The following is a 57671-nucleotide window of genomic DNA, read 5'->3' on the forward strand; positions in this document are numbered from 1 at the left end:
GGGGCATTCAAAAAAGGTATCCATGATTTCTCATCTTCCATGATAAACCAAACTTTCAAAAATACGTCTAGAATCTTAAGTAGTCTTGTAGAATCATAAACAAAATATGCTATGATAGTTTTATATATAAAAACGTTAGTTATACTATAAGGAGGGATTAAAATGTGGTCAGCTTCTATTAAAATTGATTTAAAATCTACTGCAGTATATCTGTTGATTATCGTGCTTGGCGTAGTTTCCTATTTCATTAATGTTGGTAAAGGGGAAACTTTACAAAATATAATACATAATTTTACAATACCTACTTTATTCTTATTTATTGGATTGTCTATTGAAGATATTCCTAAATGGGTAAACTATCTATCATTATTAATAGGAATCGCATTCTTAGTATATTTTTCGCTATACTATTTTATTGGTTTTCATAATCATCATTGGGGGAATTAACTAATAGGGAGTGCGCATAGCTACTAGTATATGTTCTTTCCTATTATTTTGGTAATTGCTTGATTGCACAAAATTAAAACTAAGAGAAATATTCTTGGAGAATTTCAGACTTCTCTATGAAAGAACATAGACTGGAATTATCGGAAAAGATGCCTTAATAAACAACTCAAATGTCCTTTTTTATATTAATCATTCTCAACAATAAAGGTTCTATTTTAAATAGGCTTATCGTGAGATACTCGCGCCGAATTATTAAATTGCCTGAGAAATTGTTTTGAAATATAGTCACTAGTAAAAGAGTGTGCTAAAATGTGAGAGTAACTACTGAAAATAGCCAGAATCAATCACTTATTGGTGAAACAGGAGGAAAATCTTTTGAAGATTATTTTATTATACGGTGGACGTAGTGAAGAGCATGATGTCTCAATTTTATCTGCGTATTCTGTACTAAAAGCTGTCTATTACAACTATTATAAAGTTCAATTAGTGTTTATCAGTAAAGAGGGCCAATGGGTAGAAGGGCCACTATTAACAGAGGCGCCAAAGAGTGCAGACGCGCTTCGTTTAACTTGGGATACAAGTGGAGAACGGACAGAAGGCTTCACTGGTAAGCTGATTCACCCGGGTGCAATCCAAGAATCAGAAGAAGAAATCATCGTCTTTCCAGTCTTACATGGACCAAATGGTGAAGATGGGACTATCCAAGGCTTCTTAGAAACAATCAATGTACCATACGTGGGTGCTGGCGTCTTAACAAGTGCGTGCGCGATGGATAAAATTATGACTAAATATATTTTACAAGCAGCTGGCGTGCCACAGGTTCCTTATGTGCCGGTCCTTGAGAGTCAATGGAAAGAAAATCCACGGAAAGTTTTCGAACAGTGTGAAGGATCATTATTGTATCCGATGTTCATTAAGCCTGCTAACATGGGCTCGAGTGTTGGGATTACCCGTGCCGAGAATCGTGAAGAATTGCAAAATGGTTTGGCTGAAGCGTATCGTTTTGATTCAAGAGCGATTGTCGAACAAGGGATTGAAGCGCGCGAGATTGAAGTTGCAGTGTTGGGGAACGAAGATGTTCGCACAACAACTCCTGGTGAAATTGTTAAAGATGTTGCGTTTTATGATTATAATTCAAAATATATTGATAACAAGATTACTATGCAAATTCCGGCTGAGATTCCGGCAGACGTGCAAGAGAAGGCTCAAAAATATGCAAAAATTGCTTATAAAATGTTGGGTGGCAGTGGCTTAAGTCGATGTGACTTCTTCTTAACCAATAAAAATGAGTTATTCTTGAATGAATTAAATACGATGCCTGGCTTTACTCAATTTAGCATGTATCCAGTATTATGGGAAAATACCGGTCTTAAATATAGTGATTTAATCGAAGAATTGATCCAATTAGGATTGAATCGTTACAAACAACGTCAAAGTTTTTTTGCGAATAAATAAAGATTTGGGGATGGAGCTTTTGTCAATTTTGACTAAATGTTTCATCCCTTCATTTTGAAGAAAAAGGTGAAAAAGATGCAACTTACAATAGAAGAAGTCGTGCAAGCAGTGGAAGGAATCTATACGGGTGCACCGGAAGTTGTGATTTCAGGTGTAGAATTCGATAGTCGAAAAATTGTCGCAGGAAATTTATTTGTGCCGTTAGCTGGTGCGCGGGATGGTCATGAATTTATTCAACAAGCGATTGAGAATGGGGCAGTGGCAACGTTTTGGTCACGACCTGTCGATGAAACGCTAGAGATTTCTGTCATCCAAGTGGCTGATCCATTAGTGGCGATGCAACAGTTGGCACGCTATTATTTAGAAAAAGTCGGGGCTGAAGTGGTGGCGATTACAGGCAGCAACGGCAAAACGACCACGAAGGATATGACGGAAGCGGTGCTTGCTCAAAAATTTGCGACCTACAAGACGCAAGGCAATTATAATAACAACATTGGCTTGCCATATACGATTTTGCATATGCCAGAGACGACTGAAAAACTTATTCTAGAGATGGGTATGGATCATGCGGGGGAGATTGAAGAGCTTTCCTTATTGGCGAGACCAGCTGTTGCAGCAATTACGATGATTGGCGAAGCGCATATCGAAAATTTAGGGTCACGTGAAGGCATTGCCAAGGCGAAAATGGAGATTGTTACGGGCTTGTCAGAGAATGGTTTGTTAGTGATTCCTTCTACTGAACCGTTACTCACGCCACTCGTGGCAGATTTACCGCAGACGATTAAAACCTTTGGATTACATGAGGCTGATGTGACGGCGACGATTGTTTCTGAAGAGAAGACGCAGACAATCTTCAAGATTGGTGAGCAGGTCATGACGATTCCTGTGCCGGGAAGCTACAACGTGACGAATGCTTTAATCGCTTATCAAATTGGTTGCTGGTTTAACCTTTCAATCGAGCAGATTCAGACAGGCTTGGCGAATTTTCAATTGACGCAAAATCGGACACAGTGGGTGAAGGCGGGCAATGGTGCAGACATTTTAAGTGATGTCTACAATGCGAACCCGACGGCGATGGGCTTAGTCTTGGATACGGTCAGAAATCTAGAAACGACGGGGAACAGAATTGCTGTCTTGGCGGATATGCTCGAGTTAGGTCCTGATTCAAAAATGATGCATGCCAGTATGGCAGAGCATGTAGATGCTTCTTTTGCTAAATTATTTTTATACGGTGAAGAGATGACCGCTTTAAAAGCACGATTGTCCGAAGAACAGCCTGAGATGTGGGTGGAATTATTTGCTAAGGATCAAAAAGAGCAATTAATTCAGTCACTGATTCAAACAATTCAGCCTACCGATATGGTGGTAATAAAGGGCAGCAACGGGATGGGGCTTGCTGAAGTTGTGAAAGAATTAGAAAATATGAAATGAAAAAGTATAAAACTTGCTGAAAACAAGATAATATGATAGAATAACCTATTGCCGAAAGATGAAGAAATTTAATTGGAACTATCTATATGAGAATAGATTTTTATATTGATAACGAAGCTGAACGAATCCCGTTTGGCTTTTCTAATGCCTGACTTCGTGAAGAGAATTTTTCGGTGGTGTCACGATAGCTGAGAATGCGCGGAACCATTAATGGCAATTGTAGACAAAAGACTTATTTTTCTCTTCAACTAAACGAATCGACGGGAGCCAGCAAGCGATTGAATAAATTGCAATAAGCTAAATCCTCAGTCAACAACTATCTTAGGAGGATACCACTTGAAATTTAAAGAACTAAATTTATCACCAGAATTATTAGCAGCAGTAGAACGAGCAGGATTTGAGGAAGCAACACCGATCCAGGAAGCAACAATCTCTCTTGCCTTAGACGGCAGAGACGTGATTGGACAAGCCCAAACGGGGACTGGTAAAACAGCCGCTTTCGGATTACCTATGTTGGAAAAGATTGATACGAATAATCGTGACCTACAAGGATTAGTAATTGCGCCAACGCGTGAATTAGCTATCCAAACGCAAGAAGAATTGTTCCGTTTAGGTAAAGATAAAAAAATTCGTGTGCAAGCTGTCTACGGTGGTGCTGATATCGGCCGCCAAATTCGTGGCTTAAAAGATCGTCCACATATCGTTGTCGGAACACCTGGCCGGATGCTTGACCATATCAACCGTCACACCCTAAAACTAGGCACAGTTCAAACGCTTGTTTTAGATGAAGCGGATGAAATGTTAAACATGGGCTTCTTAGAAGATATCGAAAAGATTATCTCGCAAGTCCCAAGTGAACGCCAAACATTATTATTCTCAGCAACAATGCCACCAGCAATTAAGAGCATTGGTGTGAAATTCATGCAATCACCTGAGCATGTTCAAATTAAAACAAAAGAAATGACAGCAGACTTAATCGATCAGTATTATGTACGCTCAAAAGATTTTGAAAAATTTGATATCATGACTCGTTTACTAGATGTTCAAACACCGGAATTAACGATTGTTTTCGGTCGTACAAAACGTCGTGTTGATGAATTAGCTCGTGGACTTGAAGCGCGTGGTTATCGTGCAGAAGGAATCCATGGCGATTTATCTCAACAAAAACGGATGAGCGTTTTACGTTCGTTCAAGAGTGGTCACTTAGACATTCTAGTGGCAACAGATGTAGCCGCTCGTGGTCTAGATATTTCTGGCGTAACTCACGTTTACAACTATGATATTCCTCAAGATCCAGAAAGCTATGTTCACCGTATTGGTCGGACTGGTCGTGCTGGTAAAGGCGGAATGTCAGTAACGTTTGTGACACCGAATGAGATGAGCTACTTACACGTTATCGAAAACTTAACCAAAAAACGCATGACTCCTCTACGTCCACCTTCTGAAAAAGAAGCTTTCAAAGGTCAATTAGGTGCGGCGATTGAAGAAGTTGAAACAAAACTTGAAGAAAACGGTCTAGATAAATATCTATCAGCATCAGATGATTTATTAGAAAAATATGAAGCGCAAGATTTAGTTGCGTTATTATTAAAAACTATTTCTAAAGACCCTTCAGATTCAGTGCCAGTTAAAATTACGCCAGAACGTCCATTGCCAGCCAATAAAAAAGGCTTTAACAAAAATGGCAAACGTGGCGGAGGCGGGGGCGGCAATAATGGCCCACGTGCTCGTAAAGAGGGTGGCGGCGGCTACCGTGGCAAAGAAGGCGGCGGCAGTAGTTACCGTGGCAACAAAAACAGCAAAAGCGGCGGCAACAGCAGCTACAACAACAAGAACGGCAATCGTCCATCAAATGGTGGCGGCAAACGTTCAAATGATAAAAAACGTGGCTTTGTAATCCGTAGCAACAACGACTAATTACAAAGAATTACTGAATAAATTAGCCTAAGAAAATCTCTCGCTCAAACCGAGAGATTTTCTTTTTTTGTGATATACAGGGTTATGAGTGGTTTTTCTTTTTTTTTTTGGTAGAATAGGAATATCTTAACTTTGGAGAACGAAAAAAATATGATAAAAGGGATTGGCATAGACGCGGTTGAATTAAAGAGAATTGAGAAAATAATTAAAGAAAAAAGAAGTTTTGCCCAAAGAGTGTTGACAACTAACGAACTGATGTTGTTTAATGACTTGACACTACATCGGCAGGTAGAATTTTTAGCTGGCCGATATGCCTGTAAAGAAGCTTTTTCAAAAGCATGGGGCACAGGGATTGGAAAAGTTAATTTCCAACAGATTGAAATTCTTAAGAATGAATTTGGTGCTCCTATCGTGACGAACTCGCCACACCAAGGCAACGTATTTGTGACAATTACTCATACAGATACGACGGCTATAGCCCAAATTTTGTTGGAAGACTGAGAAAGAAGGAATGAAACATGGTTGTCGCTACTTATCGACCAACAAGAGCGATTGTACATACACAAGCGATTCAAGAGAATGTCGAGAATGAACGCAGACGGTTAGCTGAGGGCACAGAATTATTTGCTGTGGTTAAGGCTAATGGTTATGGTCACGGAGCGTTAGAGACGGCCCAGGCAGCATTGGCTGGTGGCGCGACTGGTTTCTGTGTGGCAACACTTGATGAAGCAATAGAATTACGTGAGGCAGGGTTTACTGAGCCTATCTTGGTGATGAGTTTTATTGAGCCTTGTTACAGTGCACTTGCTGCGGCGCATGATATAGCGATTGCGATTGGGACAAAGGAAGGTTTAAGAGAGACGGTCGCTTTGTTGGCTGCTGGAAACGTAGCGAATCAATTGAAGATTCATCTAGCGATAGATACTGGGATGGGTCGAATCGGTTTTTGTTCTTTAGCAGAAGTGCTTGAAGCGATTCAACTAATTGATCACTCAGAAAACTTGTTATGGGAAGGTTTGTTTACTCATTTTGCCACAGCGGATCAAGCAGATGACCGTTATTGGCAACAACAGTTAGAAAGATTTAAGGAAATTTTGGCTGGCTTGCCACGAGAACCGCGCTATGTGCATACAAGTAATAGTGCAACGGCCCTTTGGCATGAAGCAGGTATCGGGAATATGGTTCGCTATGGCGTTTCGATGTACGGACTGAACCCATCTGGTCATGCATTACCTGCACCGTATCCGTTGAAGCCAGCTTTAGAACTTGTTTCCGCATTGATGCAGGTAAAACATTTGCCTGAGGGTGCCGGGATTGGCTATGGGAAAACTTATGTCACGTCCACTACCGAGTGGATTGGAACGGTGCCGATTGGTTATGCCGATGGTTGGCTTCGAAACATGCAAGGATTTCACTTGCTTGTTGAAGGCGAACGTTGTGAGATTGTCGGTCGAGTGTGCATGGATCAATTAATGATTCGTTTGCCACGTGCCTTTCCGGTCGGAACAAAGGTGACATTGATTGGTGAAAACCAACAGGAAATAATTAGTATGCAGGATGTGGCAGATCAATTAGTCACCATTCATTATGAGGTTGCCTGTACGCTTTCTGCTCGCGTCCCAAGAATATATCAGAAATGAAGGAGAAGTTAATGGTAAAACGCGGTGATATTTATTTTGCAGACCTTTCTCCAGTCGTTGGATCAGAGCAAGGTGGAATCAGACCTGTAGTCATTATTCAGAATAATTTAGGGAATCATTTTAGTCCAACTGTAATTATTGCAGCTATTACGGCGAAAATGGCGAAGCCTAAATTACCGACACATGTTGGTATTAAAGCAAGTGAGGATGGGATAGATAAAGATTCTGTTATCTTACTAGAACAAATTCGGACCATTGACAAGAGTCGATTAAAAGAAAAAGTGTGTCACTTAGATCAAAGAACGATGAGCAGTGTCGATCGCGCACTACGCGTTAGCATAGGAATTGAGCCAACGAATCATGGTCATCATTCGCATAAGGATGATAAAGGTCATGGACATGGAACTAAATCTAGTCATACATAAGAATCGCGTGATAGATAAGTAGATGAAAGGGAAGGTGAGGCTGCGGTCTCGCTTTTTCTTATATAAAGGAGTGAATGGGAAGCAGATGGCCTATTTTGTGATTAGTTGTGTAACGATACTGTTTATTTTCTTTGTGATTAAAGGCGTCCGTGGCTGGCGGAATCAATTAAAGCATCCAGTCACTGAAATTTATGGCTTAGTGGTTAAAAAATACGCTGAGGAGACGGCGGGCATCAAGCATTATTTTATTATTTTTCAAGTGCGCGAGGTGGAGACTGTCTATCAAATCCCGCATGAAGTTTATATTAAGATTGAACCACCTGTGAGAGGTTTGTTGCGCCATAGAGGCAGTCAATTTGTGTCCTTTGAATAAGTGCGTGTGTGTTTCTGAGTGGATTTAATTCGGACGTCCTTTTTTTGGCGAAAAATAAGTAGTTGTCGTACACTTGAAGAAAAGGAGTGGAGACGATGAAACGACTTGCAATCAAAGAGTATGGGCCAGCAAAGGCGGTCTTTGAAGCGATTGAGGCACAACCGAGAGCAGTTGGACCCGCGCATATTCGTGTGTCGCTAGAAGCTTTTGCATTGAATCCGTATGATGTCAGTGTCAGAAGTGGTCGAATGAAAGAAGTTCAGTCAGTCAAGTTTCCTTATGTCTTAGGTCATGATGGTACGGGGATTGTGACAGAAGTCGGCGCTGAGGTGACGGAATTAAAAGTGGGGGATGCGGTGATTGTCTACCCCATCTCAGGTACTTACGGTGAGGAAGTCGTCTTGCCTGCCAAAAAAGCTGTGAAGCGACCTAGTAATATGTCGATTGCTGAAGCCGCGGCGTTACCCACGATGGGGATTACTGCTTATAATATTCTTCATCAGCTGTTAAAAATTAAGAAAGGGTTAGTGGTGATGGTTCAAGGTGCTTCAGGCGGAGTGGGTTCACTCCTGATTCAATTGTTAAAAGCGAACGGAAATCACGTCTTGGCCAGTGCATCAGCGAAAAATGAGGACTTTGTTAAAGGCTTAGGCGCGGATGAATTTGTTGCCTATGATCAAGCAGATGCTGGGGCTGTCTTTGCCAATCGAGCAACTATCGTAATTGACGCAACGAAGGGCAGTTTGTCTGCAGCTAGTGGCATGCAAATTTTAAAGGAAAATGGCACCTATATTGCCTTGAATAATTTGCCAAAAGAGGCTGAGCGAACGAAGTCTGGTACTTATATCGCTTTTCAACCAAAGCGAGAATATCCGGATAAGGAAGCATTGGAAGCCTTGGTTTCTCTTTATGAGAGAGATCAATTGTCGATTCATGTAGCAGAGGTTTGGCCATTTACCTTGGCGAATGTTATTAAGGGACATGAACTGTTGGAAGGTCATCCCCCGGCAGGTAAAATAGTTATTCAAATAAAAGAGTAGGTAAGGAAGAGTAGATGGACAAGGAAACGTGGGCGTTACTAAAGGAAAATTTTACAGAGTTTGAGTTTATCGAATCGAGGTATTATCGGTTACGTGAGATTGAAAATAATCGGTATGAAATGGCCTGTATTCTATTGGGTCCCTGTGGCGATAAAACCTATCATCCACAGATAACAGTGACTGTCGAAGAGGAAGTTACACCACTTACCTTGATTGATACAGAAGTTGTTCCAAATGTGTATCTGACTCGAGAGACACAACCGCAACAATTACAACAAGCGCTAGATAAGTTGGTAGCCGATTTTTTACAGGCCAAAAACTTAGCGCTATAGAATAAATAATAATCAACCAATCTAAAAGAACGTGTGGCTCATAATATGCAAATGTTTGGGGCCACTTGCCGCATAAGGTGATTGTCAGGCCAGTCAATAATGGCTATGACAATCGCTTTTTTTGTGTAATCATTTGTTTGTTCTACTAGAAGAAAATAAAAATTCGTTCCAATACTCTTTCTATGAGAAGCGTGGTAAAGTAAAGCAAGGAACAATGTGGACGAATGCTTGGTTTCTCGATGGAAAGGCTCTCAATTTTGACAGTTGTTTCTATTTGTCAAAAAAAGCCTCTCGTTCAGTGGGTCTTGATTGCATTCGCTGAAAAAAATATGGTAAAGTAGTTCAGCTAATCAAAATGCACGAAGGATGTGTCTGAAGTGAATCATATCAAAAATACGTTTAAGTTATTCGTTTTGGATTGGAGACGAATTTTTAGAAATCCAATCGCGACGCTTTTAATTATTGCCCTAATGATCATCCCCTCGCTGTATGCTTGGTTTAATATCAAGGCATTATGGGATCCATATGGGAATACCGGGGAATTACCGATTGCCGTATATAGTGCCGATAAATCGACGACTTTTCAGGACAAAGAAGTGGCCATCGGCGATGAGGTCATGAAGAGTTTGCACAAAAATAAACAGTTAGGTTGGCGTTTCGTCGATTCCAAGAAGGAATTAGACGATGGAGTGAAATCAGGCGAATACTATGCAGGAATTTATTTGCCAGAAGACTTCTCGACTGACTTATTAAGCTTCACGACAGGGGATATCAAAAAGCCCACGATTGAGTATTCAATCAATGAGAAAATTAATGCGATTGCGCCGAAAATTGCCGACAAAGGGGCCAGCTCGATTCAAGCGCAAATCACTGATGAATTTACCAAGACTGCCAGCTCAACCTTGATCAAGGTCTTTAATGAGATTGGCTATGATTTGGATAGTAACCTTGTCAGCATTACCAAGGTTAAAGATATGATTCTTTCCACCGATAAGGATTTAGATAAAATTGAAGGTTATACCAAAGAAGTCATCGAACTAAATAATAAAATGCCTGAGTTGAAGGATAAATTGGCGAAGGCCAATGAATTTGTCGAGTATGTACCGAAAGTTAATGAAATGGGCGAAAAATTAATTGCCTTAAACGATAAAATGCCGCAACTTAAGCAACAAGCAGCAATTATTTTGACGTTGCAGTCTAAGATTCCAGAAATTCAGAATGCCGGCGCGCAATTAGCACAGGTCGACAATGATTTTGATTCAATCGAACAAACCATGAATGAAGGAATTGATGAAGCGAAGACTGGCTTACAAATTATTCAACAAGTCCAAACGGCGATGCCAGACATTAAAGAGTTGGGTAATCAAGCCAGTGATCTTTCTAAGACTACTAGCGATGCGCTAGGACAATTTCAAACAGCTTTGCCAGGAATCACAACCAGTATCAAGGTGACGTTAGAAACGCTGGGAGATGTTTCTTCTGACGTAGTCTCAATCACAGGTGAGCTTCAAGACGTGATTAATGACAATCAGCTGACCGATGAAGAAAAAGCAGCAGCGATCTCAGCTTTGTCGCATTTTTCAGAAAAACTAGCGAATCAACTGACTGCGATTGACGATTTAATGGCGTTGTTTGAAAAAATCCAAGCCTTACCAGACGGACCAGATTTGAGTGGTCAAATTGAGAAATTAAATAACTTAAAAACATTGATTCAAGGAATGAAAACGCGAATTGATGGCGTGGTTGCTGCGGGGCCAGATGCGATAAATGTCGATGGCTTACAAGCTTTACTAGGCGACATTAATGCGTTTGCTGGTTCAGTTAATACGATTGTTTCAGGAATTGATCCGGAAGCAATTAGTACGCAAATATCAACAATTCTCAGCAAGAGTCTAGCGGCTTTAAAGAATGCTGATGATTTGTTAGCAAAAGTCAAAACAATTGATTTCGACTCATTGTTGTCTTCCACTAAAACGACTGTCAGTCGGGCGATTGATACGTTAGAAAAATATCAAAAACAAATGCCGGCAATTCGCCAAGAAATTCATGATGCGAATACTTTATTGAATGGTCATATGGACGAGATTGTTAATGGCATCAATAAGGGCGCAGATTTGTATAATAATGAGTTGCCTGTGTTAGAAAGTAAGTTAGGTTTGGCTGCCAACTTTATTCAAAATGATTGGCCTGATTTGGAGAAAGAAATCACGACCACTTTGAAGACGGTCAATGACAAAATGCCGATGGTGGAAAGTGCGTTGAGTAAAGCCACGGACTTAATTAATAACGATTGGCCAAGTATAAAATCAGGGATTAGTAAAGCTGCGGATGCGATTCGAAAAGGTGAAAGCGAAGTTGACTTGGGGCAAGTGATTAAACTCTTGAAGCTGGATGCCAACAAGGAAAGTGATTTCTTCACGCAGCCAGTCAATTTGAAAACCAATCAGCTCTATCCAATTGCTAATAATGGTTCGGCTAGTACGCCATTCTATACAGCTCTTTGTCTATGGGTCGGCGCGGTGCTCTTTTCTAGTATTGCAACAACCGATTATTTCTTAAAAGAAAAAGACAAACGGAAATACAGCAAACGCGAACAATTTTCTGCTCGGATGTTGACCTTCTTAACGATGGGACTTGCCCAAGGCTTAATTGTTACCTTAGGAAATTATTTCTTATTAGGCGTCGATGTGCGTCATCCCGTCTACAGCGTGCTCTTTGGCCTGTTGATTGCCTTGACCTTTATGATGATGGTCTATGTTCTAGTAGCCCTCTTTGGCAATGTCGGTAAGGGGATCGCGATTATTATCCTGGTGCTCTCTATTTCCGGCGGGGGTGGGAACTACCCAATTCAAGTATCCGGAAAATTCTTCCAAATGATTAATCCATTCTTGCCATTTACTCATGCAGTAAATCTCTTACGGGAATCCGCTGGGGGAATTTACTGGCCAAATGCGATGAACGCCATTTGGATTATGATTGCACTCTTCGTTGTCTTTGCGATTGTTGGTGTCTGGTTCTATCCATATATCGAAACGCAAATGAAGAAATTGACGAAGATTTCACACGAAAGTCATATTTTCCATTAATCATAAGAGTGATTGAAATGTAAGATGAAAGCCAGATAAATCGCGTAGTAACTAATAAATATATGCGAAGAAAATAAGTGAAAAGCAACTAGAAAAATCGATCGGGATATAAAATTCCTAATCGGTTTTTTTGTCGTCAGCTTGGAATTTCCAATAGAGGTGGCAACCCTTTTCTAGATAAATCACTGAGGATAAGCTTGGTTAGTTCTTGCTAATTTTTGTTAATCTAGTACTATTTAAGTAATTGGAACACGGAAGGTCGGAGGAAATGAAGAAATTACTGATTATCGATGATGAAATTGATTTACTCTCTTCTTTTAAAGAATATTTTCAAATGGAAGGCTACCTTGTTTATACTGCGAAATGTGCGAATGAAGGCTTGAGTAAACTGCAGGCGGTTCCTGATCTCATCGTTTTAGATGTCTCGATGCCAGAGATTGATGGTTTTGAGTTATGTCAGAGAATTAGGAACGAGGTTAGCTGTCCGATTTTATTTTTATCGGCGAGGGAAGAGGAAGAGAATCGGATTCGTGGCTTACAAGTCGGTGGCGATGATTATTTAATTAAACCGGTTAGTCTGAAAGAACTTTCTTACCGGATTGCGGCCCATTTACGTAGAGAAGAACGCCGTAGAGAGACAGTTAATCCGAGTATTCGATTTTTTGGCGATATCTCAATCGATGAGGAGCAGAAGCAGGTATTTGTGAAAGGCGACTCTCTGCAGCTGACCAAAGTCGAGTTTGAGATTGTCAGTTATCTTACAGAACACGTACCGCGGGTCTGCTCAAAAGAAATGATCTATACACATCTTTGGCAGTATGAAAAAGAAGGAAATGAAGATATTATTATGGAGCATATTCGCAGAATTAGAAATAAATTTCTTCTATATACGAAAAAAGAGGTGGTTCATACAGTTTGGGGGCAGGGGTATCAATGGATTGGTTAAATGACTGGGTGGAACGTCTGGTAATGAAGAACCGAAAATTGAACAAAGCCTTATTCTTCTATATTACGTGTGGGGTGCTGAGTGCTATGACTGCAACGCTATTGACTCACGCAATTTGTGTCAGCTGGGAGCAGCTGCTTCTAGATGATTCAACGGCACTTCAGACTCTCTCAAATCTGTTACGTTTTCGGCCTCCAGAAAGTCTGCCTGAGGAAATCAAAATGGCTATCTTTTGCTTAGAAATGGTTCGGACGATGGCTGTCTACTTTTATAGTATTATCGGTATTTATCTTGTTGTCGGCTTATTTTATAAGCGAAATATTTTACAACCCATCCAGATTTTAGAAGAGAATCTGTTGGCGATGAAACGCGGAGACTTTGACCAGTCGAATCTCTATAGAACGTATGATGAGTTTGAAAAAATTTCTCGTGAGATTGATTCCTTAAGAAAGCTTTTCTTAAAACAAGAGAAGCAGTTCGCTCAGATTAATCAGGATCAGAGAGCCATAAACTCAGCTTTTTCGCATGATATGCGGACACCATTGGCGATTTTGCAGAATAATTTAGACTTACTAGAAGTCTATTTTCAACAAGGCGAGTTGAAGGAAGAAAAGTTCTACCAATTGGCAGGTAAAATGCAAGAAACGATTATCCGGTTGACGGAATTTTCAAAAACCATGCAAGAGATCCAAAAGATTGAAGAGATTCCTCTGTTAAAGGTGCCTGTTTTGGTCAGTCGATTTGTTGATAATCTGAACGAATTGCCTAGCCTGTACCCAGATAAGCAAATAGTCATCAAAGTGAAAGCGTCTGAAAGCATGATGATGCTTGACTTAAAAATAGTTCAGGAAGCGATGGAAAATATTCTTACTAATGCCTATCGATTTGCGAAAGAAAAAATCGAGATTCAGTTAGAAATTCGTGGAAACTACCTGACTCTATTTGTTAAGGATGACGGAGTGGGCTTCTCAAAAGAGGAACTTAATCGAGCTAAAGAACCCTATTATTCCCAAAATAAAGACACTCATTTTGGGATGGGACTAGCAATTGCAGAGATCTTAACGCGGAAGCACGGAGGATTGACTAAACTAGCGAATGGGGTTAATGGTGGAGCAATCGTGACCCTGATTTTTTCTTGCTCGGATAACTGAGGAACGTAGAGAATTTATAGAGATTTCTTTAGTAAACTATCGTCAAGGAGGGGAATATTTATGGAAATACAGATTCAACATTTAAACCAATATTATGGAAAAAAACAAATTCTCCATGACATCAATTTGACGATTACTACAGGAATGTACGGCTTGCTCGGGCGAAATGGAGCAGGTAAGACGACGCTATTGAAGACTTTGGTGACCTTGTTACCTGTCAAGGAGGGGGCGGTGACCATTGATGGTGTGTCTATTCATAAGCAAAAAGAAATCCGTGCCAAGATTGGCTTTCTGCCACAGGATTTTTCGATGTATGGTAATATGACCGCTTATGAAGCGTTAGATTATTTAGGCATACTATCTGAACTGGATAACAAGACGCGGAAAATACGCGTGCCTCAATTATTGGAGCAAGTGAATTTATCTATCCATAAACGAGTCAAGGTAAAAGCGATGTCGGGTGGCATGAAACGACGTTTGGGAATTGCGCAAGCCTTGTTAAATAATCCCGATGTGTTAGTGGTCGATGAACCGACCGCGGGACTTGACCCAGAAGAACGGTTACGTTTTCGAAATTTATTAGCTGAGGTGAGTGAAAATAAAATTGTTTTATTATCGACCCATATTGCCAGCGATATTGAGGCAACGGCTGAAAAAGTGGCTGTTTTGGATGAAGGCCGAATTTTGTTTGCTGACACGATTGAGGCATTAATTATGCGGGCAAATGGTAAAATTTTCAGTGTCCAAATTCCACGGACTGAATTAGACGAGCTAAAAAAACAAGTCCAAATCATTAGTCTACAGCAGGACAGTAGTCTGGTTGATGTTCGATTTATAAGCCATGGAGATTCAACAATTATGCAGCATCCACTAGTGAAGGAAGAAGTCCCTTCTTTGGAAGACGCCTATCTCTATTTATTGTCGGAGGGGATCAAATGAGTCTACTGGGGAAAGAAATTAAACTAACCGCCAAAAGTTTGACTTACGTAATATTCGTCCTATTCTTAGGCATCTTTATCTATACGCAGCTTGGCCTGAACTCAGTTGCCTTAAAAGAACCTAGTCCCAATCAGGAAACTTATGGGACTCGACCGACGATGAATAAAAAGAGTATTCAGCAGCAAACGATTTTCCAACTCTTTTTACAATATAAAGAAAATAGTTATACAACTTATCCTTTTGGGATTTATCGAGCGGTGACAGCCTCCGCACAAGAGCAAGCAAAGATTGCTGAAATACTTGAACAAGCCAGTGGGCAGTCATTGACCAACTTGGATAAATGGTTTGATGCAGCGCTAAATCAGAGCGAAGAGTCAGATGTTGATGAGTTTTCTGCAACATTTCCACTGGCAAAAACGTATGCTTATCAAACGTTTCAAAAGGATATGCAGCAGGTCGAGAAAATTATTGGTAGTGGCTCTGATTTTTCGAGTGCTCGCTACAAAAGCCTCGCTACCGAACCTTTGACTTATGAAGACGCGCAGGATGAATTTAATCAGGTCCTGACTGTTGATCATGTTTCGGGAGCAGTTGCTCGCTTGACGTGTGATTATCTGGGAATTATTTTAGCACTACTACCGGTGTTTTTGACTGCGACAGTTGTTCTACGGGATAAACGGGCAAACGCTCAATTAGTTATTCACACCAAAAAAGTATCGACGATAAAGCTCTATGCGACGCGTTTTTTTGCCACCTGTACCTTGATTCTTTTACCTGTAATCGTAATTACGTTAATGCCGGCATTACAAGCGGTTTTTGTGGCACATAAATATCAACAAGTAAGCTCCTTCTTTCTTTTCTATCAATATATTATCGGCTGGTTAGTTCCGACGATTGTCGCAGTGGTCGGCTTAAGCTTTTTAGTGACCACGCTCTTTAATGGACTGATTAGCATCATCGTTCAACTAGTCATCTGGTTGTTATCGCTAATGAATCAAGGCCTGAATTTGGTCGGTTCTGTTGGCATGAGCCTGATTCCACGTTTCAACGCATTGGGGCAAACAGAGATATTTTATCGGATGTTGCCTGACTTGATAAAGAATCGTGTGTTTTGGTTGAGTTTTGGGATTATTTGTTTTATTGTCAGCTGCGTTTTAGCAGACTGGAAACGAAAAGGGGGCGGTTTCTTTGCAAAAAGAGGCAAAGATAACTAAGGTATTTTGGACCGCTCATTTTTGGCCGTTTGCTGGATTAGCTGTTGTTCTAACACTTCTTTTCCCAGTAATTTTTGGTGTAAAAAATGGTACTTACAATCAATCAGCGTATCTCTTTCAACATTTTTTTCCTTTCATTAGCCTGTCATTGTTTATTCCACTCTTCTCACCAGATGATGAAAAGATTTTGGCGGTACTTCGGACGAAAAAGATACCGTATGTAGAAATTCTTTTATTAAGATTGGTTTCCATCCTGATTTTTTTAGGCTGTCTGATTATCGGTTTGCTAGAATTATTTCAGCTCCAGAATGCAGCGATTGCCTTTATGCCATTTCTCATCAGCGGTTTTTCTGATGCGCTATTTTTAGGCGGGCTCTTTTCAATCGGCTATTTGCTTAGTCAGCAAGTGATTGTCGCACTGATGTTTCCCTTGTTCTATTATATTATTTGTCTGTTCACCGGAGATCACTATCTAAAAAGCTTCTATTTATTTACATTGGGAAGCTCATTAAAAGATCGCAAACTGTTATTGTTACTTGTAGGTATACTGTTTATAGGAGTCAGTATACTTTATCAAGGAAGAGTGAAACCAATCAGTAATTTCCGTATAGATACACGAAATAAATCTGCCCATTAGATTTCACATGTTATCCACACACCTTTTTGATGGATCGCTTACGTATCCGTCTAAAGTCCCTTTTCCTTTCTTTTGTGAAGTGTTAAACTAGAAAGAAAACGAATCAGCGAGGGTCTCTTATGACAACTACCATGTTTATTATTTTAGTCTTTGTTGCAATTTTTGTCGCAATTATCGGATTAGAAATTTCGAATCGTATAAAATTGCGAAAATTAGTTCAGATGAAGTGGGGCAAACAGCCAAATCAACCACGCTTTGATAAGGAAACAAGCTTAAAGGAAGCCTGGAAAGCGGCAAGTGCCTACCAAAAATTTACTAGTGAAGTCGATGACATTACTTGGTACGATTTAGATATGTTTGCAGTCTTTGAATTGATTAATGCAACCTATTCAAGTACCGGTTCAGAAGCGCTTTATCAGCGGTTAAGAAATTATAATTTTGATAATAAAGACAATCAAACGATGGAGAAATTGATTCAATTTTATCAAGAACAGCCGAAAATACGCGAAGATATCCAGTTTCACTTTGCAAGATTGGGCAAGAAAGACAATAATTTTGTGAAGCAGTATCTTTCAGATGCACAATCGAAACAAATTGCCAATCAGTGGCTCTATATTTGTTTAGGTTTGTTACCATTCGTCGGGTTTGGGATAGCTTTCGTTCAACCGATGGTAGGCATTCTAACGATAATAGGTTCTATCTGTTTTAATACCGTCTATTACCTCATCAAAAAACAAACGTTAGATACAGAACTGAATAGTATGAGTTATCTTGTACAAACAATTTCTGCAGCGAATGCTATCGTCAAGCTTGATTCTCCGTTGAAAAAAGAATTGATGGAATATTTAGCTCCATTAAAAAGTATTCCTAAATTCGGCTTTTCTTTTCGTGTCAAAGTGGGAAGTGAAGCAGAGATGCTTTTCGACTATATCAATATCATGTTCATGTTACCATTTATCTCATACCATTATGTGCTGAATCACCTTGAAAAAAATCAAGGAAAAGCCAAAAAATTATGGGATATTCTGGGACAATATGAAGTCGCTGCAGCCGTTTTAAATTTCAGAACGTATATGCCGATTACTTGCCAACCTAATTTTGCTAAAGGTGGTGTAGTTTCTGAGGGGATTTATCACCCACTACTCTCTAAAGCTGTTATGAACGATGTTGACTGGCAAGACAATACGCTAGTCACAGGATCCAATGCTTCAGGCAAATCGACGTATGTTAAAAGCGTCGCAATCAGCTGTATTTTAGCTCAGACAATCCAAACCGCAGTCGCTGAAAATTTCACCCTACAAGAAGGTCATGTCCTCACTTCAATGGCCGTTGAGGATGATATCTTTGAAGGCGATAGCTATTTTGTGGCTGAGATTAAATCCATCAAGCGCGTGCTGGATAAGGCCAAGACGGAAGAAAGATGTTACTGTTTTGTCGATGAAATTTTGAAGGGAACCAATACCATCGAACGAATCTCGGCCTCAGCCAGTGTCGTTGATTGGCTAAGTGATTATCCATCGATCGCGTTTGTCGCAACTCACGATATCGAATTGACTGAAATACTAAAAAATAGTTGTAAGAATGTCCATTTCGAAGAGCAAGTCACGAAAGAACACGGCATTACCTTTGATTACAAGCTACGCCAAGGACCATCGAAAACCCGCAATGCGATCGAACTACTTAAAGTCATGAATTATCCAAAAGAAGTCGTCGCTAAAGCAAAAGAAGAAGCGGAAGGCTTCGATGCAACAAGACAATGGCAAGTGCTGTAAGAAATATTCGAATAAAAAGATAGTGGGATAACAAGAAGAAATCTGGATGTATCCTAATAAAATGATAAAAATGTCATCTGCCTATAATTGGTAGATGACATTTTTTTGAATTTTTCAGATGTTTTTACTGAGCCGCACACGTTTAGCAATCTTTTCGATTAGTAGCAGAGCTGGTAATTGAGAGGTTAGCTCAATCGTTTTTTCTTTGTTACTGCTTGATTTATAGATTGTTTCACGAGTGATGTAATAGGGAATATTTAAATCTGAGAGGCGGCTGATTGTTGATTTTTCTGTATTGGTAATAGAAATAATCGCGCAGCCTTTCGTGTTTAGACGTTTTAAATAATGAATAATTTCTTTGGTTTCACCTGAAACAGATAGAGCAATAATGCAGGTCTTTTTAAGAATATCTTCTGGAAACCATTGGATAGGGTAATTTGAAGGATCTTCTATTCGCAAGGCAGACTGAGAAAGATTCGTGAAATAAAGCGTACCGTACTCGGCAATTGTCTCTGAGGAACCAGAGCCTAAAAATAAGACCAGTTCCTTGTTTAGTAAAATGTCGACTGCTTCTTGAATTTTGTTAGATAGGAATGGTTGATTCAATCGCATAAGGAAGTCGACATATTGAGATTCGTCACTGTCAGATATCTGTGTTTTATTGATGGAATCCTCGTAAAGACGTAATTTTACTTGAAATTCTTTGTAGCCGCTACATTCAAACTTTTGACAAAAACGTGCAATGCTCGCTGTACTGGTATGTGTTTGAGCTGCTAATTCTTTGATTTTCATTCGAGAGGCTTCCTTTAGATGATGGGCAACGTAGTGATAGATTTCATCTTCTAGAGGAGTTAATTCGGGTACATAATCTAAAAATAACATGGCTAAACGAGTCCTCCTTTTATGACACGCCTTGATACATTTATGTGACAATTGACAATGGTCGGGCATTCAGACAATCATCGGGAATTTTAACTTTGCCGTTCCATCAGGTGATATACTTCATTATAGAGTTTGAAAACGCATTCTGCAAGGCGATTAGGAGGACGAATATGAAGTACACATTTCCAAAAAACTTTTTTTGGGGCGCTGCAACTAGTGCGACACAATCAGAGGGAAGAGAAGCAAATGATCAGAAAGGGGAAAATATTTGGGATTATTCATCAGTAAAATATAACTATCGATTTTATCAAGGAGTGACCACCGAACAAACGTCAACTTTCTATAAGGAATACAAAGAAGATGTTCAACGAATGGCGGATCTTTCGTTTAACTCATTTCGAACATCCATCTCGTGGTCACGGCTGATCCCTGACGGTGTTGGCGAAGTCAATCAAGAAGCCGTTCGCTTTTATCGCAACATGTTAGAGGAGCTTAATCAAAAAGGTATCCAACCATTTATCAATCTGTACCATTTCGATATGCCTATGAAATTACAAGAGAAAGGAGGATTTGAGAATCGTGAGGTAATTGAGGCGTTTAAAAAATATGCTGAAACGTGTTTCGAACTATTTGATGATTTGGTGGCGTATTGGTTTACCTTTAATGAACCGATGATTCCGGCAGAAGCTGGTTATTTACACGATCGTCACTACCCTTATGTCGTTGATTTTAAGCGAGCTGCAACAGTGATGCATCATATCATTTTGGCGCATTGTGAAGCAGTCAAATCATATCGAGCAGCGTATCAGGGCAAGATTGGGATCATTATGGATATTATTCCGGTGTATCCTAGAAGTCAAAATCCAGCTGATTTAAAAGCGGCTGAAATGGCTGATTTATTTTATACCCGTAGTCTAAATGAAGCAATTTTAAAAGGAGCATATCCAGCAGAATTGCGACCAATTCTTGAACAATATGATCAGATGCCAGAGGTTACCTCAGAGGATTTAGCTTTGATTAAAGAAACAACAATCGATTTATTGGGTGTGAATTATTACAAGCCGCGAAGAGTGAAGGCCAAAGAATATCTAGTTGATGTCAATGGAATATTTTCACCGGAATGGTTCTTCGATGATTACATTATGCCAGGACGCCGGATGAATACGTCTAGAGGAATTGAGATTTATCCAGAAGCGATGTACGATATCGCAAAAAAAATTCAAAATGATTATGGCAATATCGATTGGTTCATTTCAGAAAATGGGATAGGAATACAGAATGAGGAAGCGTTTATAGAAGAGGGGATGGTTCAAGACGATTATCGGATTGATTTTGTCAAAGAGCATCTTCAGTGGTTGCATAAAGCGATGGCTGAGGGCAGCAATTGTCTAGGGTATCATATGTGGACTTTTGTCGATTGCTGGTCATGGATCAACGCCTACAAAAATCGCTATGGGTTTTATCGTATGGATTTAGAAACAGGTGAAAAAACGGTCAAGAAATCAGGGTTATGGTTTAAAACGGTTATTGAAAATAAAGGGTTTGATTAAATAAATATGAAGTTGTTAGTCCGAAACACTAGAAAAGAAGACTATTTCTCAATAAATTTGCATAGGAAAGCTACCCCGAACTTTAATTAATCAAGTATCAGCATAGAGATAGTAAATTAATTAAAAACATGAGCATTGTTGGGAAGTCGTTGCTTTTCTAGTGTTGAAATTATCAGTATAAAAGAAGAAATACGACGATAAAATTTGCGCAAATATATTTTACGAGGAGTGAAAATAATGAAAGTTTTGGATTCAGTCGCAATGAAACTTTTACCTATAGCAAATAAAATTGGACAGCAGAGACATTTACAAGCAGTCAGAAATGGCTTAATCTCAATCTTACCATTGACGATTGTCGGCTCATTTTTCACGATTTTATTGAATTTACCAGTACCAGGGTATGCAGATTTCATTGCACCATACATTTCTGCGTTAGATGTTCCATTTCGTTTCACAGTAGGGTTAATGTCATTATATGCAGCTTTTACTATAGGTTCTTATCTAGGCTCTAGCTATAAATTAGATAAGACAACCAGTGGATTTTTATCAATGCTCGCTACTTTACTTATGGTCATGCCTGTCAACTTAGCTGAAGGTGTAGATACTGCAGGAAATACCATTGCAGTTGGCCGCTATATTCCAATTACACCTTTAGGTTCTCAAGGATTATTCGCTGCAATTATTGCTGCCTTAATTTCTGTAGAAATCTATCGTTTCACTAAAGAAAAGAAATTAGAAATAAAAATGCCCGATGGTGTACCACCAGTCGTAGGGGAATCATTTGCGGCTTTATTACCAACACTATTCGTAGTATTATTATTTTGGATTCCTCGACATTTCTTTAATTTTAATTTAAATGATCTTCTAGTCATCGCAATATCACCACTTAAAGCGTTCTTAACAGGTAATAATTTATTTGGTGGTATTATTACTCAATTCTTTATCTGTGTATTTTGGGCTTTGGGGATTCATGGACATGCCGTTCTAGGACCAATTATTCGACCATTCTGGGATCAAGCTATTTTAGAAAATGCTGAACTTTTCCAAAACGGAACAAGTGCTTTCCACTTACCAAATATTTTCACAGAGCAATTTTATCAATGGTATGCACAAATGGGTGGGACTGGTGCAACTTTAGCATTAGTCGTATTGTTTATGTTTTCTAAATCTAAATATCTAAAACAGTTAGGCAAGCTTTCGATTTTACCAGGAATATTTAATATCAATGAGCCAGTTATTTTCGGTGCACCAATCGTTATGAATCCACTATTAGCCATTCCATTTATCTTAGTACCTATCGTGAATACTATTTTGGTTTATATCGTAACGGCACTAAATTTGATGCCTAAAATGATGGTTAAACCGCCATTTTCTATTCCTGCACCTCTGGGAGCTTTGATTACTTCAAATTGGAATATCGTGGCACTAATCATGGTCTTTGTTTGCTTCTTCGTGTCTTTGGCAATTTACTACCCATTTTTCAAAATGTTTGAAAAAATTCAAGTAGAGCAAGAAAAAGGTGAGTTTAAAGAAGTCTCAGCAGAGTAACGAAGAAAGAGGGGACAAAAATGATTATATTTTTAAGCTTTTGCTTAATACTATTGGTTCAATGGTATTTTAGAGAGTCTGATTTGTTAACTCGCTGGAAATTCCGCTGGGTTTTATTAGGCTGTATCTTAGGAATTCTATTTTCAGTTCCAATCAGTATATTAATCAATTCAGAATATCCAACTATTGTGGCAACAGTTATCTTAGGAACCACACTTCAAATAAAATATATGTCTCAGTTCAGAAAAGGTTTTTAGAATCATAGTATAAGGTAGTGAAAAAAAGGGTCACATTAATTAATATCAGTGACGACAATCCCATCTCTTCCCACCCTAATATTTTCAACAAAAAAATCAGGCACCTGTCAAGTGACGGTGTCTGATTTTATTTACTATTCAAATGAGTTTCGCTAATCTAGTCAGTTTTCTCCTCATCGATTCTTCTCTTTAAGATAGCTCAAAAGTTCAGTCAGCACCTGGCATTGTTCCTGGATGCTGGCACCAATTGTTGTTTCTTTGATTAGCGTTCGTTTGACCTTGGCATCGATGACTTTCTTCAAATAAGTTCGATCGCGCCGTTCTTCTAATAGTTGTGGAATAGAATGGAACGGTTGATGCGTGACAATCTGAAAGCCAAAGGAATTATTTAATAGGGAGTAGCCTGCGATTCCGGTGGTTTCTTGGTAAGCTTTTGACAATCCGCCATCTATCACAAAAAGTTTGCCTGAGGCTTTAATTGGCGATTCACCTTTTGTAACTTTTACCGGCGTATGTCCGTTGATAATCTTTGAATCTAGACTATCTAAGCCAAAATGTGTCAGAATCATCTGGCAAGTTTTCTCCGTATTTCTCAATTGGTAATAGGGATTACTAATTTCTTTATGCGTCTGTTTATCTTCAATAAAATAACGTTCAAAGGTAGTCATAGCACTCCGACCAAATAAGGGTGAAGCTTTTCCAACCCAACTATACCAGATTAAATCGGTGGCTAAATCGTCGTGAACAGCGGGTGATAAACTACTCTGGCGAATCTTTTTCTCGAATTCTTCCAACAGAGATTTACCGAAATAGAACACGCCGTCAATCTTTAATTCCATGAAGCGTCCGTCTTCGTTAAGTGGAATACAGCCGTGATACAACAAGTGATTATTATACACTAAGTACATGCTGCCTTTTGCCAATAAAAATTTCATGTGTCGTTGCAGTTTTTCAGAATGTTGAAAAGAGTGCATGAGACTTTGCACGACATATTTTTCCTCTTCCGATAATTGATAAGGCTGGTCAGCTGAAACAGTCTGGAAACAAGCATGAATTAAGGGATGAGACTGATCTGTTAGTTGCAGTTGATTAGTTTCCAAATCAATTTTGTCTAACAACAGACGATCTGCCATCTGAAATTCTGGTCGGCGTTGGATGATTTGTCCTTCTAATTTAAACTGTAAGATAGTTAAGGCTTGATGAACTTTTTCCAAACGTTCGTCGCTTTCAGGTTGAAAAGCTTTGCCTTCCTTGCGGGCCTTCGGTGCAAATCCGGCATTTTTTTGATACGTATCTTCTGCAAATAAAAATAGCGGTCGCAAGTTTAATGAATAAGCACTTTCAAGCTCATACAGATAATTATAGCGAGCAGCAATCCGTAAGAGGGTCAACAAACAGGCTTCAGAGCCAGCATGGGCACCTAGCCAAAGAATATCATGATTGCCCCACTGAATGTCCAGTGAATGATAAGACATCAGGCGGTCCATAATTTTGTCAGCATTGGGGCCACGGTCAAATAAGTCGCCGACAATATGCAGATGATCTAAAACTAGTCGCTGAATGCTCGTTGAGACTTCGACAATAAAAGCTGGTGCCTCGCCTAATTCAATCAAACGCGTCAAAATTTCTTGATAGTAGGTCTCTTTCTCATTCAGCGAGATGTCTGTGTAGAGCAGCTCCTCCACAATATAAGTATAATTTTTAGGTAAGGCTTTGCGGACCTTTGAACGTGTATATTTGGACGCTGCATAAGTTAATAGTCGAATTAATTTAAGAATTGTTTTCTCATACCACTGATGATTCTTTTCTGGGAAAAAATTAGGGTCCTTCAGAATTTCTTTCGGATAAGCAACTAATAAGGAGAAGGCATCTTTCTCAGTTTCGGACAAGGTATCACCAAAGCATTCACTAATCTTCCCGCGTAAATTACCCGCACCCGTCCGTAAAATATGATCAAAGGCTGGATACTCTCCGTGAATATCACTCAAATATAGTTCTGTTCCTTTAGGTAAATTTAAGATGGCTTCTAAATTAATTAATTCAGTGATAATTTCGCCACTATTTTCGAATTCTTTTGCCAGTAAGTCAAAATATTTTTTCTGCGTCATATAATTCTCTCCTGTGAAATTGGTCTAGTTATACAATAGCATAAAATAGTGGTTTTTGGGAGGGTCTATTCAATTTAGGTATAGTTGTATTTGGAGCACTTATGATGAAATAATTGTCCGATTTTCTACCAAGATGCGTCCACTATTTTTTTAAATGAGAAACTGACAGAGAATTCCACGTTTTGCTCAGCGTCTTCTTACGAAAAATTATTGAAATTTTCATTGACTTTATTGTTCAGTGAGCGTAGCATACTGTTTTGTTTATCTGTTTATTTTAGGTACAATAAAAATAAACAAGATAGAAGGAAGGGTGTTGGAAAGTGGATTATTTAAAAAGATTATTGGTAGGTAAACCATTGAAGTCTGCCGAGAATGATGAACAAAAGCTTAGCCGGTTTGCGGCCTTGGCCTTGTTATCTTCCGATGCATTATCTTCTATTGCGTATGGGACTGAACAGATTGTAGTGGTCCTGGTGGCCTTATCTAGTGCCGCGATTTGGTATTCCTTGCCAATCGCCGCAGTCGTAATTGTGTTATTGATTTCATTGACCTTGTCGTATCGTCAAATCATTCATGCCTATCCTCATGGAGGCGGTGCCTACGTCGTTAGTAGTGAGAATTTAGGTAAGAATGCTGGGCTAATCTCAGGTGGCTCCTTATTGATTGATTATATGCTAACGGTGGCCGTTTCTGTCTCCGCTGGTGCAGAAGCCATTACTTCGGCGATTCCGGCTCTGTATAACCATCAAGTCGCAATTTCTGTGATTATCGTGCTCTTGATTATGATGCTCAATCTGCGCGGTTTGCGTGAGTCAGCCGGATTTTTAGTTTTCCCCGTTTATTTATTTATTGGTATTATTACTCTTTTAATTTTTATTGGTCTATTTAATATTGTAACAGGCGCAGTCCCACTGAATGCCACCGCTGTTCCAGGGACGGTCGTGCCAGGCATTTCAATTGCCTTAATCTTACGGGCTTTCTCATCTGGTTCCTCTTCCTTAACTGGGGTTGAAGCCATCAGTAATGCTGTGCCGTTCTTTAAAAAACCTAGAGCTAAGAATGCAGCAGGGACGCTAGCAATGATGGCGTCAATCTTAGGCTTCTTCTTCGTTGGAATTACCTTTATCAACTATTGGTATGGGATTGTTCCAGAAACAGAAGTCACTGTCTTAGCCCAAATTGGTAAAGCCGTATTCGGATCAGGGATTATGTATTACGTCTTGCAATTTAGTACCGCCTTAATCTTAGCTGTCGCAGCAAACACTGGATTCTCCGCTTTTCCAGTCTTAGCTTTTAACTTATCCAAAGATAAATTTATGCCACATATGTATCAAGACCGTGGTGACCGTTTGGGTTATTCAAATGGGATTATCACCTTAGCAGCAGGCTCGATTCTATTATTATTCATTTTCCATGGATCAACCGAACGTCTCATTCCGCTCTATTCGATTGGCGTATTTATTCCCTTCGCCTTATCTCAGACAGGGATGGTCATTCATTGGAAGCGTGCCGGTGAAAAATGGTTGCGTAAATCCTTAGCCAATATTGTCGGTGCCACCATTTCATTCAGTATTATTGTGATTTTATTTATGTATCGTCTGCTAGATATTTGGCCATTCTTTATCATTATGCCAATCCTTCTATTTATCTTTTATAAAATTAATGACCATTATAAAAAAGTCGCAGAGCAACTTCGTTTGGAAGAGAAGGCTGTTGCCCATGAATTTGAAGGAAATACCGTCTTAGTATTAGTAGGAAATGTGACCAGAGCAAATGTTGGTGCATTGAACTATGCCCGCTCCATCGGTGATTATGTCGTGGCGATGCACGTCTCACTTGATGAAGATGTTAAGAAAGAGAAGGAGATTGAAGCCGAGTTCCGGGAAAACTTCCCAGATGTCCGTTTCTCAGTCGTCCATTCATCCTATCGTTCGATTGAAACACCAATCATTCGCTATGTTGATTTGGTCAGCAAAAAAGCCATCCAGCAGAATTACACGACAACCGTCTTAATTCCGCAATTTGTGCCTAATCATCGTTGGCAAAATATTCTACACAACCAAACAAGTCTCCGCCTAAGACTACGACTATCTTGGCGCCAAAACATCGTCGTCGCTACCTATAGTTATCATTTGAAAAAATAGACGGCGCTGAAAGAGACTTTGCAGCCAAATAGATTCAATTTGGCTGATTGGTTAAATCAGTTCAATTAGACTAGACAACAAAAGAAAAGACCGTGGAGAAAACGTAATTACTTTATTACGTATCTTTCACGGTCTTTTCTATTATTTATTAAGGAGTTGCTTTTGATCCCACCGTACTTTAAGTCTCATGATCGCGTTAAACGACAAACAGTAACACGCACAAAAACCATCCTTCAACTTTAGCGAGTCGGATGGTTTAGTGCTTTGCATTAAATTTTGAAGACAGTTACCGTCTTTTGCGGCTTAGAGCTAGAAGCATGTTCTCGCATGTCTCTTCTCTCTTCATTGTAGGCTCATAAGTTATCCTTTACAAGGGTTTTCTATTTGAATCGCTCGATCTTTTTTCATCCGATAATAAGTAGCAACGTAGCACATCAAAAAATCTTCAATGATAATTTTCTCATTTTTTGATACAATGGTTCAAACGCTTTTTTTGAATGGAGGGGTAGAGTTGAATGTTCAAGATGTATTGAAGCTGTCTTCGATGAAAGGGGCAAAAATCATTGCTGGTAAGTCTCAGGGTCAGCGCTTGGTCACAACGATTTCTGTGTTAGAGATATCTGAACCGGAGTTGTATAGTCGCATGCCGATTAAGGGTGAATATTCTGGGAATGAACTGGTATTGACATCCTTTGCACAAATTGCTGACTCAGTGGAGAAGCAGCTAGAGATACTTTCCGTGCTGCACCAACACAACCAGCTAGGCATCATTTTATATTATGTAGGCCTAATTTTGCCCGAAGTTTCAGAGAAAGTTATCGCTAAAATGGATGAGTTAGAGATGGTGCTCATCTTGATGCCGACAAATCGCATGGATTTACGCTATAGCGAAGTGATTTCCGAAGCATTGGTTCATATCAGCGAAGAAGAGGCAGACTTGGATCAATGGCAAGAGGTTTTATTAGAGACGATTCGCCAACTTCCTGCACCCAATCAGATTGAGACAAGCTTAAGTATTTTATCGGACAAATTTAAATGTAGTCTGTTCATCAAGAGTCAAGAAGATGAAGTTTTGTTGTCGAAAGCATGGCCGAGAAGCCTGGATCATGACCTGAGAGGAATTATTGCTGGAAGGCAGGTCAATCAATCAAAGAAGAATGTGGCATTAGAGCTTAAGCAAAACTATTATTTCCAAACAGACAGCAGACTGGCACTTTCAACGTTTTCTCAGTCGTACTACTTATCTCTTTTTCGAAGAGAACCAATTGTAGATAAACAACTCAAGGTTATTCAAAGGATTGTAGAAAAAACCATCAGGTATTTCGGAGAAGAACAGTTGCTGAATATCGGACAACAATTTTTCTCAGCTTGTCAAACAGGTGATTTTCAAACAGCTTCCTTGTTAGCGCAAAAAGAAGGGATTGACCTGACCCAGCCTCTCAGAGTTCATTGTCAACAAATCGTGCGACCTAAAAAACAGCCAGTCTATCGAATAAAAGGGATGTATTACCAAGAACAAGATCTAGCTTGGCTATTGACGAATGCGAGTGATCAGCCAAACCTAGCAGAAGTTTCTCGATCAGAGAGTGATTACTATTTCGTCAGTCGTGAGTTTCTGGGCTTGGATACTGTATTTGAACAAATGACATTGATTGCTGAGCAAATAGAAGATGGAAAGAAAGTCTTTCCTACGAAGTGTTATTTTTCTTCAGAAGATTTGTACCTATTAAAAGATGTTACGCGTGAGACTGAACGAATCTTTTTGGAACAATTTTTAGATGAGGAATTGATTGAGACGCTGGCCGTTTTCTTTTTAGATTGTAATGAGAGTATAAATGAAACATCTGCGCAGATATTTTTGCATAATAATACAATAAAATATCGTTTGAAAAGAGCTCAGGAACGTTTGGGCCTCTCTTTTTCTCACATATCTTCACGCTATTTATTGATTAAAAACTTAATATACTATCGGAAATATAAGTGATATTGCTGAAATGAAGCTATGTTTGTCAGAAACGACAATATAGCTTCTTTTATTTTGTCGAAATAACATAGTCAGCGTATCAAGACTTAGCTATAATGATAAAAATATTCATTTATCAGAATATTCAGAAATGAGGGAGTAAGTATGGAAGAAATGGTAGAAACGAATTCGGGAAATTATGAAAGAGAACGTGTACCTGAGAATGAACGGAAACATTGGCTATCGATTAGTATGGTTTGGATTGCGATTGGTATCGATTTGTCTGGTATGTTCATGGGTATTTCCTTATCACAAGGAATGGAATTTTGGACGGCCATCTATGCAGTTATTATTGGCTCAGTTATTTTAGGACTTATGGCGATCGGGACGTCATATGTCGGAGTTAAAGCGGGCTTATCAACGGGTATGATTTCTAGAATGTCTTTTGGTAAGAAAGGCGTCTTAGTAATGGGAGCAATTATGGGTATTTCTTCATTAGGTTGGTTTGGTGTTCAGATTGGTTTCTTTGCAGAAAATATAGGGTCTGCTATTAATCAATTAACAGGAATCAATTTTCCTGCCTGGTTATTATCCTTAATTGGTGGTAGTTTGATGATGTTATCCGCTTTTTGGGGCTATCAAGCGATTGAAAAACTTTGTACGTATTCAGTACCACTATTAGCTGCCTTGATTATCCTTGCAACGGTTATGTCGCTAAATAGAAATGGTGTTGAAGGCTTGTCAGCGGCACCTCAAGGAACATCGATTTCATTTGGTTTGGCCATTTCTTTAGTGATTGGTGTTTATGTGGTGGGTGTTGTGATGACACCGGATGTTGCGCGTTGGGCGAAGAATCCTAAGCATGCCATGATTGCTGGCTTTGTTGGTTTTACGATTGGGAACAGTTTTATGATTATTGTCTCTTTAATCTTAGTTAAAGTCATGAACACAGCTGATTTGACGGCAGTTTTCTTCGCATTAGGTTTGGGGATTCCCTCCCTTTTGGTGTTGACTTTGGCACAATGGACTACGAATACCAACAATCTTTATTCAGCCTCTCTAGATTTTTCAATCGTCTTTAAGAAGGTTAATCCAAAAGTTATCACATTCATTTGTGGCGTCTTAGGTATTTTGATGGCCATGTTTGGTATTTATGGCATGTTTGAAAACTTCCTATCAATTGTGACCGTGTTGGTTTCGCCAATTGCAGGAATTTATGTCATGGATTACTTCTTTTATAAGGAAAAATATGAGACCTCTTATGAAGAGAAATTGCCAGATTATTATCCGATTTCGATTATCTCGTGGGTAGTTGGTAGCTTAGTCGCTTTCATGACAAGCCAGCCACCTGCTGGTTTTGGTTTATTCACACTGACAAACGTCTCAGCTTTAGATGGTATTATCGTAGCTGCCGCTTGCTACTTGATTCTTACAAAATTAACTAAAGGACGGAAATAACTCATGAAATGGATTACGGAAGAAGATTTGGAAAATATTTCGATTGGGGCTACTTTATTAGGAACGGGTGGAGGTGGAGACCCATTTGTCGGACGTTTGATGGCACTGCAGGCGATTCAAAAATACGGCCCCGTCAAGGTTTTGCAATTAGAAGAATTGGATGATGATGCGTTAGTGATGCCTGTTGGTGCGATTGGTGCACCTTCTGTTTCTAACGAAAAAATTGCGTCTGAAGAGGAAATCTATGGTCCGGCAGAAGTACTTAAGGAAACTTTCCCAGAAAGAACGCAGGCTATCATGCCTATCGAGATTGGTGGTGGTAACTCATTGTTACCAATCGCGTGTGCGGCTAAAATGGGCTTACCGATTGTTGATGCGGATGCCATGGGGCGTGCGTTTCCAGAATCACAAATGGTGACCTTTTTCTTGAAAGGTTATCAACCGGAAATCGTGGCGATGGCTGATAGTCAAGGAAATCGGGTGATTTTCTATCCTAAAGATGGTGAATGGTCTGAAAAAATCGCGCGCTCGATTACGGATGTCATGGGTGGCAGTGCCAACATGGTGGACAATGTATTTCCAGGGAAAGTCGTGAAGGAATGTGCGATTCGTGGAACCTTAAGCTTGGCTAGGCAGATTGGTGCAGAGTTGACCAATATGAAGGAAACCACCGCACCGGTTGAACGCTTACTAACTCGTTTGAATGGCTTCTCTTTATTTGAAGGGAAAATTAATCATATAGAACGCAATGTTGAAGGCGGGTTTACCCGAGGCCGAGCAACGATGACTGGGATCAGTCGCAACAAAGGCGAAGAATTAGAATTATTATTCCAAAATGAATTATTATTGGCAAAAAAAGATGGTCAAGTCGTTGCTTCGACACCCGATTTAATCTGTGCCTTAGATTATGAAACAGGTCGGCCAATCACTACAGAAACGCTACGCTACGGGGCGCGCATTCATGTGATTGCTTTACCTTGTGACCCAAAATGGCGGACAGAAAAAGGGATTGAAGTCGCGGGTCCAAGATATTTCGGCTATCAAGTAGATTATCAGCCAGTGGAAGAATTGATGGGAGAAAAAGCCTATGTATTATAGATTAGGAATTGATGTCGGTGGCACGAATACCGACTGCGCAATTTTAGATGAAAATTTACACTGTATCGGAAAAATTAAGAGTCCAACGATGGCTGATGTCAGTCAAGGGATTGATGAGGCAATCAAAAAAATCTTACAAGTGACTCAAATTTCGACAGACAAGATTAATGCCGTTATGTTGGGGACGACGCATTGTACGAATGCGATTGTTCAACGAAAAGATCTTAGTAAAGTCGGCATCATTCGTTTAGCGAAACCAGCTACTACAGCAGTCGCTCCAATGGTTGGTTGGCCCGAAGATTTGGCTGCCAAGATGAGTGCACAGTCAGCGATTGTTGCGGGTGGTTATGAGTACAATGGCAATCTGATTGCTGAGATTGACGAAACAGAAATCCGTAGTGTCTGTCAACAAATGAAAGGTCAAGTTGAGGCAGTCGCTGTCGTCGGTGTGTTCTCGCCAGTCAATAAGGAGCAAGAAATTAAAGTTGCTGCGATTGTTCGAGAAGAGTTGAATGTGCCAGTTACTTTATCGAGTGAAATCGGCTCAATTGGTTTATTGGAAAGAGAAAATGCCAGCATCTTAAACGCAGCATTGACTCAGACAATTAAACAAATGATTAACGGTCTAAGACAAGCCTTGCACAATAATAATCTATCAGCTGACGTTTTTATCTGCCAAAATGACGGTACCTTGATGGATTTAGAAAAAGCCCTCCAATATCCCGTGTTGACGATTGGTTGTGGACCAACAAACTCAATTCGTGGCGCGGCTCATTTGAGCAAACAAGAAAATGCCTTAGTGGTCGATGTGGGTGGCACAACAACGGATATTGGCGTACTGAAGAATAGTTTTCCTCGGGAATCCTCACTTGCCACAATCATTGGTGGGATTCGCACAAATTTCAGAATGCCAGATGTGCTATCAATTGGTTTAGGTGGGGGCACAATTATTCATCTGGAAGAAGAGTTACGAGTAGGACCAGATAGTTTGGGGTATCGTATCTTAGAAGAAAGTCGCTCATTTGGCGGAACAGTCTTATGTGCAACGGATATCGCGATTGCAAATCAGGCCGAGCATCCTGTGACAGGGGCAACTGCACAAACGTTAGATCCAGAGTTAATTCGCCGTTCTAAGGAAAAAATCAAAGAATTGGTTGAAGATGCGATTGATCAAATGAAGACAGATAGCAATGAAATTCCAGTTATTTTAGTTGGCGGAGGGAGTATTATCTTACCTACAGAAATGAATGGTGTTTCAGAAGTCATCATTCCTGAAAACTATGATGCAGCAAATGCAATCGGCGCAGCATTAGGTGAAGTTTCAGGTGAAGTTAATTCAGTCTATTCGTTGGAAGACCAAAGCCAAGAAGAAGTCGTTGCAATGGCAATCAAAGAAGCTAGAGAAGAAGCCATTGCTGCAGGCGCAATTGAGGACGACTTAAAAACAATCTTTGTCGAAGTTATTCCGATTGCCTATTTACCAAAACAAGCAGCCAATATCAAAGTGAAAGTTGCTGGCAAATTACAATTAGGGACAGCTTAAAAGCTGAAAACTGTTAATCGGTGAGTAACTGACATACCGATAAGATAAAAAAGAGGCGTGAACCGATAATCAATGGTTTACGTCTCTTTTGAAGTTAAATTTAGGTCAAGGTAATTTAAATCTTTCTATTCTTACTACTTGAAAACTTGGCAAGTAGAACTGTCAAAACCAGATAACTAAAGACCGTGAGGGAAATGAAATTGTACATCATTACGTGTCCTCCACGGTCTTTTGCATTATTTTTTTAGTTTAAATTTTTATGTAGCCAGAAAACTTGCGAATCCTAGTATATCAATCTTTGTGGAAGCTACTTATCAATAAATAGCTGAAATAGTTTAGAAAACATCTATCTATGGAAAGTCAAACTCTCATAATCGATTTACACTTGCCTGAATTAGGAATATACTACGCGTACTAAGTAGTTCAAGATGGTTGGCTGCCTTCTCGGGAGGAGTGATGTCCTATGAATAATATTCGTATGGATTCGCTACTCTATCCTGTGAGAGGAGTAGCCCTTGAGTGTGTACGAGACTTTAAGTCTCATGATTGCGTTCGGCGCGTTGATAGTTCTTATCATCGCGTTAAACGACAAAAAGTAACACGCACAAAAACCATCCTAAAACTCTAACAAGTCGGATGGTTTAGTGCTTTGCATTAAATTTTGAAGACAGTTACCGTCTTTTACGGCTTAGAGCTAGGGGCATGTTCTCGCATGCCTCTTTCTTCTCCTTCATTATAGGACCAGTAGTTACTATTTGCAAGGATTTCTTATCTGAATTGATTAAGCTCTACCAGATAGAATTCTTTTGATATCTTTTCTCATATTGATTGGAAAGTTCAATAAAATTTGATCTTTTTTTAACTTATCGTTTGATAAATTGAACCCTTCTATAAATATATAGGTTCTACAACTTACTTCACAAACATCGCGTCGCCAAAGCTAAAGAAGCGGTAGCGTTCATCGATAGCATGCTGATAAGCTGCTAAGGTGAACTCGCGTCCGGCAAAGGCACTGACTAACATGACCAAAGTTGATTTAGGTAAGTGGAAGTTTGTTGAGAAAGCTTGAACCACTTTGAATTCATAGCCGGGCGTGATGAAGATATCGGTCCAGCCGCTATCGGCTTTGATTTCTCCATCGAATTTACTGCCGATTGTTTCTAGCGTGCGGATAGAAGTCGTTCCCACCGCAACAATTTTCCCACCATTTTCGCGCACGTGATTGAGCTGGTCGGCCGCTTCTTCTGTGAGTCGGTAAAATTCGCTGTGCATCTCGTGCTCGGAGATATTATCAACACTGACTGGACGGAAAGTTCCTAAGCCAACATGAAGTGTCAAATAAACCAAGTGGACGCCTTTTTCTTTGATGGCTGTTAATAATTCTTCGGTAAAATGAAGTCCGGCAGTTGGTGCCGCAGCGGAGCCATTTTCTTTGGCGTAGACGGTTTGGTACCGGTCAGGATCTTCCAAGCGCTCTTTAATGTAAGGCGGCAAGGGCATTTCGCCTAAAGATTCTAAGTTTTCTAAGAAGATTCCTTCATAAGAAAAGGTAATAATCCGCCCGCCGTGATCTAATTCTTCATTAACAACGGCTTTCAAACGGCCGTCCCCAAAAACAATTTCCGTGCCAACTTTGGCTCTCTTCGCAGGTTTAATTAATGTTTCCCATGTGTCGCCTTCTGTATTCGTTAATAATAATACTTCAAGATGACCGCCTGTTTCAGGTTTTTCTCCGTATAGGCGAGCAGGTAGGACTCGCGTATCGTTCATAACCAGTGCGTCGCCTGGCTCTAGTTCATCAATAATATCATGGAAATGTTTGTCTTCCATTTCGTTTGTTGCCCGGTTCAAGACGAGTAGTCGTGAACTTGCGCGATCTTGTAAAGGCGTTTGGGCAATCAATTCTTCTGGTAAATCGAAATCAAAATCTTCAGTTGTTAACATGTATATTCACTCTTTCTTTGCTATAGTCTTCGCTATTTTATCACGTTTTTTTAGGAAAGGCGAACATAGCCAATCTGCTATCTGAGATATTTATGCTCATTCTACAAGGTTGATGACCGCCAGCTTCTTTCTCTAGGTTAGAATTTTCTATTTTAAATTAGTGCGAGCAAGGTGCGGCATCGTATTTATGGTTGCCCTTTAGAACGAAAATAACTGATTTCAAATAATCAGGTTCACTTCATAATAGATAAAAATAGATGAAAACCAGTCGGAAAATGGTAACCAAACTGTCCGAAAATGGGAAGAAAATCTCTGGTAATTTGGCAAGCAAAATCGATGATTTCTTTTATAATTATAACGGTTATTTTAAACGCTCCAAATGGTGAATGAAAGCTTGATAAATAACGTGTTTTCAGGCTGCTGTAATTATTGAAAATTTTCTGAAAAATAGTTATTTTATTCATTTCGAGAACGCTGTGGAGTCTGACAATAAATAGAATTTGCAAGTGCTCTTATTTGAGTATCCCCCCCATTTCATGCATACTAATAAAGAAGACGAAAGTCAAAATGAAAATTTGAGGTGAGAGAGTTGATAGAATTTCAACAGGTATCAAAAATATATAAGGGTGGGAAAATCGCTGTCGATAATGTAAACATCTCTTTCGAAAAAGGCGAATTTATTTGTTTTATCGGAACCAGTGGTAGTGGAAAAACAACCACCATGCGGATGTTAAATCGAATGACAGATCCAACAAAAGGGAAAATCTTGATTGATGGAGAAGATATCCAAAAAACAAATCCAGTGGAATTAAGAAGAAAGATTGGTTATGTCATTCAAAATATTGGCTTAATGCCACATATGACCATTAGAGAAAATATTACATTGGTTCAAAAATTATTGAAAGCAAGCCAAGAAGATCGCGACAAGACAGCTGAAAAAATGATCGATTTGGTTGAATTACCTAGAGAGATGCTGGATCGCTATCCGGATGAACTTTCAGGTGGGCAACAACAGAGAATTGGGGTTGTTCGTGCTTTAGCAGCCAATCAAGATATCATTTTAATGGATGAACCATTTGGGGCTTTGGACCCGATTACCAGAGATGCGTTGCAAGATCTTGTGAAAGACTTACAAGAACGTTTAGGTAAAACGATTGTCTTTGTTACTCATGATATGGATGAAGCGTTGAAGCTTGCGAATCGGATTGCGATTATGAGTGAAGGGAAAGTCATCCAGTTTGATACACCAGAAAATATTTTACGAAATCCAGCGAATGAATTCGTTGAAGAACTAATTGGGGAAGATCGTTTGCTACAAGCGAAGCCTGATACGACACGTGTAGAAGAGGTTATGTTGGGTAAAGCGATTACTATCACGCCTGAGAAATCTTTACAAGAAGCTATTAAATTGATGCGTGAATATCGTGTTGATACGCTTTTAGTTGTTGATAATTCAGATATTCTAAAAGGATTTATCGATGTTGAAACTCTGGACCGGATGCGTGGCAAAGTGTCTAGCGTAGGGGATATCCTTAATCCACAAGTTTTCTCTGTGAAGAAAACAGCATTACTGCGTGATACATTACAACGAATATTAAAACGAGGACTTAAATATGTTCCTGTGGTAGATGAAAAAAATCGAGTGGTTGGTATTTTAACCCGAGCATCACTAGTCGACATTGTTTATGATGTTATTTGGGGAGAAGAAACGACCATCACAGATGCGATTGAAGCGGCAAAACCGGCAGAAGAAGGTGTGTAGGGTATGACTGACTTTTTTAATCAACATGGCAGTGAAATTGTATCGAAAAGTGTTGAACATCTCTATATTTCCTTTTTCGCTTTGCTGATCGGGATTGTCATTGCCGTGCCATTAGGCGTATTGTTGACGCGCTTTTCTAAAGTTGCTAACGTGGTTATTGGGATTACAAGTGCCTTACAAACCGTCCCTTCTCTAGCGCTTTTGGCTTTAATGATTCCTTTCTTTGGTGTCGGAAAAACACCGGCGATTATCGCGTTATTTATCTACTCATTGTTGCCGATATTGCGTAATACATATATCGGAATGAAGAGCGTCGATTGGAATTATCGAGATGTGGCTAAAGGAATGGGTATGACCAATATACAGTCCATCTTTAGTGTGGAGTTGCCGATTGCGATGCCAACAATTATGGCTGGTATTCGACTGGCTGCTGTCTATGTGATTTCATGGGCAACCTTGGCTTCTTATATCGGAGCTGGTGGTTTAGGGGATTTAATCTTTAGTGGGTTAAATAACTATCAACCAGATTTAATTTTTGCAGGAACGATTCCAGTTACTATTTTAGCTTTATTAGCTGACCTTTTATTAGGTATGTTGGAAAATAAATTAACTCCTGCAGCATTAAAGGAGCGTGAACAATAATGAAAAAGAGACTGAGTATATTCTTGACCTTTGCAGTGAGTTTGGTCCTTCTTTCTGGTTGTTCTCTTCCTGGTCTTTCGACAAGTTCAGATAAAGATACGATTGCGATTACTGGTGGGATTACTTCTGAAGCTCAAATTTTAGGGAGTTTAGTTGCCGGAATGGTGGAACATTATACAGATAAAGAAGCGACCGTGATTAATAACTTGGCAACAACGACGATTAATCACCAAGCAATGATGAACAAAGATGCTAGTATTTCGGCCGCTCGCTATACGGGGACCGATTTGACGACAACGCTTGGTTTGGCACCTGAGAAGGAACCAGATAAAGCTTTTGCCAAAGTCAAAGATGAATTCGAGAAGCGGTATAAACAAACCTGGTTCAATTCTTATGGATTTGATAATACGTATGTATTTCTCGTTCGAAAAGATACCGCTGAAGAGTATAATTTGAAAAAAGTTAGTGACTTAAAAGACGTAGCTGATCAATTGGTAGCTGGTGTCGATACGGCGTGGATTACCCGTGAAGGTGATGGCTATGATGGCTTTAAAGAAACCTATGGATTTGAATTCGAATCGATTTTACCGATGCAGATTGGCTTAGTCTATGACGCAGTTGATGCTGGGAAAATGGATATCGTATTGGGTTACTCGACAGATGGCCGGATCGCTAGCTATGACTTAGTGATGTTGGAAGATGACTTAAAATTCTTCCCTCCGTATGATGCTGCACCGGTTGTTGACGATCAACTGTTGAAAGACACACCGGGCTTATCAGAGGCCATGAAGAAACTCGAAGGAACCATCGATACCGAGAAGATGCAAGAATTAAACTATGAAGCAGATAACAATTTGGTGGAACCATCTGTTGTCGCTGAACGTTTCTTAAAAGACAATAATTACTTTGAAGGGGAGTGAAGAAATGGATAAGATGAACGTCTTTCAACAATTTATATACTATTTCCAAGAAAACGGCGGCTATGTCTTTTCACAATTTCTACGCCACTTTCTGATTTCAATCTATGGTGTAATTATTGCGGCGATTGTTGCAATTCCGATTGGGATTGCGATCTCCAAGAAGAGAAAACTAGCGAACTGGGTAATCCGTTTGGCTAATATTATTCAAACAGTCCCTTCCTTGGCGATGATTTCCATCTTGATGATTGGCTTAGGCTTAGGTCCGACCGTCGTGATTGTGACTGTATTCTTGTATTCATTATTACCAATTATCAAGAATACTTATACAGGTATGATTCAAGTCGATCGAAATATTTTGGATGTCGGCAAAGGCATGGGGATGACTACTTGGCAACGTTTGTACATGGTAGAATTGCCACTGTCTGTGTCCGTCATTATGGCTGGTATTCGAAATGCTTTAGTTGTCGCGATTGGGATTACCGCAATTGGTGCCTTTGTCGGTGCTGGTGGTTTAGGTGATATCATTATCCGCGGAACCAATGCGACATCAGGAACCTCGATTATTCTAGCTGGGGCATTACCAACTGCCTTAATGGCCATTATTACAGACTGGGTATTAGGTATTATCGAAAGAAAACTTGACCCAGTGAGTAAACATACTGCCACAGGAAATTAGATAAAATGAATGTGAATAAGGCTTCTACTGAACAGTCGAAGTGAAATAGAAATTTGTTAAAGCAAAAGGCTGAATGAGCAATCCTGTCATAGGACTGCTCGTTCAGCCTTTTTTCTTTTCATTTTATTAAACAAGAAAATTGCAAAAAACCACAATATATTGTATGCGAAAATACGTTCCTACGATATCTTGTGTATAACTCTGTGGATATGTGGATAACATTTTAAATAGTGTTGTGATTTTTTCATTTATTCGGGAGTGATGTACTGATGATAGAGATTGTACTTACTCAACTATATTCCACGCAACTTAATAGTGGTTTCTTAACACCAAAAAAAGCTGAGCTCTCGACGGGCTCAGCTTTCCTGTATTCGGAAAGGGAATTAGTTGGTTAAATGTTTATCGTTACTTTTCACTATACATGCAAAGTACCTTTTTGAATTTCTTACATCTCATAAACAAACATCTTGTTTTTTGGTAACAGTTTCTACTCTTTGTAACATGAGACTCTATTTAGTTTTTTTCGTTACGCAAAGACTTCTTCTTTGATGTCGCTCTTTCACTAATCAAACGCCTTATTACGCATTCACTATTTTACGTTTCTTAAATACCCCACACGCATAATCTAAAAGGTGAATCTTATACTTCTAACAACTTTGTTTACAAACTTTCTTCATCGAGAAATTCTTTAACCTAACTAATTTAGCGTCCTTCCTTACACTCATAATATAGCATAAATAGAAAGCGTTTGCAAGTTGAATGCTTCTACTTTGTTCATTTTATTTTTCTGGGGGTTTTGCACGGAAATTATGAATTTTTTGTGACTTTTTTCAAGAAAACGGGCATTTATTAAAAAAAATGACCGAAAACATGCTATAGTTATATAGGAAGAGAAAAAATCTCTTTTGATAAATGTAAGGAGGAATAGGATGGATGCATACAAACAAACGGTGGATTACGTAACAAATGAGGTGCAAACAAACACTCAAACTGGTCTAACCAATGAACAGGTGAAACAGCGCTTAAAGGAAAATGGGCGTAACAAATTTGAGGAAGCAAAAAAAGACTCGCTCTTGAAAAAGTTTCTACATAATCTAACAGATTTCACTACGATGATTTTGTTAGTTGCTGCGGCAATTTCGCTGTATACGGCGATTGCTACAGATCACGGGGATTATTTTGAAAGCATATTGATTATAGCAATTGTAGTGATTAACTCAGTTTTAGCTATTGTTCAAGAGGGGAATGCTGAAAAAGCGCTATCTGCTCTACAAGATATGAATAAACAGACTTGCCTAGTTTTACGAGAGGGCAAAGTTGAAAAAATTGATGCTGAAGAAATAGTCATTGGCGATATTTTAGTTCTGGAGTCTGGATCCATGATTGTAGCTGATGCTCGGCTAACTCAAACTTCCCAGCTAAGGGTTGAGGAGTCTGCGTTGACCGGGGAAAGTGAAGCCGTTGAAAAAGAGGCGGATTTCGTTGGAAAAGAAGACGAAAGCTTAGGCGATCAATTAAACATGATTTTTAAAGGATGTACGGTAGCTAATGGGCGGGGACAAGCAATTGTTACCGCGACGGGTATGCAGACTGAGATGGGTAAAATTGCAGGTTTGCTGAATAACCATACAGCTCAGAAAACACCTTTACAAAAACGCTTAGATTCATTAGGAAAACGAATTAGCTTGCTTGCTTTGGCTGCTGCTGCGTTGGTCTTTGTGATTGGACAGCTGCAGGGTGAACCATTGCTTGAGATGTTCATGACGTCTGTTTCTTTAGCAGTCGCGGCTGTTCCTGAGACGTTAACGGTGATTGTCACCTTGACTTTAGCTTTTGGTGTTCAGAAGATGGCCAAGAAGAATGCGATTATTCGTCACTTACCAGCCGTTGAGACGCTAGGTACGGCTAATGTTATTTGCTCAGACAAGACTGGGACCTTAACGCAAAATAAAATGCGTGTCCGTCGTGTCTGGACGCGTGGTGATGAAGTGGTTGATACAGAAGATGCTATGACAGAAGAAGCAATGGAAGTGTTGAAGATGGCTTCTCTGTGTTCTGATGTAATCGTCGAAAAAGAAGACGGCGAATTAATCATTAAAGGGAATCCGACTGAAGCTGCGATTGTGCGTGCGGTTGAGGAAAATTACCATACAAAAGCTGAATTAGAAGGAAAGTATCCAAGAATTGGTGAATTGCCATTTGATTCAGGTCGTAAAATGATGACGACGGTGCATAAGATGGGTAAAAAATATATTTCTATCACTAAAGGCGCGTTCGATGTGCTATTGCCAAAATTCCGTTTTGGTGATGTTGATCAAGCGGCTGTCGTGAATGATCGATTTGGGAAAAAAGCTTTACGTGTCATTGCGGTTGGGTATGCGATTTACGATGAAGAACCGACAGATATTCGTTCAGAAGTCTTAGAAAAAAACTTACGCTTACTGGGACTAGTCGGCATGATTGATCCGCCGAGACCTGAAAGTAAAGGTGCGATTGCCCGAGCGAAGCGTGCGGGTATTAAGACTGTGATGATTACTGGGGATCACGTCGTTACAGCCAGTGCGATTGCCAAAGAGTTAGGTATCCTTTCTAACAAAAGTGAAGCTTTAACAGGCTCTCAATTGCATCAAATGACAGATGAGGAATTGGATTCACGAGTGAAATCACTTTCTGTTTATGCGCGTGTGACACCAGAAGATAAAATTCGAATTGTTAAATCTTGGCAGCGTTCAGGTGCGGTGGTTGCGATGACCGGAGATGGCGTCAATGATGCGCCGGCTTTAAAAGCTAGTGATGTGGGTTGTGCAATGGGAATTACCGGGACAGACGTCGCGCAAAGTGCCGCGGATATGGTCTTAACGGATGATAACTTTGCGACAATCGTTGATGCAGTAGCGCGTGGACGTGCCGTGTACAGAAATATCCGAAAAGCGATTAATTTCTTGTTAAGCTGTAATATCTCTGAGATTTTTATTGTCCTGATAGCTATGTTATTTGGCTGGGGCGCGCCGTTTACTGCGGTTCAGTTATTGTTTGTCAATGTGGTAGCTGATGGCTTACCTGGTTTTGCTTTAGGGAAAGAACCGGCAGAACATGGGATTATGGATGAAGCACCGATTCCTAGAAATGAAGGCGTCTTTGCTCGTGGTTTATGGCAAAAGATTGGGATTAATGCCAGCGTCTTTACAGTGATTACCCTCTTTGGTTTCTACTTGGGTTCATTTGTTGATAGCGTGAGTCCTTGGATTGATGCTAGTTATGAAGTGGGTCAAACTGTGGCTTTCCTAATTCTAGCGTATTCTTCAATCCTGCATGTCTTTAATGTTAGAAGCTCACGTTCGATTTTCAAGGTTAAATTAGAGAGCAACAAGTCATTATTTGAGATGGCCGTCTTAGCGACAACCATTACGACAGTGATTGCTTTATTACCGTTCACACAAGAATTGTTCGGACTGGTAAGAATTAGCTTGAATCATTGGATGCTAGCGATTGTTTTATCGATTGTACCGATTGCTGTAAATGAATTGATTAAATTCCACCAAAGTCCAGGTGAAGAGGAAGAAGAAATTTAAGTCTACTCACATCTGACAGGAAAAAATATAGTAAAATCGTAGCGACCTTCAACTGTTGGCTTTTGGTCTAACGTTGGGAGGTCGCTCTCTGTTAGTTCGTTATTTAGTCAATGTAGAGATCAAATAGGAAATATAAATGAAAAATAGCTAAGGAACTTCAGGAATTCTTGCCAAAAGAATCGGAAACTATTATGATAGGAGAAGTTGTAAAAGCTAAAATAGAAAGTAGGGGAATGAATGTCACAACCTGCCATTCGTTATCGATTAATAAAAAAAGAAAAACATACAGGTGCTCGTCTAGGTGAGATTATTACACCGCATGGGACGTTTCCAACGCCGATGTTTATGCCAGTAGGAACACTTGCTACAGTTAAAACAATGTCGCCTGAGGATTTAAAAGAGATGGGCGCGGGGATTATTTTGAGTAATACTTATCACCTATGGCTTCGTCCAGGGGAAGACTTAGTAGAAGAAGCGGGAGGCCTGCACAAATTTATGAATTGGGATCAGCCGATTCTGACTGATTCTGGTGGCTTCCAAGTATTTTCATTGAGCGATATGCGTAATATTGTCGAAGAAGGGGTTCATTTCAAGAATCATCTGAACGGCTCAAAAATGTTCTTATCGCCAGAGAAGGCTATTAACATTCAAAACAAATTAGGTTCGGACATTATGATGAGTTTTGATGAGTGTCCACCGTTTGATGAAAGCTACGACTACGTGAAAAAATCAGTAGAACGAACATCTCGTTGGGCTGAGAGAGGCTTAAAAGCACATGCTAATCCTGATAGACAAGGTTTATTTGGGATTATTCAAGGAGCTGGATTTGAAGATTTACGTCGTCAGAGCGCGCGCGATTTAGTTGGCATGGATTTCCCTGGTTATTCAATTGGTGGTTTATCTGTAGGTGAATCAAAAGAAGAGATGAATCGTGTGTTAGACTTTACTACGCCACTGATTCCTGAAAACAAACCTCGTTACTTGATGGGTGTTGGAGCGGCTGATTCTCTGATTGATGGAGTCATCCGTGGAATTGATATGTTTGACTGTGTCTTGCCGACTAGAATTGCTCGAAATGGGACTTGTATGACGTCACAAGGCCGTCTAGTGGTTAAAAATGCTCAATATGCAAGAGATTTCCGTCCACTTGATGAGAAGTGTGATTGCTATACATGTAAAAATTATACGCGTGCGTATATTCGTCATTTAATTAAATGTGATGAAACGTTTGGTATCCGTTTGACTTCTTATCATAATCTATATTTCTTATTTAATTTAATGAAGCAAGTGCGTCAAGCGATTATGGATGATAACTTACTTGAATTTAGACAAGCCTTTTTTGAAGAATATGGTTTTAATAAAGAGAATCCAAAAAGTTTCTAAAAAATAGGGGAAAAGGCTAGTTTATCTAGTGGTTTTCTGCTAAAGTTAAGATTGTGAAAACAAATCTGTGAGGTGAAATAAATGAGTTCTTTACCAATGCTTATGATGTTCGTTGTTCTTATCGGAATGTGGTTCTTCATGTCTCGTTCACAAAAGAAACAACAACAAGAACGTCAAAACTTATTAGACAGTATGAAATCAGGCGATAGCGTCGTAACTATCGGCGGCTTACACGGCGTGGTTTCTGAAATTAATGAAGACAAACGTACAGTCGTATTAGATTGCGAAGGGATTTTCTTAGAATTTGATCGCGCATCTATTAAGACCGTTAAACCAGGTGGATCAGTTGAAGTTGATGAGACAGTTACAACTGTTGAAACAACAGAAGATTCAAGCGATTCAGAAGAATAAACGAAATGTAGATTGAGATTAGAGTTAGAGGCTAGTGTTTATTTTTGATGGCGGCGATTTGTTGCTGTCGGCTGCTTTTAGTTGTAAATCTAGATTTTTAGGTCATGGAACGGGCTTTTTGCTTGTTTCTTGGCCTTTTTTCTTTCTTAGGAGGGCAAATCTTATGGATAAATTAATAGAACGTATCTTGTTGCATCGGGCATTTGCTAAGAAAGTCACTGAGTTTCATTCATCCGGATATGAAGCGATTAGTCTGGAAGAATTGAAAAGTTATTGTCTGGCGTATCGTTGGCCAAAGAAAAAGCTGACAACTTATAAAGAGAAAAGGGCCGATATTTTGCTTATCCAAGCCAATCAAATTTTTGATTACCAACAATTGAAAATTCAAACAACCGCACAAACATTTCAGGATTTGGATGACTTCTCAGATTTGTTTTGAGGGGTTAAGAGCAGTGATTGAAGGTATTATCGTCTACTTAAATAGGGGATTAGCTGATCGAGAAATCTTTAAGTAAATGATAGATTGTGTAATTAATAATTAGTCTAAAAGCAGTTTTCATGAAAATGAAAATTGCTTTTTTAAGGTGAAAAATAAACTTTTTTATCGCTGTACATACTGGTATATAAACATTTATTGATTTACTGTGAAAAAAATCACAAAAAAGTATTTACATGGATAAAAAAATATTGTATGATATAAATGTGAAATGGTTAACAAATAAAAACAGTATCCAATAGGAGGAACACAATGGCTAAGACATTAGAAAAAGACGTGAAGAAAGAACTTGATGTTCAAGGAATGATCGATGAGCTAGCAGCGAAAGCGAATGTTGCCTTAAAAGAAATGGAAGATTTTGATCAAGAAAAAGTCGATCATATCGTGCATCAAATGGCAATGGCTGCCTTAGACAAACATATGCCTCTTGCTAAATTAGCAGTGGAAGAAACAGGCCGTGGGATTGTCGAAGATAAAGCAATCAAAAACATGTATGCGTCTGAATACATCTGGAATAGTATCAAACATGATAAAACAGTTGGCGTAATCAATGAAGATCCTCAAACAGGAATCATTGAAATTGCTGGACCAGTCGGCGTTGTTTGTGGGGTAACTCCAACAACTAACCCAACTTCAACAACAATCTTTAAAGCAATGATCGCTTTAAAAACAGCTAACCCAATCATCTTTGCTTTCCACCCAAGCGCTCAAAAATGTTCTGCTGAAGCAGCTCGTATCGTTCGTGATGCAGCAATTGCAGCTGGCGCTCCTGAAAACTGTGTACAATGGATTGAACAACCATCAATCGATGCAACTTCTATGTTAATGAATCACCCGGGTGTCGCTATTGTCTTAGCAACTGGTGGACCTGGCATGGTTAAATCAGCTTACTCTACTGGTAAACCAGCATTAGGTGTTGGTGCCGGAAACGTGCCTGCTTACATCGAAAAAACAGCGAAAATCAAACGTGCAGTTAACGATTTAATCGTTTCTAAATCATTTGATAACGGTATGATTTGTGCTTCTGAACAAGCAGTTATCGTTGATAAAGAAATCTATGCAGCAGTTAAAGCTGAATTTGAAGCACATCAAGTGTACTTTGTGAAACCAAATGAATTACAAAAACTTGAAGATGCTGTCATGAATGAAGGCAAATATGCTGTTAACCCAGCAATCGTTGGTCATTCAGCTGATGAAATTGCTAAATTAGCTGGGATCAAAGTTCCAACTGGCACAAAAATTCTGATTGCTGAATTAGATGGCGTTGGTGCTGAATACCCACTTTCAAGAGAAAAATTATCTCCAGTCTTGGCGATGATCAAATCAAATAGTACTGAACACGGCTTTGACTTATGTCAAGGAATGCTTGAATTAGGTGGATTAGGACATACAGCTGTTATCCACAGTGAAAACGAAGATTTACATGTGAAATTCGGTTTACGCATGAAAGCTTGCCGTATCTTAGTTAATACACCATCTGCAGAAGGCGGAATTGGTAACATTTATAACGAAATGATTCCTTCATTAACATTAGGCTGTGGATCATATGGTAAAAACTCAGTTTCTCGTAACGTCTCTGCCATCAACTTAATCAACGTCAAAACTGTAGCGAAACGGAGAAATAATATGCAATGGTTTAAATTACCGCCAAAAATTTTCTTTGAGAAAAATTCATTACAATACCTACAAAAAATGGAAAACGTTGAGCGCGTTATGCTTGTCTGTGATCCAGGAATGGTTCAATTCGGTTATGCTGATGTGGTTCGTAAAGAATTACTTAAACGTAAAAACGACGTGCAGATTGAAGTCTTCTCTGACGTAGAACCTAACCCATCAACAAATACAGTGTATGCTGGAACAAAAATGATGGTAGATTTCAAACCTGATACAATCATCGCTCTTGGTGGTGGATCAGCAATGGATGCGGCGAAAGGCATGTGGATGTTCTATGAGCACCCAGATACTGAATTCTTCGGCGCGAAACAAAAATTCTTAGATATCCGTAAACGTACGTACAAAATTGAAAAAGCAGTTAAAACACAATTTGTATGTATCCCAACAACTTCTGGTACAGGTTCTGAAGTAACACCATTTGCGGTAATCACTGATAGCGAAACACACGTGAAATACCCATTAGCAGACTACGCGTTAACACCAGATGTTGCGATTGTTGACCCTCAATTTGTTATGTCAGTTCCAGCTTCAGTAACAGCTGATACAGGAATGGACGTGTTAACACATGCGATTGAATCTTATGTTTCAGTAATGGCATCTGATTACACTCGTGGCTTGAGCTTACAAGCAATCAAGATCGTCTTTGATTATTTAGAAAAATCAGTGAAAACTCCTGATATGGAATCTCGTGAAAAAATGCATAACGCGTCAACTATGGCGGGTATGGCCTTTGCGAATGCTTTCCTAGGAATAAGTCACTCGATTGCACATAAAATTGGTGGAGAATACAACATTCCTCACGGTCGTACGAACGCAATTCTATTGCCTCATATTATCCGTTACAATGCGAAGGATCCATCAAAACATGCAATGTTCCCTAAATATGACTACTTCCGTGCGGATACTGACTACGCTGATATTGCGAAGTTCTTAGGACTTAAAGGCAAAAATACAGCTGAATTAGTTGATGCATTAGCTACAGCAGTCTTTGATCTTGGAACAAGCATTGGAATCGACATGAACTTGAAAGCGCAAGGCGTGACTCAAGAAATCTTAGACTCAACTGTTGATCACATGGCTGAATTAGCTTACGAAGATCAATGTACAACAGCTAATCCAAAAGAACCACTAATCAGTGAATTGAAACAAATTATCATTGATGCGTATAACGGATAATTCTAGCACGCGTGATTGAACAAATTACCTGTGTCTGAGTCATCTGATAAGCAGACCCAATCTCTTAGCGATTGGGTCTGTTTTTTTCGGATTAAAAATGAACAACTATTCAAAATATATTAGAACGTTAATGAGTAGTTGATGGATGCCGCATCCGGGATTCCTTCCACTAAAGTATCTTATTTGATAGAATATAGAATTTGTTGGGTGGTTTTTCTTTTCTTTCAAGTAAATGAGCATCGGCTTGCATTGAAAATTCATGATAAAATGGTACACTAGAAATGAAGTTGAAAACGGACACAAGGGAAGTGGATTCATAGTGGAAATTATTCAAAAGGCTTTGATAGAATTAGTGCGCTCAAGAAAAAAATTAACGGGACTGTTACCTAGATTAAAAGAAAATAAACAAATCTCAGCAAAAGAGGAAATGAAGACGTTTGTCTTTGATTTACAGGATTATAGCGATGCATTGACGGTTGTGACTGATTTTGCTGAGGCGGATTTTGCAGAGGAGTCGGATTCAGTAACGCCACAGGAAATTAGTCAACTGTTTTCTGAGCAACGTCAGGAGCTCCAGACGCTTGTTAGTGAATTTACCCAGCTAGCTGATCAGATGGAGACAGGAGAGTCGACAGAGGGCTTCCATGGCCTAAATGCCGGAAGTATTCGACGGATGGCAGGAAGTTTACAAGGGTTAATCGAAATGAACGGTCAATTGTTACAGGAAAATCTGAACTTCCAGCGTTTTATCAAGGACGTATCTATTTCTGAAGCAATTCCCACAGAAGAAGTGGTGGAAGAAAAAACGGGATTCTTTAAAAAATTATTTGGTAAGTAAATAAAAAACGAGATTCTTAAGAGAGCTTATCTACAGGAATTCGTGCGCATTAAATTTTTGGCTCAATAAAAAACAGGAACCTTATGCTTGGATGATTCATCTAAGCGTAGGGTTCCTGTTTTTTATAGTTTATAAGTTCCGAAGTCCATACTGAGTGATGTCGATATTTCTAGCCTCACACCAATCTTTCGGATAGCCGGTAAGAATTAATGGATGATTTTTAAGCTCGGCTGTGCTCCGATGACCAGTCATGGTATAAAGCACGCGTAGCTCTTCTTGCCAACGGCGAATTAAGTCAATAGTTTTGTCAGTTCCGTCGGTGAGCAGCGAGTTCAAAATAGTGCCTGAGACGCCGACTGCATCAGCTCCTAAGCAGAGCGCCTTGAAAATATCATAGGCATCACGAATCCCGCCAGAAGCGACTTTTTGGAAATTTCTACTCAGTTCATTGGCTTCTAGTAATGAGATAACTGTGGATTGACCCCAATCACTTAGATAGGCAAATTCACGTTTTTTTCGACGAGCATTTTCTATTTGGGTAAAGCTTGTGCCACCTTGACCGCTGACATCAATCGTTTGAATGCCGACAGAAAGGAGCGCGCGGATGGTTTCGCGTGTCATACCGAAGCCGACTTCTTTGACTAAAATAGGGACATTGAGTTGGTGATTAATTTTTTCAATCTCTATTAACCAGTCATGAAAGTTGCGATCGCCCTCAGGCATCACCAGTTCTTGTGGCGCATTTAGATGGATTTGGAGGCCATCAGTCTCAAATAGGTCAACGGCGCGCTGAGCATTTTCGACAGAAACACCGCCGCCAATATTGACGAGTATTTTTCCGTTGGGAAATTCTTCTCGCATGACACGATAGGAATCAACCAGCTGTGGGTCTTTGAGTGCTGCACTGACAGAGCCTGTAGTGATTAATAAATCTGTTTCTTTCGCGATAATTGCTAGTTGGCGATTAATCTCCTTAGTTTTTTCGCTGCCACCAGTCATGGCATTGATATAGAAGGGACTAGTCAGCGTGTACTGAAATAAGTCAGTGGATAAATCAACCTCATCCAGCGCTAATTCAGGTAAGGAAGAATGGATAAGACGGATGCTATCAAAGTCATTTGCTTGCTCTTTATGGAAAGCTTTGGCTAATGAAACATGTTCATCTTTTCGGTTCATTTGGCTTCCTTTCTACAACGAGTATAGACATGCAGAGGCAAGGGAGTAATTTCAGCTTTTTCCCAGGCGCTCATCAAAGGTAGGATTCCTGATTTTTGATTGAATAAGACAATCCCACAATCGCCGCCACCCGCACCTGATGATTTAGCAGCTCCATCAAATGATTCGGCTAACTCACAAAGTTCTTTTAGGGCAGTTGTTTCGATGGTTACACCAGTTAAGTGAGAAAGTTCATTAAGTAACTGGCGATTTTTTCGAATCATTTGTTGGATTAATGGGACATCATCAGTTAAAAATCCTTGAATAATTTGCTCAACGCATTTTTTGCTTTCAGCAAGAAATTCTTGGTACCTTGTCTGCTGTTGTTCTTTTGATTGATGGACCTGATCAACCAGGTCGGAAGTGGAGGCTGGGCTGCCTGTCCAACCGATAATTAAGCGTAAGTCTTTAGGTGCTTCTAACGGTTGAATCAGTAGACCTGGCCAGTCCATTTGTAGTAGCTGTGTAACGGAACAATTATTTTGTTGATGGATCCATTGGTGATCAAAGGTTGAAAAAGCCAACCAACCACCGTAGCAACTTGCCGCGATGTCACCACAAGAGCCGTTTCCTTGAACTTCTAGGTGAGCTAGGGCAGCTAGCTTGAAGATTTCTAATAGATCTAACTCTAAGCCGTAGAATTCATTTAAGGCTTTGATCGTTGCCACGGTGACAGCGCCACTTGAGCCCAATCCGTATTTGCGACCGTTTGAGCTGTCTAATTCACTGGTTACTTTTAAATCATAAAAGGAAAGTAGAACGTTCTTTTCCTGTGCATATTTTTCAGTTAGTCGAATGGCTGCGAGAATGTAGTGAAAAGGATTTTCACGAATGTCTAAGACCAGCTCACCATTTCTTCTTGTCCAACGAATCGGTAAGTCACTATATTGTGTCGACTGGATGCTGCCAATTTTTCTAGCCGCATTCATAGTCACCGTAACAAATTGATCTACGGCAACGATAATCGCCGGATGCCCGGTTTCGACAACGGCATATTCACCAGCAATATATAATTTTCCAGGTGCAGTTACTTCGATCATGATTAAACTTCCTTTATTTTAAGATTTCGATTCCAGGACCAGCGAAAGCCGATACCAGTTGTGCAGAATCAAATAGTGTTTCAAGATAGGCCTGAGCCTGAGCTAAGTTTTTCTTTTCAATTAGTAATTTAACGTTCGGTCCAGCATCCATTGTAAAGTAGCATTCGATACCTGCTGAGCGTAAGCTGCGCACAGCTTGCATTGCTTTAAGGCTATCGGGTGACCAATAGGTGAAGGGTGGAACAGCTGCTAGGGTTGTGCCATGCATTTTTAAGCAGTTAGCTTCTGTGACGGTTCCCAAAGTAGTAAAATCTTTTTCGCTGATGGCTTTTTTAGCGATCGCTAAATCTTTAGGAACTTCTTCTAGCCAGCCGGGATAGAAACTTGACGTCTCAACCGTTCGTTTCATACCATCGCGACTAGAAATATCTTTTTGCTGATCATTGACTAAAATAAAGAGCATCGCTAAATCGTCAGTCCAGTCATCTGAATTCAGCGGTTGTGCATAAGAACTAGCATCATCTGTACCTTGTTCCCATTCGACAAACCCACCAAAAATACTGCGACAAGCTGAACCAGAACCGCGACGAGCCAAGCGCGAGAGAGCTCTATCAGAAAGTTGTAAATCTAACGCTTCGTTGCAGGCTGCAGCGAGCGCCGCTAGACCACTTGCTGAGGATGCTAAACCTGCAGCTGTGGGTACAAAATTTTTACTGGTGACTTGCGCATAGCTTTTTTCTTCTGATAACTGACGAACGATATCAAGAAATTGGCTGACTTTGCTAGTTGCTTTTGCATCCTGAAGTTCGCCGTCCAGATAAAAGCTATCCTGTGTGTAGGTTTCATCGAAAATAACTTCGGTTTCAGTATAAAACGCATTGAGCGTCAACGATAAACTGTTATTCATAGGTAGAATCAAGGTTTCATCCTTTTTTCCCCAATACTTAATTAGAGCGATGTTTGTATATGCGCGTGCGCGACCTTTATGCATAGGTATGTACTCCTAATCCTTGAATCCAAGTAGCGACAGCACCTTGTTTTTCTAGTGCTTGACTGACCACTTGTGCTTCTTTTTTTGTTTTGGTTAAGGCAATCATACACCCGCCACGACCGCCGCCTGTCAGTTTAGCGCCGAGAGCGCCAGTCGCTAGGGCTGTCTGAATGAGTTGATCTAATAATTGATTGCTAACGGTTAATTTCGTTAAATGCTGTTGTGCTTCATTCATAATATCTGCCAATCGTTGGACTTGGTTTTCGCTGATGGCTTCTTTGGCTTCTTTAGAAAGTGCACCTAGTAGATGAATGTGGCGCATGATTTCTTGGCCATCATTACTTGAAACTAAGTTTGCTACATCTTTGACCGCTGCTCTCGTTTGCCCCTTGACGCCAGTGTCTGCGACGACTAAAAAGGCATCGATATTTAAAGGAAAGAAGTTGAATGGATGGCCTTTTGTGAAATAAATCGGGTCCTGTCCACTGGTTGCCGCAGCATCAATGCCACTAGGATTTCCATGAGCAATTCGTTCTGACTGCTCAACATAGCTGAGTAAGGTTTCTTGTGCTAATGGCTGGTCTATGAAGTCAAAAAAAGCGCGCGTCAACGCTACTGCTACAGCGGCACTTGAGCCCATGCCACGTTCAGCAGGAATGGTACTTTCGATAGTTGCTAGTAAAGGACCAGTAGCATATTCTGTTTGTAAGTGATTGATTAATACTTTGATACTATTTAACGTTTCAGGGGCGTCTTCCAATGAACCCTTGTAATAGGAACAATGTAACAGAAAAGAATCGCATGATTGAATTGTTGCGGTAATCTTAGTTGCTAGAAAAGGAAAGGCGATGGCCGGTTCACCGTATACAACTGCATGTTCGCCCATCAGGATAATCTTTCCGTTCGCTTTTCCGTAGCCAATAGTTTTCATTTGATGTAGCTCCTTTAACGAATAAAATCCTATTCTATTTTACACGATATTTACTGAAAACCAAGCAAAATTCACTAAAAGTTAGAACTTGCCTTGAATTTCAAGTGATTTTAGCAAAAAAAATGAGTCTGAAATGGACGCCGAAGAGTTTGCTGCAGCTAGATGAACGCTGCCTATTTCTATATGGACGCCTTTTCAGAGACTGTTATACATGAGACGGATGGGTATGGAAGAGTGAAAATAAGTAACCACTTGTTCAACCGTTATCTTTAGCCCCATTAAATAGAAGGAGACTTGACCTATTCATTTTATCTGTGAATGGGTTAGAAGTAAATTAAACTTAGGTACTTTTATGAAAATTTGTGATTTTCTTAAAGGATTTTTGAGAAACAGATGAGTCTTTGCCTATCGAGATTGACGTGAATTACAAGAGAGAGTATAGTGTATTCGTTGGATTTTTATTAGACAGACAAAGTAATGATGAAGTGAGTTGGAGGGCAATGAGCGTGATAGTATTAGCAGGTACCATAGGAGCTGGGAAATCCAGTCTGACAGAAATGATGGCGACGCATTTAGGCAGCCAAGCGTTTTATGAATCAATCGATGATAATGAAGTATTGCCTTTATTTTATGCAAATCCAGAGCAATATGCTTTTTTATTGCAAATTTATTTTTTGAATAAACGGTTTGAGAGCATCAAACAGGCGTTAGTTGATGATAACAACGTCTTGGATCGCTCGATTTACGAGGATTCGTTGCTGTTTCATTTGAATGCCGATTTGGGTCGGGCAACGGCAACAGAAGTAAAAGTGTATGACGAATTGTTAGCCAATATGATGGAAGAATTGCCGTTTGCGGCGCAGAAAAAGCACCCAGATCTCTTAGTGCATATCAAAGTTTCCTTTGAAACGATGCTTAACCGCATCGAAAAAAGAGGGCGTGAGTACGAACAGTTATCGTTTGATCCTTCGTTATATGACTACTACAAGGAACTAAATCTACGGTACGATAAATGGTACGATGAATATGATGAGAGTCCTAAAATTCAAATTGATGGTGACCGTCATAATTTTGTGGATGATCCCTTAGCGAAGGAATATGTCTTACGTTTAATCGATGAAAAGTTGGCAGAAATCCGCAAATAGATTGTTGAATAGGTAGACAATAGAAAATAGAATCAGAGTAGATTAAGAGAAAAGTGGTCGTTAGCTAAGGAACGAATGACCGCTTTTTTATGTTTTCTAGCTGCTAAACATTCCGCTACAAAAATTTAGTTGAAAAACTTAGTTGTGCGTATCTCTTACGTGACTTTTCGCTGGGATGATTGAAACCTTTTGAAAATCTGTTATAATTAATGATTGTTGCAAGACAACCGCAGTTCATCAACCTTCCTGCGTAATCAAAACTAGGAGAAAGGAATGTTTTTATGCAAACAAATAGTAGTAAACAGTTAAGATTAATTGTAGTAAACGGAATTATTATGGCATTATATCTGGTGCTATCAATTCTCGTGCAGCCCGTTTCATCAGGCCCTATCCAGTTTCGGATTTCTGAGAGTCTGAATCACGTAGTTGTCTTTAATCGGAAGCTAATGTGGGGTGTGTTTGGTGGCGTAATCCTCTATAACATGATCTGGGGCTACGGCGCTATGGATGCCTTATTTGGAGGCGCGCAAACGCTGCTTTCATTAGGTTTAACTGCGCTTTTGTATCATCGTGTGAAAAATGTTAAGCTGCGCTTAGTTATTAACACGTTGGCTTTTACCGTCAGCATGGCGTTAATTGCTTTGATGTTGAATATGACCGGTGGCGAAGCGTTCTGGGGAACTTATGGGACTCTAGCAGCGAGTGAATTTATTATTATGGCAATCTCTGCACCACTAATGTACTATCTAGACAGCAGACTGCACTTCGCTAAGCGTGCGTAATTATATTAAATTATAAGTAACGAAAAGACGGAAACCTGGATATCCAAGTTTCCGTCTTTTTTGTTTGGTTTTTTTGATGCTAGCTTTAACGTATGTTTAATTCTGTAAGTCTTCGATTTCAAGTACTTTAAAACTTTTACGTTCTAAATGCTCCACGACTGAATCACAGATATCCTTACTAGTATTGGCTGGTAGTGTAATCAGTGTACGACGAATGAACTCATCCTTACCGATATCTAAGGTAATACAGCTAGCAACACTACTGTATTTTGAAATAATTTTAGAAATTAACGCCAAATCACCTTGTTTACCAGTCGAAGCAATCGTTAAGACATAGCTACCGTTATCGATACTCCAAGATTGAGAAAGCATATTTAATAACGAACTATGCGTCAGGATGCCATAGAAATGATTGTTGTCATCTAAGACCGTAATGTAAGGCAATTCCTTAATCGTAAAGAAGACTTTAAAGAATGACGTATTAACATAGATGTACTTAGTAGCATTTTTAAGGAGATGTGTAACAGGTAGTGTCATGTCGCCGCCGTTCGCTTTGTGGCGATAGATGTGCATTTTATAAATATTTCCACGGAAAATTTTTCCGGACTCATCTAAAATAGGGACACAACGGTAACCAGAATCTTCGAGAATCTTTAAGGCTTCTTCTAAAGTATTGGTTTCATTGACAGTTGTTAGATCCTTCTTTTTGTAAACCATCGTTTTTAATAACATAAATATCCCTCCGTCAAGACATAAGTATTTTGTCATGTTCATCATATCATAACTTATAAAAAAACAGTAGCCAGATTCGTTTTAGTTTGCTAAATTTCTTGCGTTATCATGAGTGTGGGAAACATTCATGAAACTTTCGCTCTTTCCTGACTTTTTCATCCGATAGTTACGTAGTGTGCGCCTATCAAATTAATTCAAGAAATTCATTTATCCTGATCCAGTTAAGTGAATGCATTTATTCCTGATTTGATTAATCCATGCAGGTACTCATCATAAATTCATAATTGACAGTAAAATCATAACTTGCTATGATGTGTTACACATCGGAGGATGAATTAAGGCAATACCTAATTACTTAATTTTAAACCGGATAAGATGACTAGTTAAAACAGTCATTTTATCCGGTTTTTTTTCTTTGGTGAATTTTTATGAAGGAGCATAGAATTATGACGATAAAAGAAATTGACTATAACGAAAATAGAGAGGCTACACTGGCAGAGCTAGACAATTACACGCAAGCAATTTTGCCAGAATTAGCTAATGAATCGAAAAGTATCAGCTTTTATTATGAGGAAGAGGGAACTATCCTCGGTAGAATTGTTGGTTTTTTACATTGGGATCATATCCAAATTGAATGTTTTTTCGTTTCCGAAGAAGCACGAGGGAAAGGCATTGGTCTGAGCCTTTTTGCAAAAGTTGAAGAACTAGCTAAAGAAAATAAGGTGGCCTATATATTATTAGAAACAATGAGTTTCAATGCGCCGAGATTCTATGAAAACATCGGTTTTAAACGATTGGCAACGATCAAAGATTCACCCGTCAAAAATGAACATCGATATTTTTATCTAAAAGAATACCAGTCAAGAGAGTAATCGACTTTTTCAACATGGTTTGTGTAGATAGGTCTATAAAAGAAGGCATACTTAGACAAGCCATGTTTGGAAAAGCTTAAAAGCTGGCACAATTAAAACCAAACAAGCCAAAGAGAAATTGACAGGCGAGCAAAATCATGCTAATGTTATTAGGTACATTTGCGAGCTTCAGTGAGGAGGAATACCGATGGCAACAAAAAAAGCAGCCCTTGCATGTTCTGTCTGCGGCTCTCGAAACTATACGAAATCCGTGAGCGAAGGCAAACGGGGCGAACGTTTAGAGATCAATAAGTTTTGTAAGTATTGTAATCAATATACACTACATAAAGAGACGAAGTAGGAGGACTTTTTTTATGAAATTTTTACGTAGCGTAAAAGACGAGATGAAAAATGTGACTTGGCCTAGTGGGAAACAATTACGTAGAGATACATTGATTGTTATTGAGACATCAATTATTTTCGCAGTAATGTTCTTCATCATGGACACATTAGTTCAAAACGTATTTGCTTGGATTTTAGGATAATTGTTTAAAGAGTAGTGAATCACAGAGTGTCTATTTTCTTGAAGCGTATAGATATCTTTAAGATTCAGCTAGTAAAACTTAAACAACGGTGCTATAATGGGTGAGAAGAAAAACTTCGGGGAGACTGAGGTTTTTTTATTTTAGAATGAGATGAGGAGCCGAAAAAATGGAATCTTTTGAAAAAAATTGGTACGTGCTACACACGTATTCCGGCTATGAAAATAAGGTAAAAGCGAATATTGAATCTCGTGCGCAAAGTATGAGAATGGGTGACTACATTTTCCGCGTAGTGGTACCTGAAGAAACTGAAACAGAAGTTAAGAATGGAAAAACAAAAGAAATCGTCCATAAAACTTTCCCAGGTTATGTGTTAGTAGAAATGACGATGACGGATGATTCTTGGTACGTAGTCAGAAATACACCAGGCGTGACCGGCTTTGTTGGTTCTCACGGTGCTGGTAGTAAACCTGCCCCACTATTACAAGAAGAGATTAATCACATCCTTCGCTCAATTGGTATGAGTACTCGTCAATCTGATCTAGATGTTGAGGTTGGTGAAGTGGTTAAAATTATCGAAGGTGCTTTCTCT

Annotated in this window: 50 protein-coding genes (1 of these 50 running past the window's edge); 42 read left to right on the forward strand and 8 right to left on the reverse strand. The window is 39.5% G+C overall.

The genetic code is table 11. The annotated features are described in order from the left end of the window. Positions 1-162 precede the first annotated feature (162 nt). The 17 genes from BAU15_RS02415 to BAU15_RS02495 all read left to right on the forward strand — a co-directional run bounded on the left by BAU15_RS02415 (position 163) and on the right by BAU15_RS02495 (position 18805). Positions 163-447 carry a hypothetical protein gene (locus tag BAU15_RS02415; protein WP_161841145.1) on the forward strand — a complete coding sequence of 95 codons (285 nt, stop codon included), beginning with the start codon at positions 163-165 and terminating at the stop codon, positions 445-447. Positions 448-822: 375 nt separating this feature from the next. After that, positions 823-1902, forward strand: a complete 1080-nt coding sequence (locus BAU15_RS02420) for a D-alanine--D-alanine ligase (protein WP_161841146.1) — start codon at positions 823-825, stop codon at positions 1900-1902. A gap of 75 nt (positions 1903-1977) precedes the next feature. Then, positions 1978-3333, forward strand: coding sequence for a UDP-N-acetylmuramoyl-tripeptide--D-alanyl-D-alanine ligase (locus BAU15_RS02425; RefSeq protein WP_161841147.1), 1356 nt, complete (start codon positions 1978-1980; stop codon positions 3331-3333). A 336-nt stretch (positions 3334-3669) separates the two neighbouring features. Next, positions 3670-5250, forward strand: coding sequence for a degradosome RNA helicase CshA (cshA, locus tag BAU15_RS02430; RefSeq protein ID WP_161841148.1), 1581 nt, complete (start codon positions 3670-3672; stop codon positions 5248-5250). 150 nt (positions 5251-5400) lie between these two features. Then, positions 5401-5751, forward strand: a complete 351-nt coding sequence (gene acpS / locus BAU15_RS02435; protein ID WP_161841149.1) for a holo-ACP synthase — start codon at positions 5401-5403, stop codon at positions 5749-5751. 17 nt (positions 5752-5768) lie between these two features. After that, positions 5769-6890: an alanine racemase gene (gene alr / locus BAU15_RS02440; protein WP_161841150.1), complete on the forward strand. Its 1122-nt coding sequence runs from the start codon at positions 5769-5771 to the stop codon at positions 6888-6890. A gap of 11 nt (positions 6891-6901) precedes the next feature. Further along, complete coding sequence (locus BAU15_RS02445; RefSeq protein WP_237580108.1) at positions 6902-7315, forward strand: type II toxin-antitoxin system PemK/MazF family toxin; 414 nt, start codon at positions 6902-6904, stop codon at positions 7313-7315. A gap of 85 nt (positions 7316-7400) precedes the next feature. After that, positions 7401-7688 (forward strand): hypothetical protein, encoded by a 288-nt coding sequence (locus BAU15_RS02450; RefSeq protein WP_237580109.1) that lies wholly within the window; start codon positions 7401-7403, stop codon positions 7686-7688. A 95-nt stretch (positions 7689-7783) separates the two neighbouring features. After that, positions 7784-8728, forward strand: coding sequence for an NADP-dependent oxidoreductase (locus BAU15_RS02455; protein WP_161841152.1), 945 nt, complete (start codon positions 7784-7786; stop codon positions 8726-8728). Between the two features lie 14 nt (positions 8729-8742). After that, entirely contained in the window at positions 8743-9060 is a 318-nt protein-coding gene (locus BAU15_RS02460; protein WP_161841153.1) for a hypothetical protein, read from the forward strand. A 377-nt stretch (positions 9061-9437) separates the two neighbouring features. After that, positions 9438-12146: a YhgE/Pip domain-containing protein gene (locus BAU15_RS02465; protein ID WP_161841154.1), complete on the forward strand. Its 2709-nt coding sequence runs from the start codon at positions 9438-9440 to the stop codon at positions 12144-12146. A gap of 268 nt (positions 12147-12414) precedes the next feature. Then, complete coding sequence (locus BAU15_RS02470) at positions 12415-13092, forward strand: response regulator transcription factor (RefSeq protein WP_161841155.1); 678 nt, start codon at positions 12415-12417, stop codon at positions 13090-13092. After that, positions 13080-14243 (forward strand): sensor histidine kinase, encoded by a 1164-nt coding sequence (locus BAU15_RS02475; RefSeq protein WP_161841156.1) that lies wholly within the window; start codon positions 13080-13082, stop codon positions 14241-14243. The genes BAU15_RS02470 and BAU15_RS02475 overlap by 13 nt, the downstream gene beginning before the upstream one ends. A gap of 60 nt (positions 14244-14303) precedes the next feature. Continuing rightward, on the forward strand, positions 14304-15182 hold the full coding sequence (locus BAU15_RS02480; RefSeq protein ID WP_161841157.1) for an ATP-binding cassette domain-containing protein: 879 nt from the start codon (positions 14304-14306) through the stop codon (positions 15180-15182). Then, positions 15179-16396: an ABC transporter permease gene (locus BAU15_RS02485; protein ID WP_161841158.1), complete on the forward strand. Its 1218-nt coding sequence runs from the start codon at positions 15179-15181 to the stop codon at positions 16394-16396. The genes BAU15_RS02480 and BAU15_RS02485 overlap by 4 nt, the downstream gene beginning before the upstream one ends. Next, on the forward strand, positions 16371-17033 hold the full coding sequence (locus tag BAU15_RS02490; protein ID WP_161841159.1) for a hypothetical protein: 663 nt from the start codon (positions 16371-16373) through the stop codon (positions 17031-17033). The genes BAU15_RS02485 and BAU15_RS02490 overlap by 26 nt, the downstream gene beginning before the upstream one ends. A gap of 119 nt (positions 17034-17152) precedes the next feature. Next, entirely contained in the window at positions 17153-18805 is a 1653-nt protein-coding gene (locus tag BAU15_RS02495) for a MutS-related protein (protein ID WP_161841160.1), read from the forward strand. 114 nt (positions 18806-18919) lie between these two features. On the opposite strand, the gene BAU15_RS02500 is transcribed toward BAU15_RS02495, so the two are convergent. Next, entirely contained in the window at positions 18920-19687 is a 768-nt protein-coding gene (locus tag BAU15_RS02500; protein ID WP_161841161.1) for a MurR/RpiR family transcriptional regulator, read from the reverse strand. A 170-nt stretch (positions 19688-19857) separates the two neighbouring features. On the opposite strand from BAU15_RS02500, the gene BAU15_RS02505 reads away from it, so the two are divergent. The 3 genes from BAU15_RS02505 (at position 19858) to BAU15_RS02515 (ending at position 23042) form a co-directional block, all read left to right on the forward strand. Next, a complete protein-coding gene (locus BAU15_RS02505) occupies positions 19858-21237 on the forward strand; it encodes a glycoside hydrolase family 1 protein (protein WP_161841162.1) in 1380 nt (459 codons plus the stop codon). Positions 21238-21474: 237 nt separating this feature from the next. Further along, entirely contained in the window at positions 21475-22785 is a 1311-nt protein-coding gene (locus BAU15_RS02510) for a PTS sugar transporter subunit IIC (protein ID WP_161841163.1), read from the forward strand. Positions 22786-22805: 20 nt separating this feature from the next. Continuing rightward, positions 22806-23042 carry a hypothetical protein gene (locus BAU15_RS02515; protein ID WP_161841164.1) on the forward strand — a complete coding sequence of 79 codons (237 nt, stop codon included), beginning with the start codon at positions 22806-22808 and terminating at the stop codon, positions 23040-23042. A gap of 173 nt (positions 23043-23215) precedes the next feature. Here BAU15_RS02515 and BAU15_RS02520 read toward each other — a convergent pair whose 3' ends face one another. Beyond that, complete coding sequence (locus BAU15_RS02520) at positions 23216-25150, reverse strand: fructose-1,6-bisphosphatase (protein WP_161841165.1); 1935 nt, start codon at positions 25148-25150, stop codon at positions 23216-23218. A gap of 320 nt (positions 25151-25470) precedes the next feature. Between BAU15_RS02520 and BAU15_RS02525 the strand changes: the two genes are divergently transcribed. The 6 genes from BAU15_RS02525 (at position 25471) to BAU15_RS15640 (ending at position 33955) form a co-directional block, all read left to right on the forward strand. Then, the gene (locus tag BAU15_RS02525; protein ID WP_161841166.1) at positions 25471-27294 is read left to right on the forward strand and encodes an APC family permease; all 1824 of its coding nucleotides are present in this window, start codon (positions 25471-25473) and stop codon (positions 27292-27294) included. Between the two features lie 511 nt (positions 27295-27805). Further along, positions 27806-29278 carry a PucR family transcriptional regulator gene (locus BAU15_RS02530; RefSeq protein ID WP_237580110.1) on the forward strand — a complete coding sequence of 491 codons (1473 nt, stop codon included), beginning with the start codon at positions 27806-27808 and terminating at the stop codon, positions 29276-29278. Positions 29279-29422: 144 nt separating this feature from the next. After that, positions 29423-30715: a cytosine permease gene (locus BAU15_RS02535; protein ID WP_161841167.1), complete on the forward strand. Its 1293-nt coding sequence runs from the start codon at positions 29423-29425 to the stop codon at positions 30713-30715. A 3-nt stretch (positions 30716-30718) separates the two neighbouring features. Continuing rightward, complete coding sequence (locus BAU15_RS02540; protein WP_161841168.1) at positions 30719-31813, forward strand: DUF917 domain-containing protein; 1095 nt, start codon at positions 30719-30721, stop codon at positions 31811-31813. Then, positions 31803-33356, forward strand: a complete 1554-nt coding sequence (locus BAU15_RS02545) for a hydantoinase/oxoprolinase N-terminal domain-containing protein (RefSeq protein WP_161841169.1) — start codon at positions 31803-31805, stop codon at positions 33354-33356. Before BAU15_RS02540 ends, BAU15_RS02545 begins: the two co-directional genes overlap by 11 nt. Before the next feature lie 521 nt (positions 33357-33877). Beyond that, entirely contained in the window at positions 33878-33955 is a 78-nt protein-coding gene (locus tag BAU15_RS15640; RefSeq protein WP_272927906.1) for a putative holin-like toxin, read from the forward strand. A 313-nt stretch (positions 33956-34268) separates the two neighbouring features. On the opposite strand, the gene queA is transcribed toward BAU15_RS15640, so the two are convergent. Then, a complete protein-coding gene (gene queA, locus BAU15_RS02550; protein WP_161841170.1) occupies positions 34269-35300 on the reverse strand; it encodes a tRNA preQ1(34) S-adenosylmethionine ribosyltransferase-isomerase QueA in 1032 nt (343 codons plus the stop codon). Positions 35301-35889: 589 nt separating this feature from the next. On the opposite strand from queA, the gene BAU15_RS02555 reads away from it, so the two are divergent. The 10 genes from BAU15_RS02555 (at position 35890) to BAU15_RS02600 (ending at position 48850) form a co-directional block, all read left to right on the forward strand. Beyond that, positions 35890-37062: a betaine/proline/choline family ABC transporter ATP-binding protein gene (locus tag BAU15_RS02555; RefSeq protein ID WP_161841171.1), complete on the forward strand. Its 1173-nt coding sequence runs from the start codon at positions 35890-35892 to the stop codon at positions 37060-37062. 3 nt (positions 37063-37065) lie between these two features. Then, positions 37066-37704: an ABC transporter permease gene (locus BAU15_RS02560; protein WP_161841172.1), complete on the forward strand. Its 639-nt coding sequence runs from the start codon at positions 37066-37068 to the stop codon at positions 37702-37704. Beyond that, entirely contained in the window at positions 37704-38624 is a 921-nt protein-coding gene (locus BAU15_RS02565) for an osmoprotectant ABC transporter substrate-binding protein (RefSeq protein WP_161841173.1), read from the forward strand. Before BAU15_RS02560 ends, BAU15_RS02565 begins: the two co-directional genes overlap by 1 nt. Positions 38625-38628: 4 nt before the next feature. After that, complete coding sequence (locus tag BAU15_RS02570; RefSeq protein ID WP_161841174.1) at positions 38629-39300, forward strand: ABC transporter permease; 672 nt, start codon at positions 38629-38631, stop codon at positions 39298-39300. Positions 39301-40229: 929 nt separating this feature from the next. Continuing rightward, on the forward strand, positions 40230-42872 hold the full coding sequence (locus tag BAU15_RS02575; protein ID WP_161841175.1) for a cation-translocating P-type ATPase: 2643 nt from the start codon (positions 40230-40232) through the stop codon (positions 42870-42872). Positions 42873-43109: 237 nt separating this feature from the next. After that, positions 43110-44255, forward strand: coding sequence for a tRNA guanosine(34) transglycosylase Tgt (tgt, locus tag BAU15_RS02580; RefSeq protein ID WP_161841176.1), 1146 nt, complete (start codon positions 43110-43112; stop codon positions 44253-44255). Between the two features lie 81 nt (positions 44256-44336). Further along, positions 44337-44666: a preprotein translocase subunit YajC gene (gene yajC / locus BAU15_RS02585; protein ID WP_161841177.1), complete on the forward strand. Its 330-nt coding sequence runs from the start codon at positions 44337-44339 to the stop codon at positions 44664-44666. Positions 44667-44829: 163 nt separating this feature from the next. Continuing rightward, positions 44830-45105, forward strand: coding sequence for a post-transcriptional regulator (locus BAU15_RS02590; protein WP_161841178.1), 276 nt, complete (start codon positions 44830-44832; stop codon positions 45103-45105). Between the two features lie 309 nt (positions 45106-45414). Next, positions 45415-48012 (forward strand): bifunctional acetaldehyde-CoA/alcohol dehydrogenase, encoded by a 2598-nt coding sequence (gene adhE, locus BAU15_RS02595; protein WP_161841179.1) that lies wholly within the window; start codon positions 45415-45417, stop codon positions 48010-48012. A 319-nt stretch (positions 48013-48331) separates the two neighbouring features. Continuing rightward, complete coding sequence (locus BAU15_RS02600; protein WP_161841180.1) at positions 48332-48850, forward strand: hypothetical protein; 519 nt, start codon at positions 48332-48334, stop codon at positions 48848-48850. A gap of 129 nt (positions 48851-48979) precedes the next feature. On the opposite strand, the gene fni is transcribed toward BAU15_RS02600, so the two are convergent. From fni to mvk, 4 genes are read right to left on the reverse strand one after another with little or no spacing between them, the layout of a single operon-like run. Next, the gene (gene fni / locus BAU15_RS02605) at positions 48980-50026 is read right to left on the reverse strand and encodes a type 2 isopentenyl-diphosphate Delta-isomerase (RefSeq protein ID WP_161841181.1); all 1047 of its coding nucleotides are present in this window, start codon (positions 50024-50026) and stop codon (positions 48980-48982) included. Beyond that, positions 50023-51105 (reverse strand): phosphomevalonate kinase, encoded by a 1083-nt coding sequence (locus BAU15_RS02610; protein WP_161841182.1) that lies wholly within the window; start codon positions 51103-51105, stop codon positions 50023-50025. Before BAU15_RS02610 ends, fni begins: the two co-directional genes overlap by 4 nt. 13 nt (positions 51106-51118) lie before the next feature. Continuing rightward, positions 51119-52096 (reverse strand): diphosphomevalonate decarboxylase, encoded by a 978-nt coding sequence (gene mvaD / locus BAU15_RS02615; RefSeq protein WP_161841183.1) that lies wholly within the window; start codon positions 52094-52096, stop codon positions 51119-51121. Then, entirely contained in the window at positions 52089-53027 is a 939-nt protein-coding gene (gene mvk / locus BAU15_RS02620) for a mevalonate kinase (protein WP_161841184.1), read from the reverse strand. Before mvk ends, mvaD begins: the two co-directional genes overlap by 8 nt. 500 nt (positions 53028-53527) lie before the next feature. On the opposite strand from mvk, the gene BAU15_RS02625 reads away from it, so the two are divergent. Together BAU15_RS02625 and BAU15_RS02630 are read left to right on the forward strand one after the other, a co-directional pair. Then, positions 53528-54172, forward strand: a complete 645-nt coding sequence (locus tag BAU15_RS02625; RefSeq protein WP_202622701.1) for a deoxynucleoside kinase — start codon at positions 53528-53530, stop codon at positions 54170-54172. Between the two features lie 281 nt (positions 54173-54453). Continuing rightward, a complete protein-coding gene (locus BAU15_RS02630; RefSeq protein WP_161841186.1) occupies positions 54454-54954 on the forward strand; it encodes a QueT transporter family protein in 501 nt (166 codons plus the stop codon). A 96-nt stretch (positions 54955-55050) separates the two neighbouring features. Here BAU15_RS02630 and cbpA read toward each other — a convergent pair whose 3' ends face one another. Beyond that, on the reverse strand, positions 55051-55686 hold the full coding sequence (cbpA, locus tag BAU15_RS02635) for a cyclic di-AMP binding protein CbpA (protein WP_161841187.1): 636 nt from the start codon (positions 55684-55686) through the stop codon (positions 55051-55053). A 446-nt stretch (positions 55687-56132) separates the two neighbouring features. On the opposite strand from cbpA, the gene BAU15_RS02640 reads away from it, so the two are divergent. From BAU15_RS02640 to nusG, 4 genes are all read left to right on the forward strand, one after another. Continuing rightward, complete coding sequence (locus tag BAU15_RS02640) at positions 56133-56558, forward strand: GNAT family N-acetyltransferase (RefSeq protein WP_161841188.1); 426 nt, start codon at positions 56133-56135, stop codon at positions 56556-56558. Between the two features lie 187 nt (positions 56559-56745). After that, positions 56746-56898: a 50S ribosomal protein L33 gene (rpmG, locus tag BAU15_RS02645; RefSeq protein ID WP_161841189.1), complete on the forward strand. Its 153-nt coding sequence runs from the start codon at positions 56746-56748 to the stop codon at positions 56896-56898. Positions 56899-56911: 13 nt separating this feature from the next. After that, positions 56912-57082 carry a preprotein translocase subunit SecE gene (secE, locus tag BAU15_RS02650; RefSeq protein ID WP_161841190.1) on the forward strand — a complete coding sequence of 57 codons (171 nt, stop codon included), beginning with the start codon at positions 56912-56914 and terminating at the stop codon, positions 57080-57082. A 166-nt stretch (positions 57083-57248) separates the two neighbouring features. Beyond that, positions 57249-57671, forward strand: partial view of a transcription termination/antitermination protein NusG gene (nusG, locus tag BAU15_RS02655; RefSeq protein ID WP_161841191.1) — the 5' portion only. Its footprint extends 120 nt past the window's final position; the window shows 423 of its 543 coding nt (coding positions 1-423); it begins with the start codon at positions 57249-57251; its stop codon lies off the right edge, out of view.

The sequence above is a fragment of the Candidatus Enterococcus huntleyi genome (assembly GCF_009933175.1).
Taxonomy (GTDB): domain Bacteria; phylum Bacillota; class Bacilli; order Lactobacillales; family Enterococcaceae; genus Enterococcus_K; species Enterococcus_K huntleyi.

Excerpts from the sequence above, each read along its gene's own strand:
- BAU15_RS02540 (WP_161841168.1), top strand. The coding sequence starts at position 30,719 with ATGAAATGGATTACGGAAGAAGATTTGGAAAATATTTCGATTGGGGCT.
- yajC (WP_161841177.1), top strand. The coding sequence starts at position 44,337 with ATGAGTTCTTTACCAATGCTTATGATGTTCGTTGTTCTTATCGGAATG.
- BAU15_RS02590 (WP_161841178.1), top strand. The coding sequence starts at position 44,830 with ATGGATAAATTAATAGAACGTATCTTGTTGCATCGGGCATTTGCTAAG.
- BAU15_RS02515 (WP_161841164.1), top strand. The coding sequence starts at position 22,806 with ATGATTATATTTTTAAGCTTTTGCTTAATACTATTGGTTCAATGGTAT.
- rpmG (WP_161841189.1), top strand. The coding sequence starts at position 56,746 with ATGGCAACAAAAAAAGCAGCCCTTGCATGTTCTGTCTGCGGCTCTCGA.
- BAU15_RS02480 (WP_161841157.1), top strand. The coding sequence starts at position 14,304 with ATGGAAATACAGATTCAACATTTAAACCAATATTATGGAAAAAAACAA.
- BAU15_RS02625 (WP_202622701.1), top strand. The coding sequence starts at position 53,528 with ATGAGCGTGATAGTATTAGCAGGTACCATAGGAGCTGGGAAATCCAGT.
- BAU15_RS02640 (WP_161841188.1), top strand. The coding sequence starts at position 56,133 with ATGACGATAAAAGAAATTGACTATAACGAAAATAGAGAGGCTACACTG.
- BAU15_RS02445 (WP_237580108.1), top strand. The coding sequence starts at position 6,902 with ATGGTAAAACGCGGTGATATTTATTTTGCAGACCTTTCTCCAGTCGTT.
- BAU15_RS02475 (WP_161841156.1), top strand. The coding sequence starts at position 13,080 with ATGGATTGGTTAAATGACTGGGTGGAACGTCTGGTAATGAAGAACCGA.
- BAU15_RS02425 (WP_161841147.1), top strand. The coding sequence starts at position 1,978 with ATGCAACTTACAATAGAAGAAGTCGTGCAAGCAGTGGAAGGAATCTAT.
- BAU15_RS02510 (WP_161841163.1), top strand. The coding sequence starts at position 21,475 with ATGAAAGTTTTGGATTCAGTCGCAATGAAACTTTTACCTATAGCAAAT.
- BAU15_RS02415 (WP_161841145.1), top strand. The coding sequence starts at position 163 with ATGTGGTCAGCTTCTATTAAAATTGATTTAAAATCTACTGCAGTATAT.
- BAU15_RS02560 (WP_161841172.1), top strand. The coding sequence starts at position 37,066 with ATGACTGACTTTTTTAATCAACATGGCAGTGAAATTGTATCGAAAAGT.
- BAU15_RS02450 (WP_237580109.1), top strand. The coding sequence starts at position 7,401 with ATGGCCTATTTTGTGATTAGTTGTGTAACGATACTGTTTATTTTCTTT.
- BAU15_RS02455 (WP_161841152.1), top strand. The coding sequence starts at position 7,784 with ATGAAACGACTTGCAATCAAAGAGTATGGGCCAGCAAAGGCGGTCTTT.
- BAU15_RS02575 (WP_161841175.1), top strand. The coding sequence starts at position 40,230 with ATGGATGCATACAAACAAACGGTGGATTACGTAACAAATGAGGTGCAA.
- secE (WP_161841190.1), top strand. The coding sequence starts at position 56,912 with ATGAAATTTTTACGTAGCGTAAAAGACGAGATGAAAAATGTGACTTGG.
- cbpA (WP_161841187.1), bottom strand. The coding sequence starts at position 55,686 with ATGTTATTAAAAACGATGGTTTACAAAAAGAAGGATCTAACAACTGTC.
- BAU15_RS02520 (WP_161841165.1), bottom strand. The coding sequence starts at position 25,150 with ATGACGCAGAAAAAATATTTTGACTTACTGGCAAAAGAATTCGAAAAT.
- BAU15_RS02505 (WP_161841162.1), top strand. The coding sequence starts at position 19,858 with ATGAAGTACACATTTCCAAAAAACTTTTTTTGGGGCGCTGCAACTAGT.
- alr (WP_161841150.1), top strand. The coding sequence starts at position 5,769 with ATGGTTGTCGCTACTTATCGACCAACAAGAGCGATTGTACATACACAA.
- BAU15_RS02570 (WP_161841174.1), top strand. The coding sequence starts at position 38,629 with ATGGATAAGATGAACGTCTTTCAACAATTTATATACTATTTCCAAGAA.
- BAU15_RS02535 (WP_161841167.1), top strand. The coding sequence starts at position 29,423 with ATGGAAGAAATGGTAGAAACGAATTCGGGAAATTATGAAAGAGAACGT.
- BAU15_RS02610 (WP_161841182.1), bottom strand. The coding sequence starts at position 51,105 with ATGATCGAAGTAACTGCACCTGGAAAATTATATATTGCTGGTGAATAT.
- fni (WP_161841181.1), bottom strand. The coding sequence starts at position 50,026 with ATGAACCGAAAAGATGAACATGTTTCATTAGCCAAAGCTTTCCATAAA.
- mvk (WP_161841184.1), bottom strand. The coding sequence starts at position 53,027 with ATGAAAACTATTGGCTACGGAAAAGCGAACGGAAAGATTATCCTGATG.
- queA (WP_161841170.1), bottom strand. The coding sequence starts at position 35,300 with ATGTTAACAACTGAAGATTTTGATTTCGATTTACCAGAAGAATTGATT.
- adhE (WP_161841179.1), top strand. The coding sequence starts at position 45,415 with ATGGCTAAGACATTAGAAAAAGACGTGAAGAAAGAACTTGATGTTCAA.
- tgt (WP_161841176.1), top strand. The coding sequence starts at position 43,110 with ATGTCACAACCTGCCATTCGTTATCGATTAATAAAAAAAGAAAAACAT.
- BAU15_RS02500 (WP_161841161.1), bottom strand. The coding sequence starts at position 19,687 with ATGTTATTTTTAGATTATGTACCCGAATTAACTCCTCTAGAAGATGAA.
- BAU15_RS02630 (WP_161841186.1), top strand. The coding sequence starts at position 54,454 with ATGCAAACAAATAGTAGTAAACAGTTAAGATTAATTGTAGTAAACGGA.
- BAU15_RS02565 (WP_161841173.1), top strand. The coding sequence starts at position 37,704 with ATGAAAAAGAGACTGAGTATATTCTTGACCTTTGCAGTGAGTTTGGTC.
- BAU15_RS02485 (WP_161841158.1), top strand. The coding sequence starts at position 15,179 with ATGAGTCTACTGGGGAAAGAAATTAAACTAACCGCCAAAAGTTTGACT.
- mvaD (WP_161841183.1), bottom strand. The coding sequence starts at position 52,096 with ATGCATAAAGGTCGCGCACGCGCATATACAAACATCGCTCTAATTAAG.
- BAU15_RS02470 (WP_161841155.1), top strand. The coding sequence starts at position 12,415 with ATGAAGAAATTACTGATTATCGATGATGAAATTGATTTACTCTCTTCT.
- acpS (WP_161841149.1), top strand. The coding sequence starts at position 5,401 with ATGATAAAAGGGATTGGCATAGACGCGGTTGAATTAAAGAGAATTGAG.
- BAU15_RS02460 (WP_161841153.1), top strand. The coding sequence starts at position 8,743 with ATGGACAAGGAAACGTGGGCGTTACTAAAGGAAAATTTTACAGAGTTT.
- BAU15_RS02495 (WP_161841160.1), top strand. The coding sequence starts at position 17,153 with ATGACAACTACCATGTTTATTATTTTAGTCTTTGTTGCAATTTTTGTC.
- BAU15_RS02545 (WP_161841169.1), top strand. The coding sequence starts at position 31,803 with ATGTATTATAGATTAGGAATTGATGTCGGTGGCACGAATACCGACTGC.